Raw genomic sequence first — 56452 nt, forward strand, 5'->3', positions numbered from 1 at the left:
TGAACGCCCAACGCCCCTTGTCGCAATTCCACTCCTCGTTGACGGCGGGATCGTCGCCGGCCAACCGCCGCAGCACCTTTCCGCGCCGGTGGTCCGTGCGCTGCGCGCAGCCACTCGCGCAGTGTTCGCAGACGCTCGGGCTCGAGACGAGGTCGTACGGTCGTGCGCGGAATCGGTAAGCCGTGCCGGTCAGCGCGCCGACCGGACACACCTGAACCGTATTGCCGGAGAAGTACGACTCGAACGGCTCGTTTCCATAGATCCCGACCTGCTGCAACGCACCACGTTCGAGAAGTTCGATGAACGGGTCACCCGCGATCTGCTGGGAGAACCTCGTGCAGCGGGCACAGAGCACGCATCGTTCGCGGTCGAGCAGGACCTGCGTCGACAACGGAATCGGCTTCGGGAAGGTGCGCTTGACGTCCTCGAACCGAGATTCCGCCTGGCCATTGGACATTGCCTGGTTCTGGAGGGGACATTCGCCACCCTTGTCGCAGACCGGGCAGTCCAGTGGATGGTTGATCAGCAGCAACTCCATCACGCCACGCTGCGCTTTTTCGGCCGCAGGCGAGGTGTGCTGCGTGCGGACCACCATGCCATCGGTGACTGTGATGGTGCACGAGGCCATCGGCTTGCGCTGGCCTTCGACATCGACCAGGCACTGGCGACAAGCTCCGACTGGGTCGAGCAACGGGTGATCACAGAACCGCGGAATCTGGATTCCGACCAACTCGGCAGCGCGGATGACCAAGGTGCCCTTGGGTACTCGCACCTCGACGCCGTCGATTGTGACGGTCAGCAATTCTGGCAGCACCCCGGTCATGCCGTCACCGCCGAAAACAGTGTCGCCGCGTGTGGATCGAACGGACACCCGCCGCTGGTGAAGTGGGCGAGGTACTCGTCGCGGAAGTACTTGATGGAGGACAGGATCGGGCTTGCCGCGCCGTCGCCAAGTGCGCAGAAGGACTTGCCCAGAATGCTGTCGGAGATGTCGAGCAACTTCTCCACGTCGCCCTCGGTTCCCTTGCCTGCCTCGAGCCGTTGCAGAATCTGCGTCAGCCAGTAGGTGCCCTCACGGCAGGGAGTGCATTTGCCGCAGGACTCATGTTCGTAGAACTCGGTCCACCGAAGGACCGCTCGCACAACGCATGTGGTCTCGTCGAAGATCTGCAGCGCCTTCGTCCCCAACATCGAGCCTGCAGCGCCGACGCCTTCGTAGTCGAGGGCGACGTCGAGATGTTCGTCGGTGAAGATCGGCGTCGACGACCCACCCGGTGTCCAGAACTTCAGCCGGTGCCCAGCGCGGATACCGCCCGCGTATTCGAGCAACTCCCGCAACGTAATTCCCAGCGGCGCCTCGTATTGGCCCGGCTTCGTCACGTGGCCGGACAACGAGTACAGCGTGAATCCGGGAGACTTTTCACTACCCATCGACCGGAACCAGTCGATGCCGTTCAACAGAATTGGCGGCACACTGGCAATCGACTCGACATTGTTGACGACGGTCGGGCACGCGTACAGACCGGCGACCGCGGGAAACGGCGGCCGCAGCCGTGGCTGGCCGCGGCGGCCCTCCAACGAATCCAGCAGCGCGGTTTCCTCGCCGCAGATGTAGGCACCTGCGCCGGCATGGACCACCAGCTCGAGGTCGAAGCCGGAATCCAGAATGTTCGTGCCGAGATAGCCGGCGGCATAGGCCTCGGCCACAGCCGCCTGCAATCGCCGCAGCACCGGAATTACCTCACCGCGGACATAGATGAACGCCTTGCTCGAACGAATGGCGTACGCCGCGATGATCACGCCCTCCACCAGCGCGTGCGGAGTGGCCATCATCAGCGGAATGTCTTTGCACGTACCAGGTTCCGACTCGTCCGCATTGACAACCAGGTAGTGCGGCTTACCGTCACCCTGCGGGATGAAACCCCATTTCATTCCGGTCGGGAACCCCGCACCGCCACGACCGCGCAGTCCGGCGTCCTTCACCGTCTGGATGACCTGGTCCGGCGTCGAGGCCAGGGCTTTACGCAGCCCCTCGTACCCGTCATGACGAAGGTAGGTCTCGAGCGTCCACGATTGCGGCTCGTCCCAGAATCGACTGAGAACCGGAGTCAGCGGCACGTCATGCTCCGTCCGTCGTCGGTGCGGTCATGCCCTGTTCGCGTGCGATCCGCAACCCGACCAGCGTCGCATCGCCCGGGCCGCCTTCGAGCACTCCGGGACGTTCGTCGGGGAAGCCTGCAAGGATCCGGGCGGTCTCGCGGAACGTACACAGCGGGGCTCCGCGACTGGGTTGCACCGACTCGCCCGACCGCAACGAATCGACAAGCGTGCGCGCCGATTCCGGAGTCTGGTTGTCGAAGAACTCCCAATTGACCATCACGACCGGCGCGAAGTCACATGCCGCGTTGCACTCGATGTGCTCGACCGTGACCTTGCCGTCGGCCGTCGTTCCACCGTGTCCGATGTCGAGATGTTCCTCGAGTGCAGCCAGAATCGCGTCGCCGCCCATCACTGCGCACAGCGTGTTCGTACAGACACCCACGAAGTACTCCCCCGTTGGGTCGCGGCGATACATCGAATAGAACGTCGCGACCGCCGTCACCTCAGCTCCGGTGAGCCCCAACTGTTTCGAGCAGAACTCGATGCCGGCGGGAGTGATATAGCCGTCCTCGGACTGGACCAGATGGAGCAACGGAAGCAACGCCGACCGCGCAACCGGATAGCGTCCGATGATCTCGGCGGCGTCGGCAGTCAGTCGCGCCTCGACATCGGGCGGATACGTCACCGGAGCGCCTGGATGAACCAGCTGCCCCTTCTCCTCGGACCGCGCACCGAACTGAATGAACACCGGCGTTGAATTGCTCATCGATCCACCCCACCCATGACCGGGTCGATGCTGGCGACGGCGGCAATCACGTCGGCGACCATCCCGCCCTCGCACATCGCTGCCACTGCTTGAAGATTCGTGAACGATGGGTCCCGGTAGTGCACCCGATACGGCCGGGTGGCACCGTCGCTGACCATGTGGACACCGAGCTCGCCTCGTGGCGACTCGACAGCGACATAAACCTGCCCGGGCGGGACGCGGAACCCCTCGGTGACCAACTTGAAGTGATGAATGAGCCCCTCCATGGAGGTGCCCATGATCTTCTTGATGTGCTGCGGCGAGTTGCCGAGCCCGTCCTCGCCCAGAGCGAGATCCGCGGGCCAGGCAATCTTGCGGTCTTCGATCATCACCGGACCGGGCTTCAAACGGTCGAGACATTGCTCGACGATCTTCAGCGACTCCTTCATCTCCTCGACCCGAATCAAGTAGCGGCCGTAGGTATCACAGCTGGTATCCGTCTTGACCTCGAACTCGTAGTTCTCGTAACCGCAGTACGGCTGCGATTTCCGCAGGTCGTGCGGCAGCCCGGTAGACCGCAGGACGGGCCCGGTGACGCCGAGGGCCATGCAACCGGTCAGATCCAAGTAGCCGATGCCGACCGTGCGCGCCTTCCAGATCGGGCTGTCGCTCAGCATCAACTCCAATTCGTGCAACCGGCCCGGCAGAATCTTCAGCAACTCACGAACCTTGTCCACGCCGTCCGCAGGCAGATCCTGCGCGAGGCCACCGGGCCGGATGTAGGCGTGATTCATCCGCAGCCCGGTGATGGTTTCGAACACGTCGAGGATCTGCTCACGCTCGCGGAATCCGAAGAACATCGCGGTCAAAGCCCCGAGTTCGATCCCGCCGGTGGCCAACGCGACCAAATGCGACGAAATGCGGTTCAGCTCCATCATCATCACGCGAATGACACTGGCCCGCTCCGGAACCTGGTCTGTGACGTCCAGAAGCTTCTCCACGCCAAGGCAGAACGCGGTTTCGTTGAAGAAGGGCGAGAGATAGTCCATCCGAGTCACGAAAGTGACGCCCTGCGACCAATATCGGTACTCGAGGTTCTTCTCGATTCCGGTGTGCAGGTAGCCGACGCCGCAGCGCGCTTCGGTGACCGTCTCCCCCTCGATCTCCAGAATGAGCCGCAAGACGCCGTGCGTCGACGGGTGCTGCGGCCCCATGTTGACGACGATCCGCTCCTCGCCGGCTTGTCTCGCGGCGCTGACGACCTCGTCCCAATCCTCGCCTGCAGCTGTATAGACGGTTGCTTCGCTCATCAGCGGTACGACCTCCGCTCGTCCGGCGGCGGAATGACAGCGCCTTTGTATTCGATCGGGATGCCGCCGAGCGGATAGTCCTTGCGCTGCGGGTGGCCTTCCCAGTCGTCGGGCATCTCGATCCGCGTCAACGACGGGTGGCCGTCGAAGATGATGCCGAAGAAGTCGTAAGTTTCGCGCTCGTGCCAGTCGTTGGTCGGGTAGATCGAGTACAGCGACGGGATATGCGGGTCCGTGTCGGGTGCCGAGACCTCGACGCGGACGCGTCGGTTGTGCGTGATCGACAGAAATGGATACGCGCCGTGCAACTCCCGGCCGGTGTCTTGCGGATAGTGCACCCCATTGACGCCGAGACACAGCTCGAACCGCAGGTCCGGCTCGTCGCGCAGCCGCTGCGCAACCCGTTGCAGATACTCGCGCCGCACATGCAGTGTCAGCTCGTCGCGGAAGACGACGACCCTTTCCACCGCATCGTCGAGCTCCACGCCGGTATCCGACAATGCTGCAGCGAGTGCATCGACGACCTCGTCGAAATAACTCCCGTAGGGACGGGGGCTGCTGGCAGGCAATGGGACCGGACGAGCCAGCCGACCGTAACCCGACGTGTCACCAGTTCCTTGCACCCCGAACATGCCGGTGCTTGTTTGGCTCATCGGAGCAGACCCTTCAGCTGGAACGTGGGAGTCGCTGCAAGGGCGGCTTTTTCAGCCTCTCGCACCACCTCGTCACGGTGCACGCCGAGCGGCATCTCCTGAATCTTTTCGTGCAGCTTGAGGATTGCGTTGAGCAGCATTTCCGGGCGCGGCGGGCAGCCGGGCAAGTAGATGTCGACAGGGACGACGTGGTCGACACCCTGCACGATCGCGTAGTTGTTGAACATGCCGCCGGACGACGCGCACACGCCCATGGCGAGAACCCATTTGGGTTCCGGCATCTGGTCGTAGACCTGCCGCAGAACAGGAGCCATCTTCTGGCTTACCCGGCCCGCGACGATCATGAGGTCGGCTTGGCGCGGAGACGCGCGGAAGGCCTCCATCCCGAACCGCGCGATGTCGTAGCGCCCGGTGCCGGTGGCCATCATCTCGATGGCACAGCAGGCCAGGCCGAAGGTCGCCGGCCACAGCGAGCCTTTACGCATGTACCCCGCGATGCCCTCCACCGTGGTCAGCAGAAAGCCGCTCGGCAGCTTCTCTTCGAGACCCATATCAGCTCCTCAATCCCAATTGAGGCCGCCACGCCGCCACACGTATGCGTAGGCGACGATGACCGTCAGAACGAAAAGGAACATCTCGACCAGCGCGAACAACCCGAACGCGTCGAACGACACGGCCCACGGATACAAAAAGACGATCTCGATGTCGAACACGATGAAAAGCATTGCCGTCAGGTAATACTTCACCGGAAAGCGACCGCCGCCCATCGGTTGCGGAGTCGGCTCGATGCCACATTCGTACGCGTCGAGCTTCGCGCGGTTGTACCGCCGCGGGCCGACGATCAGACCCATGATCACGGAGAAGACAGCGAAACCTACGGCGAGCGCTCCGAGAACCAGGATCGGCACATAGACGTTCAAGCCGCCTGTTCTCCTTCCTGCGCGGACCGGCACAACATCGTCGTCGTGTGAGCCAAGTCTCAGCCTACCCAGATTTTCCCTTGCCTTGGCTTACTTTCCAGTCAGTTCCGTCCAAGGGAATTCGGCACGCCAGCCTGCAAAGTTGCAGCTAATGCGCGGCGGCGGGCGCTAGGCCGAAATCCGCGTCCGCAGCAACGCCACGACTGCGTTGGAAAGTTCGATCGGATCGAGCGGATGCGGTACGGCCGCTTCGGCTCTGGACCATTTCGCCAGCCACTTGTCGTCGCGCCGACCGGTCAGTACGAGGATCGGCGGGCAGTCGGCGATCTCGTCCTTCAGCTGCTTCGCGATGCCCATTCCGCCGGCCGGCGTTGCCTCGCCGTCCAGAATCGCCAGGTCGATGCCACCGGCGTCGAGGTGGCTGATCACGATCGGCTCGGTTGCAACGTCGATGTATTCGATTTCCGGTAGGTCGGGATGCGGCCGCTTTCCCAACGCCAGCCGGACCTTCTCCCGGGTGCTCGAATCATCGCTGTAGACGAGAACACGCAGTGGCGGTGTGGTCACATCCGCGATGCTACGCCCGCGAAAAGCCGCTCATCTGGGAGTTCGCGGTGCAACGATACGTCTCATGTCGCACCCACTGTCGCCGCTGGACAGGTCGTCGCTGGTCGGCGAGGTCGGGCCGGTCAACATGACGATCGGCAGCCTGATCTTCGTCGAAGCCGGTCCCGGCCTTTCCTACGACGAGATCTGCAACCGGATCAGGGAGCGTATTCACCTGGTTCCGCGGTGCAGGCAGAAGCTCGACGAGGGCCGGACCGGACTGTCGAACGCCGTCTGGGTCGATGACGACGACTTCGACGTGGAGGTGCACGTCCGCCTGGCCATGCTGCCTGCACCGGGCGGTCAGGACGAATTGATGCGCCACGTCGGCAACGAGATGTCGCGCCGGCTCGACCGCTCGCGACCGTTGTGGGAACTGCACGTCGTAAACGGTCTCGCCGACGGCCGCATCGCGATCATCATGAAGATGCATCACGCGCTCGTCGATGGCGCATCGGCCCTCGGGATCGGCATGACGGTCCTCGATATCGAGCCGGAAGCCGAACCGTGCGAGCCAGCGCCCGAGACCGAGGAAGAACGTCCGGGCTTGCTGCTTAGGCAGGCGAGGCGATTTGCCGTCAAGCCCTTGTCGAAAACACAGCGGCTCGTCGTCGAGGGCACGACTCGCGTGCTCGAAACTTCGCCGTCCACCGCGGCCGCGGACCTCCGCGAAGCCGCCGACGTGCTCCGCGAACTCCTCCGCAGCAGGCCACCCGCAGTCGAAACCCCTTTCAACAGAACCATTTCGGCGAACCGCTCGTACGACTGCACGACCGCGCCCCTCGAGATCATCAAATCGATCGCCGAGGCCACCGATCGCACGGTCAACGACGTCCTGCTCGCCATTGTCACCGGCGCGCTCGCGATCTATCTGCGCGAGGCAGGCGTCGATCCCGACGCGCTGGAGCGGGATCCGACCACTCTGGTCCCGGTCAGCATCCGTCGAGAAGGCGAAGTCGGGGGCAATCGGATCTCGGTCGTCATCGTCGAACTACCTGTCGCCGAACCTGATCCGTTGCGCAGGGTCGAGATCGTCGGCGAGCGGATGGACGAGCTCAAAAGCGCGGGCGGCGTGATGGCGGGTGCCATTTTCGTGGTCGTGGGCGGGCTCGCTCCTCCGCTACTGTCCCCCGCGCTGTCGACCGTACTGAGTGCGGGAATCGATTTCCCGTCGCACAACCTCGTGGTTTCGAACGTGCCAGGGCCCACCGCGCCGCTGTATCTCAACGGCCGTCGCGTGCTGGAGATGTACCCCATCGTGCCGCTCAATCCGGCCGATCAGGGACTCAACGTGGGGGCGTTCTCCTACGACGGCACAATGCATTTCGGATTCCATACCGATCGCGCGCTGGACCCGCCGGTCGGTCGTCTCCGGGAGGCGTTCGATCGCGCGGTCGACGATATGGCCGCCGCTGCCGGTATCGACACTGCACCGGCATCTATCGCGGAGCCCGCACCGCGACTAGCCTGGATTAACCGCACATTTCGCCGGACCTGAAGGATCGGGGTGTAGCCAGATGCGGATCTCTGATGTGATGAAACACAAGGGTGCCGACGTCGCGACGATCGGTCGCGACGAGACAGTGGCCGGCCTCATTGCGCAGTTGGCGTGGCGCAATGTCGGCGCATTGGTGGTCGTCGAAGGCGACGCTGTCGTCGGAATCGTGTCCGAACGCGACGTGGTGCGCCAGCTCCACGTGCGCGGTCCCGACCTACTGCAGGTTCGGGTGTCGGACATCATGACCAAAGATGTGGTGTCCTGCTCCCCCGACGACACCGTCGACAGCCTCGCCGCGAGAATGACCGACTTGCGGATCCGACACATGCCGGTCCTCGTCGAGGCGAAGCTTGCCGGGATCGTCAGTATCGGCGACGTGGTGAAGAGCCGGATGAGCGAGTTGGAAAGCGACCGTGAGCAATTGGAGTCCTACATCGCGCAGGGCTGACTACCTTCGCGTCGACGCGGCAGCCGCCGCGATGAACGCGCCTGCAGGCTCCGGCCGTCCGTAGAAATAGCCCTGCGCGAATCGAAATCCGATCGACTTGACGGCAGCATCCTGGCTCGCGGTCTCGACACCCTCGGCAATCACCGGCAATTCGAGCGCCACACCCAGCGCCGCCACTGCAGCGAGCAATCTGGGCGGTCCGGAGGTGGGCGTAATCGAGAAAACGAAGTTGGCGTCGAGTTTCAACAGGTCCGTCGGCAATTCCGCCAATCTGTTCAGCGAGGAATAGCCACTGCCGAAATCGTCGATGGCTATTCGGATTCCGCGCTCCCGGAGCGTGCGGATATTTGCTATCGCAGTCTCCGTGTCGGCGGCGAGGAAGGTCTCGGTCACCTCGAGTATCAATTGATCGGACGGCCAACCAGTCGCGCGTAGCGTGTCGTCGACCATGTCGGCGTAGTTCTTCTCGTTGATCTCCAGACCTGACACGTTGACGTTGAGATCCAGCCTCGTGATCACCGATCGTTGCATCTCGAGCGCGTCGAGGCACGCGCGCCGCAGGACGCTCTGGTCCAGGGCTGCGATGAGGTCGTTGTCTTCTGCGATGCGCACGATCTCGTCCGGCCGCAAGTCAGGTCGAGTCGCTGGGGCCCAGCGCAACAATGCTTCGACGCCGACGATATTGCCGCTCGCCAGCTCCACGATCGGCTGATAGTGCACGTTGATCGTATCGTCGTCGATCGCGTCGCGCAGTTCCGCGGCGAACGGCGGCCACGCGCCCGATTCGATTTTCGTCCGGTTTCGGCCCGCACGCTTGGCTCGGTACAGCGCAATGTCGGCCCTACTGACCAGCGACGACGCCGATTCGCCCGGCTGCCATCGGGTGACGCCTGCCGAGCAGCCGATGCGGATCGACATCCGGAGCAACTCCGACATCCGGATGGCCTCGTCGTCGTCGGAATTCGGCATGAGGATCGCGAACTCGTCGCCGCCGTAGCGGGCGAACAGATGCTCCGGCCGGACCAGCCGACGGCCGGTCTTGGCTATGTGCCGCAGCGCTTCGTCACCGCCTGCGTGCCCTTGCCGTTCGTTGATCTCCTGGAACCGGTCGATGTCGATCAGGACCAGCAGCAACGTCTTGTCGTCTCGCTCCGCGCGCTCGATCTCGATGTCCAGACGCCGATCGAAACCACGCCGATTGACCAGTCCTGTGAGGCTGTCCGCCTCGGCCGCCGAGGCCAGCCTGCTCAGCACGAAGACTGTCGTGCCGACCAAAATCACGACCGAAGCCGCGGAAAGCCCCGCCCACCAAGAAAGTTCGGGGCGAATTGCAGGAAGGACCAGGCAACCGGCTACGCACGCACCGATCTGCAAGCTAGCGACGGTCAGCGAGAAGAAGAACCCCGCGAGTGCGGAGAACAGCACGTAATTCGTCGCTACTGCGACAGTCCCGATCGAAGTGGTCTGCGCGTAGGTGCCGACCGTCATGACTGCAATGCCGAACCACGTCAGAGCCTCGTAGTGGCGGCGCGTGAATCGACACCCGAACGTGAGCAACACGACGGCGAGAATTGCCGCGAGACCCGCAGTCGCATACGACAACGGGGTCGTCGCCTTCGCCGGTGCAAGGCCCGTGATGACGAATCCGATGAGCGACCCGAAGGTCGCCAGCGTGCCGGTGGTCCTCGCCATGACCGCAGGGGTGGCGAGCGCCGCAGGCCTGAGCAACCATTCGATTCGTGAACTGGGCATTCAGCGTCCGAATGCGTCAGCAGGTTGCGCTTCCCCGAACAGCGACCCCTGAGCGAATTGGTAACCGTGCGCAATCAGCGCTTCGACCTGCGCCGAATTCTCCACTCCACGAGCGATGACAGGCAAGTCCAATGCGTCGGCAAGCGCGGCGACGACGCCGATGAGCGACGGACCGGCGGACTCCTGCGTCGCAGCGGCCACGAATTTGCGGTTGACCTTGGCCATATCGATCGGCAGCGTCTCCAACTGGCTCAGTGAAGAGTAACCGCCACCGAAATCGTCGATGGCGATGCAGATTCCACGATCGCGCAAGGCCCGCAGGTTTCGAACGACAGCGGGGGTTTCGTAGTCGAACACAGCTTCTTGAACCTCGAGAACCAGTAGACCGGCAGGCCAACGTGTCCGTTTCAGTATCTCCTCGACAGTCGCCACGTAGTTCCGTTCCGCCAGTTCTCGCCCTGAAACGTTGACGTGCAGAAATGCGCGCTGACTACGCTGAGCGAATTCCGCGACCTCCCGGCACGCACGCTCCAGCACGATGCGGTCGAGGGCTGCGATGAGGTCGTGTCCCTCGGCAACGCGGATGGCTTCAGCGGGGGTGATGCCTGGATCGGCACCGGACCTCCACCGCATCAGCGCCTCGTACCCGACGATGTCGCCATCTCCGCCGAGGCGAACGATCGGCGCATAGTGGACGGCGATGTCGGCCTGTTCGATCGCCTTTCGCAACTCCGACGCGACAGCCGAAGCGTGCACCGGTTGCACCGCGGTCTGGCTTCCGCCGGAGTGCTTCGCCTTATAGAGAGCGATATCGGCACGACCGACCAACAGCGATCCCGATTCACCCTGCCGCCACGACGTCACACCCGCCGAGCAGCCGGTCGAGATCGATGCGCGAAGGCGCTCGCTCAACGCGACCGCTTCGTCTTCTGTCGCTTCGGGCAACAACAACGCAAACTCGTCGCCGCCGTAGCGGGCGAGCATCATCGTTTTGTCGATGTGACTTCGCCATACGTCGGCGACCTTCCGAAGAACCGCGTCGCCGACATGATGGCCTTGCGAATCGTTGATCCACTTGAATCGATCGAGATCGAACAGGACCAGAACAGGCCGCCCGCCGGACCGCTTTGCATCCGCGAGTGCGAAGCCGAGTTGGTGGTCGAAGCCGCGCCGATTCAGCAGCCCAGTCAGACTGTCGACGTTGGCATCCGAGGCGAACCTGCTCAGAATTCCGACGGATCCAGCGATCAGCAGTGTCCCTGCGGCTGCCACGATCCCCGCGGCCCAGGTGAGATTATGCCGCGCGCCAAGGCCGACGACGACGCACGCCACAGCAACCGCATTGATGACGACTGCGTGCGTCCACGCGAAGAACAATGCAGCGGACACTCCGATGCACACCGCAAAGCTCGCCAGGCCTACCGCTGCGGCGTCGTCGGTCACCAAAGTCAGGCCGAAGGCGAGCGAAACACAACCCAGCAACGCGAGAATCTCGTAGTGGACGAGCGACAGCCGATAGCCCCACACTGCGGTCGCGATTCCGATCGCTGTAGCCAAAGCAGCGGCCGAGTACACCACCGGCGTCGCCGAATCAGTGGCGATTTGCGACGCGATGATTGCGCCGTGGATACCGCCGACGGCGTACATCGCACCAATTACCCGGCCGATCACCGCCGGAGTCGCCAGCGCGGAGGGTGCCTGGAGCCACACCTGCTGCAGCCTCGTGACCCGCAGCCCCACCATCCGGTCACAGTACCGCTCGAAACCAGCTGACCTGGCCCGATTCGCCTATGCCACCTTGCCGAACAGCCACACTTCTTGACGGACTGACATATCAGTCGCTTTAATATCCGCATGAGGTCAGAACAGCCCGAGTACGAGGTGGCAATCATCGGCGCAGGCGCGGGCGGCATCTGCGCTGGAGTGAAGCTCGCCGAAATCGGCGTGACCGACGTGGTGCTCATCGACCGTGCGAACGGGATGGGCGGAACCTGGCTGTTCAACACCTACCCCGGCGTCGGTGCCGATCTGCCGACCCTCGCCTACCAGTTCTCGTTCGCCCGCAAACACGACTGGGATCGATTCTTCGCCAGTGGTAAGGAGATTCAGGAATACCACCTGGAAGTCGCACGCGCGGCGGGCCTCGACCGAAAAGTTCGACTCGGCACCGACATCGTCAAAGAAGAATGGGACGAGGCAAACCACCTGTGGCGCTTGCACATCGCCGGCGGCGGGCAGATCACCGCTCGGTTCGTCATCAGCGCCGTCGGCGCCTATCTGCGGCCGAAAGACAAGCCGGCCATCCCTGGGCTCGACGATTTCGCGGGCGAGGTCATGATCCCGGCTGCGTGGAACCACGACTACGACTTTCGCGGCAAACGAGTCGGCATCATCGGCGTCGGATCGAGCACGGTGCAGATCGCTCCGTCGATCGCACCGCTGGTCGAGCACCTCCACATCTACCAGCGCACTACCCAGTGGTACTTCCCGAAACCCGACTTCGTGATGCCGGGCTGGCTGAAGCAAGTTCTGCGAATCCCCGGTGTGGCCGGCGTCCTCCACGACGGAATCGTCCTCGGCGTCATCGAACTCGCGTTGCGCGTCCTGGTCCACACGCCGAGTCGGCTGTTCAACGCGGCGTCGTGGCCGTTCGACTCCGTCGCGCGCAGTCTCTACAAGGGCTGGCTCCGAATCAAGGTGCGCGACCCAGAGATTCGTCGCAAGCTCGTTCCGGCCTACGGACCCGGCTGTACGAGGGGCACTCTCGGCGGCGATTACCTTCCCGTCTTCAATCGCGAAAATGTCGAGCTGGTAACCGATCCCATCGCCCGCATCACCGCAGCGGGCATCGAATGCTCCGACGGGACAACCCGCGAGATCGACGCGTTGATCTTGGCTACCGGCTACGAGGTGTTCTCCGATCCGGAAAGCTACCGCGAAGGCGCGGTCGTGGGTCGGGACGGCTTCGATCTCGGGACGTTCTTCAACGAGCAGGGCTTGCAGGCGTATCACAGCACCGCGGTGGCAGGGCTGCCCAACCGCTGGATCATGGTCGGCCCGTACTCCTGGACCGGCACCGCATTCCACTACATCCTCGAGAACGCGATGCGAAACATCAACCGCGCCATCGGCGAAGCTCGTTCACGTGGGGTCACGAAGACCGAGGTCCGCAAGTCCGCACAGGACCGCTATCACGCCGAGCTGATGAGAAAAGGCCGCAACATCGCGTACTACTTCTCCGTCCATTGCGCAGGGTCGAATACGTACTTCGTGAATTCGCAAGGTGATTCGCCGTACGTGCGCCCAGCAACGTTGCTGCAGAACCGTCGCGACAGTGTCAACTACCCCCTCGACGACTACACCTACGAGACGTTGCCTGTCGGCGACCACAGTGAGAGGCCACTCGATGCGCTTCAAAGCCAACCCAATTGAGCCCAACAGCTATGAAGCCTTCTTCGCCGAGGCACCGTTTCTCAGCTACATCGAATACGAATACGACGCCACCCCCGAAGAAATCTGGCCGGTCATCTCAGGACCACGGATGTGGTCGTGGCTGCCGACCGTGTGGGGTTGCCGCTATCCGGAAGGCGAGGAAGTCGGTCCCGGCACCGTGCGCGACTTCCAAATGTTCCTCCACCACTGGCTGATCTTCGCCCAGCACGAGCGGATACTGCACTGGGAGAAGGGCTCCCACCTCGTCTACACAGCGGTCGACGCGACCCTCCCCGTGTTCGGCTCCTGGTGCGAGCGATACGCCATCGAGCCGATCGATGGTGGCACCCGAACGCGACTGCGGTGGACGCTGGCGGTCAAGCCGCGCTATATCGGGTGGCTGCCCGCCAAATGGTTTGCCGTAGCACTGAATCCGATACTCCGGTTCGGACTTCGAGCGCTTGTGCGCGAATTGCCGTCACGGCGCGGACCGTCGTATGCGCGCGGCTAGCCGGTTCCGAACCCTGCCCGAACGAAGTCGGTCAGCCCGGCACAGACTTGGTCGGGCTCCATCCCGTCTTCGCCGTCGCGAACCGCCGACACTATGGCAGCCGTCATGATCGACAGCAGCACTTCCCCAGCGACTTGGGCGTCCAGGCTCGGATCGAGAAACCCGCGCGAGATGCCGTTGGCAACATGCTCGGTCGCCGTGGCGCTGTACGTACCCAAGCTCTGCATGATCCGCTCGATCACGTGACCGTCGATCGACGATGCTTCGAACAGCATGAAGTTCATCATGCCGGGCTCGGCGTCGTTCAGTTCGAACACGCGAGCAACCACTTGGCGGAAGTTTGCACAGAACTCGTCGAGTGTGGCAGTCGATTCGGCGGCGACGGAACCCAGCGCGCGGCGTCCGATCAAATCGAGGCAATGATCGATCACGGCGTCGAGGATGTGTCGCTTGTTGTCGAAGTAGTTGTAGAACGTGCCGTGGCTGACACCGACCCGCGCGACAATGTCGGCGACTCCGATATTGCGGTAGCCCTGGCTCAGGAACAGTCCGTATGCGGCCTGCACTAATTCGGCGCGGCGAACGGCGTTGTGGTCCAACGCAGTCGATGTCATACCGACACCGTCATAGGTGCGCACAGACCACGCATCATGATGTGGACGACTGCCCCGATGTAGCGCTCCCGATTCTCCGGGCTGCCCTCGCCGCGAAGTTCCTGCAACAGGCCGGGCAGGATCAGCATCAAGATCATGTGGGCGAACACCTGGGGATCGACATCGGACCGGACGAATCCGCTCTTGATCCCCCGCCGCAGCGACTTGACGAGGAAGTTCGCCGCAAGTTGCTCGAGACCCAGCACCCGATCCTTGAGCTCCTGATCGATTGCGCTCGCCTCGACGAGGATGAGGCGCAGGAATTCCGGCTCTCGTTCGATCAGTGCAAAAGCCCGATTGGCGGCCAATTGAATCGTCTCCACCAACTCGGCAAGGGAGGTGGGCGTCGACGCCAGCGTCTCGGGATCGACCGCCTCGAACAGCCTTTCCACGCTGAAATCGAAGACGTGGTCGAGGATCTCGCGTTTGCTCGCGAAGTAGCGATACACAGTCCCCTGGCCGACGCCCGCGTGTGCAGCAAGGTCGGAGATGCCCGTCGCCTCGTAGCCTCGCTCGGCAAAGACGACATAGGCAGACTCCACGATCTGCCTGCGGCGTCGCTCCGCCAGGCCCGCCTCCTTCGGCCGCCCTCGGCGAGGCGCCGAATCGGCGTCCACGTTCGGATCTGCGGTCATGAGGGGCTTTCCTGACTATGATCGGTCCCGGGGTTAATCTTTCAGGACATCGACTGATGTATCAGTCTATCAAGCCCGTCCTGCGCGGCGCGATACGCGAGCGCCGCTGTGTCGACCGGAAGGCGCCCATGTGATGGCAGATCGCGTACCGACCTCCCGTCTCGCGCGCAGCGGCAAGATCGGCAAATTCGCGGCGCGGCAAGCGGTTCGAAACGCACGACTGCGCTTCGCCAAGTTGGCCAATCCGAAGAGCGCCGATGACGAAGCCGTCGCGCAGTCGTTCATCGACGCCGCGGACGAGTTGGTCGACATGCTCGGCGGCATGAAGGGTGCCGCCATGAAAGTCGGGCAGATGCTGTCGATCCTCGATGTCAAAATGGTCCCGCGCGAGCACCGGGCACATTTCCAGCGGCAGTTGGCGACCCTTCGAGACAGCGCACCGACGGTGTCGTTCGACAACATGCGCAAAGTGCTGGAGGACGACCTCGGCCGCCCGATCGACGAGGTGTTCGCCGAGTTCGATCCCGAACCAATAGCCGCCGCATCGATCGGCCAGGTGTATCGGGCACGACTGCACGACGGTCGCCCCGTTGCAGTCAAAGTGCAGTACGCAAAGATCGCGTCGGCCGTTCGTGCAGATCTGAAAAACCTTGCGCTGCTTCTCAAGTTCTCGAAGCCGATTTTGCCGACGTTCGACTCACGCGCATTTCTGGACGAGCTTCGCTATCACCTCGAAGAAGAGCTCGACTACGTTCACGAGGCACAGACGCAGCACGAGCTCGCGATGTTCTACGCCGGACACCCGAACATCTTCGTGCCCGACACCGTGCTGGAATTGTGCCGTCGACGCGTGTTGGTCACCGAGTTCGTCGAAGGCCTGCGGTTCGACGAGATCCGCGAGCTCGACGCCGAAACGCGCAACTCGGTCGGCGAGATCGTCTACCGCTTCTACATCGGCGCAATCTATCTCGACAACCAGTTCAACGGCGATCCACATCCAGGAAATGTGCTGCTGGCCAACGACGGTCGAGTCGCGTTCGTCGACTTCGGACTTTTCAAGCGAATGGAACCCGCCGCTGTCGACTTCGAACGTGCGGCCGTACACGCAGCTATGGACGGACGGGCCGACGATTTTCGGACGCTGCTCAGCGGCTCTGCGGTCCTACGTACCGAGTCGGACATCACGGCCGACGACTTGCTGGCCTACGCGTACGACGCGTCGCCATGGACCTTCGACGACGACGAACTGCAGATCACGGCCGAACTGGCCGGCGGGGCGCTGCTGCTGATCGCCGATCCGCGGTCGACCGACTTCGAGCGCATGCACAAGGAGAACCTGCCCGCCGAGCACTTCTTCTCGCGTCGCGCGGACTTCTACACCTTCGGCGTCATCGGCCAATTGGAGGCGACGGCGAACTGGCACAGAATTGCGCGGGAATGGGTGTGCGGTGAGCCGCCGTCCACGCCCGCAGGCATCGCGGACGCGCAGTGGCGCGAGCGAAAGTTACGTGGACTCAGCTGAGCGAGAACGGATTCCGACGCGGACGACCTCCGCGAATTCGTAGAGCTCGGTGACGAGAACTTCCACTTCTTCGAAGGTCGGTGAATCGGACGCATCGAGCAGCCAGTCGGCAATCAGCTCGAACATGCCGCCGATCGCACCGATGGCCATCCGGCTGTAATCCTGATTCTGATCCAGGTCGTCATACCGGCGCCACAGCGTCTCGACAAAGGCCGCCGACCAGCGCCGGTTCTCCCTGCGCTGCCGTTCGACCGCTGGGGAAATTCCCGCAGCCTCGCCGAAGGTAGCCCGCGCAACCCGCGGATCGTCGACCAAGGCGTGCGCGAAGGTGGCGACAATCCTTGGGATCGGGTCGGTGTCGTCTTTGGGCGCCGTTCGAATGGCGGCCAGGACCTTGTCTTCGATCTGCTGGGTCAAATCTTGCAGAAGAGCGATGTAGCACGCCTCTTTGCTCGCGAACACCTCGTAGAACGCCTTGGTGCCTACGTAGGCGGTCTGGCAGATCTGCTCGATCGACGTACGCGGATACCCCTCTGCCGCAAACACTTCGAGCGCCGCGTCGAGCAGCTGACGACGACGCTGCAGACGGCGTTCGTCGGCGTTGAGCCCCCGAATCCGCCGACCGGCCGGCTCACCCTCGATTGATGGCATTGCTACACGATAATCCCATCAGGTTGCGAACCAGACATCGTTTTACCAACAGGCTGTCGTGTTTCCAGCCGCTCGTAGGTGTAGTCGTCGAGGGAGAAAGTCTTGCTCGCCTTGGTCGACTGATAGGCAGTTGTCGGACGCAGGAACGAGAAATCGCCGTGATGGTCGATGTAGTACGAGTTCGCGTTCGCGCATGCCCTTCCGTGCATCAGCGTGTCGGTAGACCGCGGCCTGATGAAGTCGTAGAAGCGGTCGTTGGCCTCCTGTGTGACGGCTACGGCAGTCGCGCCGCGGCGCCGCGCCTCCGTGATGACGCGCACCGCGTGCCGAGATGCGTTCTCCACCATCACATGCCAGGAGCTACCGCTCCACGCGTACGGTCCGAAGATCATGAACGTATTCGGCAACTGCGGCATGCTGACGCCTTCGTATGCCTTGGCCCGCTCGTTCTGGTAGAAGTCGGCCAAGTCGAAGCCGTCCCGACCCTTCACTGGTCGTAGCCGGAAAACCCGAGGGCTATGCGACATCTCGAAGCCGGTAGCAAGAATCAACACATCGATATCGCGCTCGATGCCGTTGACGTCCTTGACACCGGTCGGAGTGATCTCGGCGATCCCGTCCGTAATCAACTCGACGTTGTCTCGCGTGAACGTCTTGTAGTAGCTGTTCGACACACTCGGCCGTTTGCAGCCGAACCCGTACTCGGGAGTGAGTTTCCGGCGGAGTTCACGGTCACGTACCTGGCTGAACAGAAATATCTGTGTCGCCCACGCAGGAATCTTCGAAATCGGTGCAACCTGCTTGCCGTACACGGTGATTGCGACCAGGCCTACCTCGACGATCGCGGCGACCACGCCGCGGACAGCGGACTGCAAGCCTGGCACGTACTTCAACAACAGTCGGGCGACCCGCGGAATTGCGAAGTCCGGCTTGGCGAATACCCAGATCGCTCGGCGCTGATACACATCCAATCGCCCGGCCACTTTGGCGACCTGGGGAATCATCTGCACCGACGTCGCGCCCGTTCCGATTGCCGCCACCCGCTTTCCGGCCAGCTCGTAGGTGTGGTCCCAGTTCTGAGTTTGGATGATCTTGCCTTCGAACCTGTCCAGGCCCTCGATATCCGGCGTCTTCGGCTCGACGAACGCACCGAGTGCTGTGATGACGAAGCGTGCCGTGACGACGGACCCTGAATCGGTAGTCAGCCGCCACAGGTGGTCGGCTTCGTCCCACTCCCGAGACATCACCTCGGTCCGCAGCCGTAGGTGGCCGCGCAGTCCGTATTTGTCTGCGCAGTGATCGATGTAGGCCTTCACTTCGGCACCCTTGGGGAAGGTCCGCGACCAGTCCGGATTCTTCTCGAACGAGAATTGGTACACGATGCCCGGAACATCCACCGCCACATCGGGATAGTGGTTGTTGTACCAGGTCCCACCGATATCGTCGGACCGCTCGATGATGACGAAGTCGGTGATCCCGGCGCGTTTGAGGGCGATCGCCGCACCGAGACCACCGAAGCCGCCACCGATGATGACGACCTCGTACTGCGGGGCTTTCGGTCCTGAGTTCGAAATCTCTTCGGTATCGATCACATTCGAGCTGGTCATATGGTTCCTCAATGTGTGGCGGACGGAAGCCGAACTGTCTGAGCCGTGATTCGCGATTCGTATTCCTCGCGGCTCACGCGATCGATCGGTCCCATCACGCGGTCCGCGTTGGTGAGCCGCCTGCCCAGCTGCCAGATCACGTCGGGGACGAAAGCCGCGAGATTGAGCAGGGTGACAAGTCCGGGCGGTGCCCCGATCAACGCGGGCCTGCGATCGATGGTGGACACGATGGTCCGCGCCACCCACTCGGGCGAGATGATTCCCAAGCGTTCGACGAAGCGGAACGGGATGCCGTCGACGAGCTGCGTCTGCACCGCGGCCGGCAGCACAGCCGTGACCGAGACACCCGATCCAGCGAGTTCCTCGCGGGCACTTCGCGACAGCCCCGTCGCCGCGTGCTTGGACGCAACATAGCTGGCCAAACCCGGCGAGTGGATCTTGCCCGCAGCAGACGTCACGTTCACGATATGACCGCGACCGCGCGCCACCATTCGTGGCGCTACGACCTTGATCGAGTGGTAATGCGCCCAGAAGTTGACGGCCATCGTTGCGGCCGCAACAGCGTCGTCCTCCTCCAACAGCGGTCCGACTGGCATGATGCCTGCGTTGTTGACCACCACATCGATGGGACCGAGGAGAACCTCCACCGCGTCGATGAACTTCTCGTACGACACTCTGTTGCCGACGTCGCAGGCAAAGCCGGTTACGTTGGGGCCCAACGCTGCAGCGGCAGCCAACGCCGCTTCGAGGGTCAGGTCACCGATAGCAACCCGCGCGCCGTTGTCGAGAAAGCGCTTGGCAGTGGCGAGGCCGATACCCCGCGCGCCGCCGGTGACGACAACGACCGCTCCGTCGAGGTCGATGATGGGATATCTGCTCATAGCGCCACGATCCCGACTGCTGCGTCGACGTCGCGCAGCTCCCCGACCGAACGGCGGCTCCCGAACTCGTAGTCCTCGAACCGGACATGCTTGCTGGAGCGTTGGGCCTTGAACAGCGACGTCGGCCGAATGTAGGGCATATCCCCCTGCGAGTTCACGTAATACGTCCGCAGGCCTTTGTTGACGACGTTGAAGTAGTACGCGATGTTCGCGCCCTGTTTCCGGATCATCCGGTGGTACGTCTCATGCGCCGACGCCGACACTTCGACGACGTCACTCTCGCGACGAAGTGCCTCGGCAATCACGTTGACCGCATGATTCGCGCCGATTTCGACCAGCGCGTGCCAGCCAGTGCCGATCCACGAATACGGCCCGACGAGCATCCACCGGTTGGGCAGCCCAGGGACACTGACGCTTTCGTACGCTTGCAGACGATGCTCGGCGTAGAACCGGCCGAGGTCGAACTCGTCGCGCCCGACGACCGCACCCTCCCGGTAGCTCTCGGGATCGGAAAACAGCTCATATCCTGTGGCGAGAACTATTGCGTCACAGGGATGCTCGATGCCGTCTGCCGTCACGATGCCGTTGGCGCTGATCCGCTCGATTGGCGACGTGATCAGAGCGACGTTGGCACGGTTGAATGCCTGGACGAAGTCGTTCGACAACGTCGGCCGCTTTCCGAGCACGCCGTACGTCGGCGTCAAGGCACGGCGAGTTTCTTTGTCTGACACCTGAGTTCGCAGATATGCGCGATACAGCGCCCGCCCGAGCTTGTCGAACACTCGCGAACCGGGCCGGAAGAGCACGGCAGGCGTCTGCGTGATGGTGTCCAGACCGACCTCGACGGCGAGATAGCCTGCGCCGCTGAGCGTTGCGCCGACACCGGGCATTCCCAGCAGCTTCTGCATCCACGGCCGCATCCGGAAATCGGGTTTGGGTAGGCACCACACCGGCGTGCGCTGATACACCTCGAGTGTCCCGACTCTCGGTGCGATCGTCGGGGTGATCTGCACCGAGCTGGCGCCTGTTCCGATGATGGCAACCCGCTTGCCGTCGAGTTCGTAGGAGTGATCCCAGCCGACCGGGCGCAGGATTTTGCCCGTGAAGTCGCGGTAGCCCGGAATGCCTGGATCTTCCTTCGGGATGATGTAGGCACCGATGGCCGAGATGACGAATCGAGCGGTGATCGGCGTGCCGGTCGCGGTGTGCAGGAGCCAGCACTCTGCATGCTCGTCCCACACCTGGCGAAGGATGTTCACGCCGAAACATGCATGCGGGAGGAGACCGAAGCGCTGTGCGACTTCGCGGTGGTAATCGAGGATTTCCCTGCGCAGTGGAAACATTCGCGACCATCGCGGATTCTTCGCGAACGAGTACTGGTAGGTGAAGCCGGGAACGTCGACGCCCAACCCCGGGTAGTTGTTGTCACGCCAGCTACCGCCGAAATCGTCCTCCCGCTCGAGAATCACGAAGTCGTCGATTCCAGCCTGCTTCAGGCGAACTCCTGCGCAGATGCCGCCCGGACCCGCCCCGATGATCGCGACCTGGTAGTCGGGTTTTGTCATCAATTCGATCCTCCATTTTGCCTGCCTACGCCCAGACTGACACATCATTCATTAAAAGTCGAGATTGACAGACTGATACATCATTCACTTTAATCAGCGCATGAAAATCGCTGCAGCGGTACATCGAAAGACACCGTCGATGATGACGGTCGAGAGCATTCCGGGTACGAGTGTGCGCTCCCGAATCCTCTCCGCACTGATCCGTGCGTTCGTGCGTCCGGTCCTCGTCGCGTTCGGGCGATGGCCCGCACTCCCCTGGCCGTACCGACTGGTCGACATTGCCGGACTGCTATTGCCCGCGTTGCGCGGAACGACGCGTGAGTGGATCGAGCTGCCCGACTGCCGCGCCGAATTGATCACCGGACCAGGCGCACAGCCACACGGCAAAGTGATTCTCTACCTGCACGGCGGCGGATTCATCACCTGTGGGCTGCGCACACATCGACGACTCGTGTCGCGACTCTCGGCGAATGCCCACGTACCGGCACTCAGCGTCGACTACCGGATGCTGCCCAAATCCCCCATCAGCGCAGCGGTAGACGATGCGCTCGCCGCACACGCGTGGCTGGTCGAACAGGGCTACAGTCCCGCGAACATCGTGCTGGCGGGCGATTCCGCAGGCGGCTACCTAGCCCTCGCCACCGCACTAGCACTGGCAGAACGAGGCTTCGGCAAACCGGCTGGCGTGCTGTGCTTTTCGCCGGTCGTCGACCTCTTCCTCGCCCGGAGCGAGAGCCCTGATCGACGTTCCCGCGATCCACTCTTCCCGTTGGGTGCCATCGAGGCAGTGGCAGACATCGCGGCTGCCGCGCAAGCGCTGACAATGGTCGCCGGCGGGGGCGTCGCAACGAAAGACATTCTGGGCGCCGACCTTTCGACACTACCGACAGTCTTGATCCAAACGGGTTCCGACGAGCTGCTCGCCGCCGATTCGCATGCACTCGCCGACAAGCTGGCGATATCGGGAGTTCCCGGCCGACTCGAACTGTGGGCCGGGCAGTTTCACGTTTTTCATGCGGGCGCAGATTTCGTCCCGGAGGGTAAGGCCGCTCTCCGACGCAGTGGCCACTTCATCCGCTCCCTGCCCTTCGCAAGCCAAGACCGCGAAGCGGAGTCCGCATGAGCAGCCCTTTCCTCGACCCGTCGATCAGCGACGGCGAGAAGTCGGTCTACATCCTCAGAGTCGACGGCGTCGACGGTGGCACGGAAGTCACCAGCCTCATCGAGCACGAGGACGACACCTACGTCTCCTCGATCTCAGCGAGCAGGGGCACCGAGTTCGCATTCCTCGTCGAGCAGACCTTCCGTCGCAACGGCGCCACTATGGCCGCGCACTCTTATAAGGCGGAGACCCGCAGCGACGGCGATGTCGTGAGCCGCGAAGAGGGCTACTTCAGCCATACCAAACACATCCAGTTCGGCGGCAACGTCGCCGCGTTTCCTCGCGAGGTCATGCCTGTGATCGGCGGCCTGACGTTGCTGCGCGGCCTCGACTTTCGCAAGGGAACCAAACAGACCGTCGAGGTGTGGCTTGCCTTTTCGATCTGCTGGCCGCTGGAGGTGAAAGTCGAGAAGCACACTCGCGTAGATGTACCAGCAGGCAGCTTCGACGTGTGGCAGGTCCGAGTCCGACCGAGTTTCAGTCAGATCAGTGGACTCCTCGACAAGGTTGTCGCGGGGTTCTTGCCACCGTTCATCGCGCACTTCGAGACTGCGCAGGGCCACCGAATGGTGCGGTTCAGTTTTCCCAGCGGCCCGATGCCATGGAATCCGCGAGGCGTCCTCGAACTCTCGACATAGCCGGCGCTTTTCCCAAAGAGAGCAAATACACGAATGGAATCAATGAAAATGCTGATGAAAGTCTTGCTTGTCGCGACCGTTCTGGCCGCTTTCGGCGTCATCGCCGCACCGGTGCTCGCCTACGTTTTGGCATCCGGCGGGCCGAGGTCCTCCGCCCGGTTCCGCGTGAAACCGGTGACGCAAGCCCACCTAGGAATGTTCGTCGACACCTTGGCGTCGTTCTCGGTGACGAGCCAAGTCGCATTTCCCGACTCACCGGAACGGCTGTGGAAGGCTTTGCTCCACGAACGCGCGTACTCCTGGCTACCGTTCATGAAAGGTGTTGCGTACCTTGATGATCAACAATCGGTAGGCTCGCGTCGCGCAATCCTCGGCACTTTCCTGGCGCTACAAGAACAAATCATCGCGTTCGAGGAAGGTAAGCGGATCGCGTTCTCGGTGACCGGCGCTTCGCTCTACGGACTCGACGCAGGCATCCAGGAGTACGTCATCACGCCGACATCGAACGGCGGCAGCTTGCTCACCTGGACTGTTGCCGGATCACCCAAATTCGTCGGGTTCCTACCGCTGCGCCTCACAACGCCGTTCGTCCGACCGTTCATGAAGCGCAGCATCAAAGGCGTAGGCCGGCTCACTTAGGAGCCGGAGTACCGATCAGCGCGTTGCCACCGTCCTGCGGCCCGAAGTCCGACACGAGAAACGTTCCGTCCTTCTTGATCACCGAAACATTGAGAAGGATCGGCATCGTGGCGGGCTCGGGCTGCTGAATGTTCTGGACCTTCTGCGTGGCGAAGACCGTCACCTTGAACGAGCCGTCGTCACCGTTCTCCACGGCCTCGCGGACCGACTCCCCCGATGACACGACCTGCGCCTGAATGATGACTTGGCGCACCACATCGGACACCGACTTCCACTTGGTCGCAAGTTGGTCGGCCGCACCCTCCTGCACGGCAGCAAGAAACGGATCGACGTTGTTGTAGTTGTAGGTCAGTGACCGCGTCACATAGCCCCGCGCGACCTCGATCGCTTTGCTCTTGTCTGCCGCGTCGGCCTGCAGGACGGCAAGCTGGTCGGCTTTGTCGCTCGCTGCCGAAAGCTTCACGCCCAGGACGCATGTGGCGGCAGCGCCCCCGATGGCCACTGCGGCCAAACCTGGAACGACGAAGCGCCGCCAGCGCGCTGTGGTCACTTCTGGATCATCGTCGGTTGTCATATTCTTTCCTGCCTTCTCATCGACACTTGTTGGCTCACTTGGGAATCGAGACGGCAACTCGGGCCGGTCCGTCGGCGGGAAAGGCCCGCAACAGGATCTCCATCAGCGATCCCAGATCGAGCCGCAGCGGCCGAAGTTGCGCTGTCGCGGGCTTGACCACCGTCGCGATGAACGCGAGGTCGGGTGACAGGGTCGTGATGTATTCGTTCAGCTTGTCGACGACGTGGCCGATAGGTTCTTGCCAGACGCCGTCGCTGACGTCGGCGTACGGCTTCAGGGCCCGAAGGAAATGCAGCAGCTCCGGCGTGGCATTCACGATGTCGCTGGACAACTCGGTCAGCACGGGTCCGTAGCCTGCGACGTTCGCACCGAGAGTCTGGGCGTTGACGTAGATGCGAACGATCTCGTCGCGCTTGTCCTTCAGGGTCTGGGCGATCAACAGTCCCGCATTCGCGACATTGGCAATCTCGGGCCCCGCGTCTGCAATTCCCTGTGTCAGTGCGTCGACGATGCTCTGCAGCGCATCAGGTTTGATCTGCTCGGTCAGCGCGTTCACCTTCGACAGCACGTCGCTCACGGTCACCGTGCTCTTCACCTGACTCGACGGGATGACCGTGCCGTCTGTGACGAACGGCCCTGATGCGCTGACCGGCCTGAACTCGAGGTACTGCTCACCCGCCGCCGACAGATTCGCAATCCGTACTTCGCTGTCCAGCGGGATGTCGTAGGCGGCATCGAGTTTCAACGTGGCGGCGAGCCCGTGCTCGGTGACCGCGATAGCGGCGACTTTGCCGACTTTCAGTCCCCGCAGCAAGACTTGCGACGTATCCATCAGACCGCCCGAGGTGGTGAGCTCGACGGTCACCTCGTTGTAGTCCTTGCGGGGGTCGATATCGAGAACGCCGACGGTCAGGTAGCCGACCTCGACCACCGTCGTGACCGCAAGCAGCGCAAGGGAAACCGACGCGGGAATCTTCACCGAAGCATTCCGATCGATCGAAGCGTAGCGATGAGGTTGTCGACGTACTGAGTGCTGTCCTGGCGACCGTTACCGGGATCGATCCAGTGAATGCGGACGTTCGGTGAACCGGCGTTCAGGAATGGGATCAGTCTGTCGCGAAACAGTCCGATCGCGCTGTCGACATTCTCTCGTACGGTGATGTCGGCCCGAGATACCGCCCGCAACAATGGAGTTGCCACCGAGATGATGTCGTGGAGGTCCCCCTCGATCGGGACGAGGAGGTCACCGACATGGCGGGTCAGGTACCCGATATCGAGAATCAGGTCGACGATGTCGAGAGAGACCTCTGCCACCGCACCGAAACGCGCGGGCCCGTCAGCGAGGACGCGGTCGACGTCGGACCGGTTGGCGACCAACGTATTCGAGATCGTCGCAGCTGTGTCGAGTATGCGGTCGAGCGCGTCGGTGTTCGCGCTGAGATCGTGCAGCGCTGTTACTCCAGCTTTACGTATGCGCTCGAATTCGGCCGCATCAGGAAATGCCCGGTTCGCGGTATTCACAAGATCGGTCAGTGTGGCGAACGAACTTCCGGTCACCAGAGTCGAGAGACTACGCAGAACATTCTCGACGTTGTTGGCCGGAATGGTCTGCCGCTCTGGAATGACATCGCCGTCGGCGAGGAATGGGCCTGGACTGTTCTTCGGCGGTTGCAAAGAGATGTAGATATCACCGAGGATCGTGGATTGTCGCAGCTCAGCCGTGGTGTCGACAGGCAGCTGAACCTGGCTCTGCAGGTCGATCGTTGCCACCGCGAGCTGATTCTTCAATTCGACTCCGGTCAGCACGCCGACACCGACACCATCGACGACAACTTTGGCCTTCGCCGGCAGCTGAAGCACGCTGGCAAATTCAATCGAGACCGAATACTTCTCCCCCGCAACATAAGTGCCGGGAATCGGGATGTCCGTCGGATCGGCGCTGCAACCGGCTACGAGTGCGACAGCTGCGAGTCCAACAATCGATCGAAGCCACACCGCCCGGTTCATCGAGATCCTGCCGATCCGAGCAGGAGCGTGAAGAGGCTCGGTGCCCGGTAGGTCAGTTGCGCAGCACCGAGGCCGGGGTTGAGTAGGGCCGACAACCCACCCGTCACCTTGGGTAACTGATCGAGAATGTCTTTGATGTCGCCTGCGCGACTCAGAATCGCATGGGTGATCGGCACTGCCTGGTCGAGCAGACCGAACACTTGGTTCTGATACTTCCGGAAGTTCCGGACAATGACGGGGAGAAAGTCGACCGCGATGTCGACAGCTGTCGCGAATTCGCGGGCAAATCCCTCGACTGTTTTCATCGTCTCGGTGATGTTGTCGAGGGTCGTCTGGAAGTCGGCGAAGTTCGTCACGAACATACTGGTCAGAGAATCGACGTTGTCGATCATTCGCCGCATCACCGAGTCGCGTGAAGCCGGGTCCCCGATCATCGCCGACGCTTGCTTGATCGCCTGATTGATCTGCGGCCCGGTGCCTTCCAGCACTCGAGCGGCCGTGTCGACGGTCTCACCGAGAACCGCAGCGCTCGCGGAGTCGCCCATCGGCTCACCATGGCCGCCGAGCAGGTCCGACGCGAGCGTGTCGATCGCGTCGAACGCTTCGCTGATCCCTTTGGGCGTTCGGGTCCGCTCCAACGGAATACAGTGGGAAGTATCGTATTTCGGTCCGTCGGTATATGCCTGCGTCAGCTCGAGCCGACGATCGGTGACTATAGAACTGGCGACGGTCACCGCGCCCACATCGGCGGGGACGGCGATGTCGGCGTCGATGTGGAAGTCGACGCGCATTCGGTCGCCGAGCGGGGTGATGGCATCCACCGCACCGATGTCGATCCCGAGAAGTGACACGTTGTTTCCGACATAGAGTCCGATCGTGTCGGACAGCTCGGCACACATCGCGACAGCCGGGGCCACGTGCCGGTAGGCAGCTCTACCTGCCACTACAGCGGCGATCGCAACAATGACCACGACGATTGCCGCACCCACCGTCGTGATTACTCGCTTCGAGTTCGACATCGCTAGCACCCCTTGCCCGGTGTCGGAATACAGAACGCAGGCCCTGGAATGACGGCGTGCGACTGGTCGATCGTCACACCGTTGCCGAGTCCTATTGCGTCGCTGAGCTTGTGAATGAATCCCTGCAATTGGGTGATCACCGAGTCGATCCCGGCTTGGTCGGCAACGAGCTTGTTGAACAGCTGCTCGACCTGGTCGACCGACGGTTCGATTCCCTCGGCGTAGGCCAGCACCGGCCGATGAATGAAGGCGAACAGTCTGCGCAGCAGGTTGAAGACCTGGACTACTTCGACTCGGCGCTGCCCGAGCTCGACGGTCACGACACCGAGTTCTCGAAAGACCTGCGCCAATTGGGCTTTGTCGCTGTCGACGGCGGCCAGGTATTCGTCGGAGATGTCGAGACCCTTCTGGAGCTGGTCCGATCGTTTCGCAACGATGTCCGTCAACGACGTGGCGTTGTCGAGCAATTGCCGAATTGCGTCGGGCTGCCCACTGATCGCACGATTCACTTCGTCGACCGTCGCCCGCAGCGTCGCTGCGTCCACCTGTTGGAGAACGGGCGTCCCCTTTTCGAGGACGTCGCCGATCTCGAAAGGTAGCGCAGTCCGCTCCGCGGGAATGTGCCGCTCACCCAGCGCTTCGTCGCCCGCGGTCGTCAATGCTATGTAGCGCCCGCCGATCGGGGTCAGCAACTTGATCTCGACGGCGGCCATGTCGCCAACGTGCACATCGTCATCCACGGCGAACTCGAGGTACACGCGATTGCCGTGTAAGGAGACCGAGGTGACCTTGCCGACCTTGATGCCTGCCACCCTGACCTCGTCACCGGCGCGTGCTCCACCCGACGACCGGAGTTCGGCGGTGTAGCTGTGCTGCCCGAGCGGAAAGACGAAGAGTGCCGCCGCTGCGAGCAGGCCAACGACGCATGCGAACACACCGACGACACCGAGCAGTAACTGCGTTCGGTTCTGCGTGTGCTCGTCGCGCGACCGCCACCGCAGCTTCATCTGCACACCACCAGCCGCTGATTGCCGAGGACCACGTTTCCGATTCCTGGGACATCGACATTGCCTGCACTACAGGTGTATTGCGTGCCCGGTCCGCCAGCGGTAAGGCCCTGGTTCAGCGCAACGAGCAAGCCGGGCAACAAGGTCAACACATCCACGATCTGGCCCGTCTGCGGCAGTAGTCGGCGGAGCAAGCCATCGATCGGCAGATAGTTGTCGTCGTAAACGGCTTGCGCTTCTTCGAGGAGCGACATCCCAGGCACCAGCGCACGATTCGCTTGTTTCACCGCGTCGACGATTCCGCCGATTTGCGACGTGAACTTCGACAACACTCCCTCGAGTTGGTGGATCAAGTCGCCGACCTGTTGTGATTTCCCGCCGATTTGATCCGATATCGCACCGAGGTTGTCGATGAGCACGACGATCAGTCCCTCTCGGTCCTTGGCGAATGTGCTCAGCTTTTCGATGTCGGTGAGCGCGGGAGCAATGCCGGACGGGTCACCTTGGACGACTCGCAACATGTTCTGCGCGAACAAATTCAGTGCCGACGGATCCAAAGTGTCGAACAGGGGCCCGAATCCGTTGAACAGTTTCGTCACGTCGAACGAGGCAGTCGTTCGATCGACGGGAATCTCGGTCCCCACTGCCACTACCGAGCCGAGCGGCGCGGGGTTTGCCAGCCCGACATAGCGCTGACCGACGAGGTCTTGGTACAGCACGGCCGCTCGAGTGTTGGAGTACACGGGCTGCGAATCGACGACCGTAAAGGTCACCTTGGCGTACGGGTCCTCGAGATCGATGGCGGTGACCTTGCCAACCGGAACGCCCGCAATTCGAACGTCGTTTCCGACGAACAGACCGGACACATCCGAAAAGACGGCGCTGTAACTGTGCGCGGTCCCCTGCACGGGAGAACGCAGAGCGGTGACGATGACGTAGGTGCAACCCGCGATCACCAAGAGAAAGACACAGAAGCGGACCGCTGCGCCGCGCCACGCCGCCATTACCGCGCTCCTGCCGGCAGCGAATCGAGCAAGTACGGCATGTCGGTGAGAATTATGTCCAATTGCAACTGCACGTTCCCATCGACAACAGGAAATGCGCCCTTGACTCGGTCGAGTAGCGTGCCGAGCTTGTTGTAGGTAGGCGCAATGGTCGCAGCGGAAGCAAATATTGGCACAGCAACGTCCAATGCTGCATCGATAACGGTGGCGAGGTTTGCGTTGTTCACGCTGAGCAAGTCGCCGACTTTCTTGACCAGTTCCTTGTCGAGACCGGAAATCGCGCGCCTGACCTTGTCCTTGGTTGCAGGATCGGCAAGATAGTCGGCGCTGTCCAAAATCCCCTGAACAAGAGCAATCGTCGGCTCCGTGACGTCCGACGCGCCATCGAGAACCGACGCTCCGGCCTGAATGAGGTCGGCGAGTGGCCGCTGCTGGTTGTCCGCGATCAACGATGCCGTATCGAAGAACGACGTCAGGATCGGACCGATTGCTTGGGCGTTCGAGGCGAGCGTATCGAGCAGCGCTCGTGCCGAGTCCGAGTCGAACAGTGCGGTGAGTTGGGAGGCACGCCTGAGCACTCCGGTGACGGTCGCGTTGGTGCTGTTCTCCCCGATGATCAGGGTCTTCCCCTCGCGCAGCGGCGCCCCGCCGCCGGTATTGACAAGCTCGATTGCCGTGCTCCCGAACACATTCGACGACGTGAACCTGGCCGAGACATTGTCGGTGAGCGCGCTCGCCTGATTGCGGTCGATCGCGAGATCCAGCAGCTGGTGCCCGTAGCCGAGTGTCTCGATCTTGGTGACTGTGCCGATGCCCAGGCCCCGAAACTTCACCTCGGCACCGGCGGCGAGACCTTCGCCGAGTGTGGCGGCATCGATCTTCAATTCGAAGTCGTCTCGAAAGTAACCTTTCGAGTAGGAGAACAACAGGCCGGAGACCAACAGCAGTGCGACGGCGGCGACAGCTCCACGAATTCGAAGTGCGCGCGTACTCGCCGCTCGTCCGGATAGATCTTGGAATAGGGGCATCGCTTATCCGGAAATCTTGATGCCGGAGTCGAAACCCCAGAAGATTATCGTGAGAATCATGTCGATGATGACAACAAGAATCAAACTCGCTCTGATTGCGCGTCCCGATGATCGACCCAAACCCTCCGGACCACCGGTCGTGTAAAAACCTTGGTACCCATGGACCAAGATAATCACGACAACGAAAATCGACGCCTTGACGACGGAAGCAACTACGTCCGTTGATCTAATGAAGGCATCGAAATAGTGGTAATAGGTTCCGGCCGATTGGCCGTGCAACACGTTCACGACGAATACGCACGATAGATAGCTGACGATGAGGGTCAGCAGATAGAGGGGAATGATGGTGATCAGTCCGGCGACGACGCGCGTCGTGACAACGAACGGAATCGGGTGAATCCCGCTCGCCTCCAGCGCATCGATCTCTTCCGATATGCGCATGGCGCCGATCTCAGCGGTCATTCGACAGCCGGCCTGCGCAGCGAATCCGATGGCCGCCACCATCGGTGCGAACTCGCGCGTGTTCGCGTATGCGGAGACGAAGCCGGTGAGCGGCCCCATCCCAACCATGTCGAGGGCGTTGAAACCCTCCACACCAATCGATCCACCGACCGCCACCCCGAGGAAGGCCAGCACAGCGACCGTGCCGCCGCCGACGATGATGGACCCGCTCCCCCACGTGATATCGGTCAAAGTCAGCATCATCTGTCGGCGATAGTGCTTCAGCGTGTGCGGCACTGCGCGCAGCACCAAGTAGGCAAAAGTGAATTGATGACCGAGATTGTCGAACAGCGCTAAAGGCTTGGTGCCGATGTCGCGGACCCTTCGGATGGCCAAAGGATCATGTTCCGACGCAACCATCAGCCGACCTTGGTCGGGAGGAACATCGAAACCAGTTGGGTCAAAACGAGGTTTACACCGAACGCGGCCACGACCCCGATGACGACCGACGCATTCACCGCGTCCGCAACGCCTTTCGGTCCGCCTTTGGCTTCCAACCCGCGCTGACAGGCCACGACGATGACGATGACCCCGAAGATCATCGACTTGGCGAGGGCCACATACAGATCGGTCAGGGACGCGAACGACGAGAAGGACGAGATATAGCTGCCCGGCGTACCGCCCTGGAAGACGACGTTGATGAAGTAGCCCGCGGACAAACCCATGAAGATGATCAGCATGCAGAGCAGCGGTGCCAGGATGGCCATCGCCGCGAGCCTCGGCGCAACGAGCCTGCGGCTGGGATCGATTCCCATCGTGCGGAGCGCTTCGATTTCCTCACGGACGGTCCGCGCACCGAGATCTGCGGCGACCGCCGACCCGGCGGCGCCTCCCAGCAGCAATGCCGCCACGATCGGCGCTCCCTGCCGAATGACGCCGAGTCCGCCAGCTGCACCTGCGACCGAGGATGCCCCGACCTGCTGGGTGAGACTGCCGACCTGAACGGAGACGATGACGCCGAACGGGACTGACACGAGTACTGCCGGTATTGCCGTCACCGTGGCAATGAACCAGCACTGCACGACGGTCTCTCGCCACGGATGGCGTAGCCGAACGACGTCGACCACCAGGTAGCGAATCGAAGATGTGGCCAGTTGCAGTGAACGCCCGAATGTTCGCAATCCGGTGAGCGACAGGGTCAATGCGTACTCGACGAATCGCTCGACAAGTGATCCCGTTCGCTGTCGTGTCTCGACCGTCTCGCTCGACGTCGTTGCGTTCAAGTGCTCGACTTCTCCCACATTGGAGTTGGCAGGTCAGGTCGCTGAATTTAACAGACTGATATCTCATTCGGCAAATGTAAATCTTGCTCCCGCGCCTTGGTGCGCGCGCGGCCGGAGCCTTAACCCACCCGTGTCGGCGTGTCGTCGGCGCGTCGCGGGACGGTCCGGCGTGTCGTCATCGTTCGGAAATGGCGAGCGAGAACGATTGCGGCGTTGCAGTTTTCACACTGCCCCGAAAGCCCACACCGGAGGACAGACCGTTGACCGGACCTGACGACACAGCCATCGATCGCCCCGGCACTCCCCCGCCCGCGGTACTTCGGGGCGCATTGGTGGCCGCAGTCGCCATCACGATTGTGATAGCCATGGCAAGTTTCGTTTTGTCGTTCTCGGTGCTGTGGGACCTCGCGACGATGGCAGGGTTGCCACACCAACTGTCGTGGCTCTGGCCGGTCGTCGTCGACGGCACGATCTTGCAAGCCACGATCTCGGTCGTCGCCCTTGCGCCGTACGAGCAGCAACGTCGCGGACGCCGGTTCTTCTGGGCCGTGCTCGGGGTCTCCGCGCTGGTCAGCGTTGCCTCCAATGCCGTGCACGCCGTCGTCGCGGCGACCGCCGACCTGCCGCCGATGCTTGCCGCTGCGATCGCGACCGCCGCGCCCATCTCATTGCTGGCCGCAACGCATGGAATCGCTGTGCTTTCGAAGCTGAAAGTCGAGACGCCTGCGGTCGAAGTGACCTCAACCAAAGACGTGATCACAGTCGTCGACCAGGTCCGTACCGTCGAAGTCGAGCTCATAGGTGAGCCCGAAGAGCAAGCGCCACAACCGGTTACCGAACAAGTGCCGTCCGTCGTCGACGAACCCGGCAAGCACCACATCACCGACGACACCTGGGATCGAGTGGCCGCCCAACTAGAGCGGGATCAACTCACCACACGCCCGGTCGCGGAGGTCACGAAGATCCTGCAGTTGCGGTACGCGCACGACATGTCGAAGACGCAAATCGCCCGCGAGCTCGCACTGCACCACTCGACGGTCGGTCGCGTGCTCGACGCCGCGGCGTCGGTCCTTCGTCCGCAACCCGCGGGGCGCACTTGGATATGGCGCCCCGGCCCAGCCGCCCCCGCAAGGACCCCGCGGCGGGCGTGCTGACCGCAGTCCGCTAGTCGGCGTGTTTCGCATAAGCCCTCGCGTGCCCCGTTGAACCCGTATGCATTTGGGTATACCGATTGCAAGGCAAACGAGGAGATACAGATGAATGTCAACGGCATACCAGCAAAGTTCGCCATCGCGACGAGCGCAATCGCGGTCCTGTGTCTCACAGGGTGCTCCGAAGTCAAGGAAGCTGTGAACAAGGGCGGCGACACCCCCTGCAGCGAATTCGTCAAACAAGACCAAGACAAGCAGCGCGTCACGATCACGAAGTTCCTGAAGGAGAACAGCAACAGCGACAGCGAGCCTGCAGGCACGGCGGTCGACGCGTCGATCGTCGCGGTGGGCCTGCTCTGCTCCGTCCAGGCCAACGCGGACGCTCCAATCAAAAAGGCCGACCTGGGCGGCATCTTCACGCCGAAGTAGTCAGATGTCCAACTCCCGATAATTCTGTCTCGTTTTGATAGCGAGAAGATAACGAATGTGTCACACTGGGTGGGCACTTTCGGGAGTGAGGTCATCATGCAGACGCTAGATTCGGCCGTCATAGATTCTTCTCCGAGCCGCCAACATCCAGTCGCGATCTATCTCGTTCTCACCCCGTTGCCAGGGGCGACAACTCCGATCTGTGACGTTGCAACCAAGGCGCTCAACACTATTCACGGCATGTTGCGCGAGTACGGCCTCGACATCACCCGGACCCGCGGCGAGGAGTTCGGCCACGTCGGCGCACCGGTCGTCTACCCGATGGACCCGGCCACGGCAGGCAGCCTCGCTGCGGTGATGATCGACGACACCGAGCGCCGAGGCGTCGCATTCGAGTTCTCGGGCATAGCGGCGTCGATCTTGACCGATCACTTGCACGCCTATACGCAGCGAGTGGGTCGCGAACTCGGTGCTACTGCGGACCTGTTCGCGTCGGGGTCGGACCGATGACCGCGCCATCGGTCCACGATGCTGCCCTCGACATCGTCGCAGCGACGATGCGGGAACGAAGTATCAACATGGTGGGCGCGGCGAAGCCCTGGAACGAAATCGGCGACAGCGCGAAAGACCGGTGGCGCTCCGAAGCAGCGCCTTACCTCGACGCGTTGGCGACCGCCGGGGTGGCGTTGTTTCGACGACACCACTGACACGTCAGGCAGAGATCGGCTTCCACGGCCAGTTCGGCAGATTGCGGACGATGGCCCAGGCAACTCCGACGACCAAAATAGTGCCCGCCAGTCGCGTCGGAACGCGAGTGGGGCGGTCGGTGACGTAACCCTGGGCTGCGCGTGTGAGCAGCCACAGCATGATGGGCGACAGTAGTACAAGGAACGCGTTGTCCCGGAGGGCCAAGCGAAGATCGCCGTGCAGAAGCGCGTGCGTCGCCCGGAGCCCGCCGCAACCGGGACAGTCGAGATGAGTGAGAAACTTGGTCGGGCAGGTGGGCATCACAGCCGTCGGATTGTGCGGGTCGACGGCCCAAAGATAGAGACAGCCACCGAGTGCCATGGCCACGACGCCGACAAGCACCAACAGCTTCCGGCGTCGTGACAGTGCAGCCGGCACGACTAATCGCGTAGCGGGCGACCCTGTGCGTCGGGCACCTTGCCCACGAGGATCAAGATCGCATCGATGAGCGCCCAGATGCCGAGGCCGCCGCAGGTCAGGAGTTGGGCGATGCCAATTCCGGTGTAACCGAGGTAGAAGCGACCGACGCCGAAGCCGCCGAGAAACAGCTGCAGCAGGCCCGCAACCAGTTTCTGCTTGTCGGACAACGGCTCACCGGTGACCGGATTACGACCGTAGGGTGCCTGCGGGTCGGGGGCACCACCGTATTGCGCCGGCGGCTGTCCGTACTGGGGTGGCTGCTGACCGTACGGCTGCTGACCACCGGGGTTGTATTCGGGCGAAGGATTCTGTGGGTAGCTCACGGCGAGCATGATGCCAGAAGAATCAGGTTTTGGCAGGTCGAACGCTCACCCAAGATATTCGGACAAAGCGGTCACTCCCTACCGCGGCCGAAGCAAACTGAACCACTCCGGTTCGTTACCGCTGCGCCACTTGATATTGCAACCGATGCTCGGAAGTTGATCGGCAGCGATGGATGCGCCGCCGAGCAGGGCAGTCACCGCGCCACCGAGATCGGCACCGGTGATCGGGCGATCGTTCCGCGGTGTCGAATCGTCGAACCGTCCGCGATAGACCAGCACCTGGTCGGCGTCGAAGAGGTAGAAATCTGGCGTGCACGCCGCGCGATAGGCCTTTGCGACCGACTGGTCGGAGTCGGAGACATACGGAAAACGCCAACCCCATTCCGCCGCTTGGGCCGCCATCTTGTCTGGCGCGTCGTCCGGGTACTTGTCGGTGTCGTTGCTGTTGATTGCCACGACGCCGATCCCTGCCTCGATCCAGTCCGCGGTGGCGGTCGCGATACTGGTCGCGAGATGGCGCACGTAAGGGCAGTGATTGCAGACGAACGCGACGAGCGTGCCGCGCGGACCAGCAACGTCACCGAACGACCAGACTTTTCCGTGTGGATCGGAGAGCGAGAAATCCACCGCATGCGATCCGAGCTCGAGCATTGTCGAATTGACCGAAACCATGCCCGCACATTAGTTCAGTCGGTACGGCTTACTTCTTCGGCAGCGGCGCGGGCGCGTCGTCGGGAGCGAGTAGCGCACCGATCGCGCGACCGAGTGCGTCTGCCTCGTTTCGATAGTCACCGCGCTCGGTGAAGCCGTCCTCGGCGTAAGTAACCGATACGGCGATGGCGATCTTGCGCGACGGGAGGTATCCCATGAACGACGAATAGCCGAAGAAGAGCGGATTCTGCATCAGCCAGTTGCCGACGATGACGATGCCCAGTCCATAGGTGTAGGCCTCGTCCTGCGGGGCACAGGTCGGGCAGCCGGGTAGCGCAGTCGTCTTACCGCGCAGTTCGGGCGACACCATCGCCTTGTACGACTCCGGCGAGAGAAGCTTGCCGGAACCGATGGCCACCGCGGAATCGTGGAGGTCGAAGATGTTCGTGGTCTCGACGGCGCCATTCGTGATCGTCCACGACGGATTGAAAAAGGTGGACTCCTCGTAGAACCGCGTCCCCGGCGCAACCTTCAAGTACTCACGCCACTCCGACGTGAACGCATGAAGGACTGGCTCAGGAATGACTGCCGTTTGGTTCGCCACCGTGTTGTTCAAGCCGAGCGGATCGAGGACCTTTTCCTTGATCAAGGTTGCCATCGGCTTTCCGGTGATCTTCTCCAACGCCAACCCGAGAATGACGTAGTTGGTGTGTGCGTAGTTCCAGTTCGTCCCAGGGTCGTAGAACAGCGGCTTGTTGACCGCGAAGCCCAACAGTTCGTCGGTCGTCCAATTCTTGAACGGGTCTGCGTAGATGGCAGCGGCGAACTCTGGATTGCCGAGGACGTAATCGACGTAGCCCGATGTCATGTGGGCAAGTTGGCCGAGGGTTACGCGGTCAGCGTTCGGTAGGTCCGGCAACCATTTCGACACTTTGTCGTCCAGACTCACCTTCTTCTCGTCGACCAGTTGCAGCAGAACCGTCGACACATAGGAGATAGCCACCGCGCCGTTGCGGAAATGCATGTCTGTCGTCGCGGGAACACCCGTCATCGAATCGCCGAGTGCTTGGGTGACTATCTCTTTCCCGTCGATGGTCACCCGAAGAATCACCGATTTCAGATGCGCCGCCGCCATGGAGTCGCGCACGAGCTTCAACACCGCGTCAGCCTTCGCGGGATCCGATGATTCGATCGTCGTCACGCCCGCGGAGGGCGACTGCGTCTTCGACCCATCGTCGGATGCACACGAGGCCAAGAGGCTCACCGAACACGCCAGAACCACGAGTCGCTGCGCATTCCTCATGCCTGAAATGCTGCACCCCGCAAGAGGCGGATGCCTCCTGTTTGTGGGAATTCGGCCCTCTTGAAAAACGACGCAAGCTTCAAATTTCGTTAGGTCGTGGTCTTGTGGCAACGAACACGCAACAATCGATGCGGGTCGTCGTTCGTGGAGCTTGCAAGGAGTAGCTATGACAGAAAATTCGCAGGCCAAAGGCAAGATCGGTCCGAGGAGAAGGCTTCGACGTCATGGGGGCACCGTGCTCGCGGCAGCCCTCATCACGGCGATGGGTATCGGGGTCGGCACCGCGCACGCAGACCAAGCGGCGCCGGATATCGGGTACGAGACGACACTCGTCGACGGGAAGACCGTCGTGACGACGATAGATTCAGGCTCGTTCGACGTCGCGCCCGATGGTAGGACGGTCGACCTCGACGACGATCTCGGTCGTACGGTCGTCAATCTTCCGCTCTACTACACGGTCGGGCCGCTGGAATATCCGCTGCTCCACGAGGTGTCGAGTGACAACCGGACGCTCAAAATGACCCCAGACCCCGACATCACCAAGGCACGACCAGCCGTCAAACCCGTCGCATCGCTGCTCGAGAATCAGCGCGCGCAGGATGCGTTCATAACGCAGTTCGGTATCGCGACGGCGGTCGGTGGGTTCATCGGGACCGCGGTCGGTGCCGTCGTCGGTGTAGTGATTGCTTTGACCTCCTGCGGGTTGGCTTTCACGTGCATCGTTACTGGCCTCCCCATCATCGCTGCCAGCGCTGCCGTCGGTGCAATTGTCGGGACCCTCATAGCGGGCGGACCAACGCTTGCTATTGCTGGAATCGACCTAATTTCCACCCTCGTCGCACCGCCAGGGACGACGAAGTGGAACTACGTCGTGCCGCGTTAGCACACGGGTCGATATCAATCCCATAAGTTCGCTCCCGACTCTTTGTCCCCATGCGTAACATCAGCCCCGCACGGCACGATTACGCAGGTCACACAGGGTCTCAAAGGAGTGTCCATGACGCGAACCACCCTCCCCGCGCTTGCGGCGATTGCCGCAGTGGCGATCGGACTGGGCGTCGGGCCCGTGCACGCGGACACTCCCCGCGACATCGGCTACCGGACCACACTGGTCGGCGAGACTGTCGTGACGACCATCGACAGAGGCGCCTTCGTCCTCAAACCTGATGGTCGCACTGTCGATCTGAACGACTCGGCAGGCCGAACGGTCATGAACTTGCCGCTGACCTACACCGCAGCTGGGTTCGAATTTCCGCTTTTGCACGACGTGTCGGCGGACGGCCACACCTTGAAGCTGACCCCGGACCGCAACCTCACCAAGGCACGAGCGGGCGTCACACCTGTTGCGTCGCTCATCGAGAATTCGCGTGCGCAGTCGGCATTCTCGACTCAGTTCGGAATGGCGACCGCTATCGGTGGCTTCACCGGCACGGCGGTCGGCGGACTACTCGGTGGTCTGGTCGGCCTCGTCGTTGCCGGCGCTGTGTGCGCCACACCGCCGTTTCTGCAGTGCGTCATCACGACGCTGCCGATCATCGCGTCCGGCGCGGCCGTCGGCGCGATCATCGGAACCGTCGCTGTCGGCGGTCCGACGCTCGCGATCGCGGGAGTCGATCTGATCCAAACCCTGATCGCCCCGGACGGCACGACGAAATGGAACTACGCGGAGCCGAGGTAGGCCCACTCAGGTGCCACCCACCGCGCTATCAGGTGAGGGATCAATGACCAAAACCGTTGTTGCGTGCGTCGCGATTGCCAGCGCATTGCTTCTCCCGGCGTGTACCAAGAACGAGACGGTTATCGAAGAGACCCCGTCGTCGACGTCGAGCAGTACAACGCCATCGGCCTCGAGCACGACCGCCACTCCCCCGCCCGCACCGACAGTTGCACCGTTGCCGCCAACACCGCCGCGCCCGACCACGCATGCCACAGGGTTGTTACCGCCCGAGACAACGCACGAGACCGGTTTGCTCCCGACCACTCCGCACGAGACCGGCCTCCTGCCGACCACCCCGCACGAAACCGGCCTGCTCCCAACGGAGACACCGCACGAAACCGGGTTGCTCCCGCCGAACTAGCGCTTGATGATCGTTCTCATCAAATTGACGGTCTGGCCGAACGTCACCTCGGGTAGGTACGCGCGGCCGATCGCATTTCCGATACTCGGGAGCGCCGCGGGGTCGGCGAACACCATGTACATCGGAACGTAGGTCGGCTGGAACTTCGACTTGAAGGCCAGCAACGACCGGAATCCGTACACCGGCTCCAACGCTTTGCCGAGTACGTCGAGCAACTTGTCCAACGTTGCCGACGCGGCCGTCTCGTCCGAATCCGGTTCGCCGGTTTCGACTTTCGCCAGCGGAGCGCCGGACAGGCTCACGAATGTCGCGCCCTCGTCCTTGAGTGTCAGTGCGGCAGAGGCGATCAGAAACTCCATCGCCGGTCGGAACGCCCCGTCCGATCGTCTGCGCATGAAATCCAGGGTCCAACCGACAATGGCACCGTTCTCGTACACGGGCAGCCACGACGTCACGCCCTCGACCGTGCGGTCCGCGTCCAACGCCACGAGACACCGGACCTCGGGATCGTCGATCTCCTCCAAACCGCCCAGGGTGAAGCCCATTTCGGGCATCCCCTTGTCGGCCACCCACTCTTCGGAGATCACGGTGATCTGATCGGTCAAGGCCAAAGGTGCTGTCGGAAAGCTGATCCACTCCGCTGTGATTCCCGACTTCTTCGCGCGGTTCAGCGCGGTGCGGACGTCCTGAAACTTCTTGCCGGTGAACGCCAACTCGGACAGTTCGAGGACGGTCTCTTCCGCGACTTGTATTCCACCCCAACCCAAGTCGTCGGCGATCCGCTTCACATCGACGCCGACCGAGTAGTAACACGGCGTCCACCCGTTCGACGACGCGAATTCGGCGAACCCGATCACATTGTCGCGCAGCTCTTCTCGTGGGCCGACCGGATCACCGGTGGTGAGTGCCACGCCGCCGACGACCCGGTATGCGACGTATCCGGTATTGCTCGCATTGAACCAGTACTTGTTGCCACGCCAGGTCGTCATCCACGACAACGCGGTTCCGCCGCTGGCGCGCAGCAGGTCACGTGCCTTCTCTGTCGCGTCGGTTTCAGTTCCGTAGGCGGGAGCAAGGAATGTCCTCGCAACGAGGACACAGGCCGCGAGCCAGAAGACCACGCCTGTCCATTCGTACAAGAATGTCGCGACGAACTGATCGGGGAGAAATGCGGGATCGAGCCATTGCAAGTACACCGGCGGCACCAATCGCTCGGGAAATGCCTTCACGAGACCGCCCGCAGATGCCCCCGGATCGAATTGCCCACGGACTGCCAAGCCGCCCAGGAAGTAGACGACCCCGAGCCCGACGGTCAATCCGATCATCGCGACGAGCAGCTTCCGGTAGGTACCGGCAGGCGCACGGACATCGAAATATGCTCGAGTCCAGATGAGTACGACGAGCACGATCAACGGCGGTACGAACGGTGCGACCGTTCGGTAGGCCGTCGACGAATCCAGACCGTAGAAGATCGTCTCCGTATCGAGCGGATCGACGAACCGGACCAGGTAGTTGAGCAACGCAAGTCCGAGCAGCACCACCTGTGCGACGACCGCGGCTGTCCATGCAAACTTCCTGCCCCGTCGTAACCCGTCCGCGAGAACCAGGAGGAACAACGACGGCATCAGGCTCAGGATGGTCGGGCCGACACCGGCGAGGCGCAACGACAATTCACCTTGCCTGCATTCGTCGCCTTTAGGGAATTGCGCACAGACCTGCGCCACTTCGTCGGAGTCGTAGGCGGTGCCCCGGAACAACTCTCGCAACACCGCGAACGGTCCGACCGCGTCCGGCGTGAGGGCAGCGAACGCCGGCCCCAACGCGGTTGCCGCGACGACGATGGCAACGAGGACCCGACCCTCGCGTCGCGTCCCGGCGAGGCGGGCGCCCCGGGCAGACCTGCCGACGATCCAGCGCCCGACAACTAGGCCCGCGAGCGCTGCACCGAGCCGGACCGTGTCGTGCAGATGGCCGCTGAAGAGTACGAGCGTGATGAGGAGCGCCAACAGACCGACCCGAATTCGTCGCCGCCACAACGTCTGCATGTTCGAACTGGCCACCATTGCAACGCCGACAATCCAGGTGGTCGGCCCCACCGAGGTGCCGTCGTGCAGATGCAGACCCCAGCTCTCGTCGAGCAGCTTGGCAACGACCGCGACTACGAGCCCGAGCAGTGCGCCGAGCACTTGCGTCACGACGGCTGCGATCGCGAACTTCACCGAGCCCATTCGCTTTTCGATGGGTGCGGCAACGATCAGGATCAGGATGGTCGCAAACAGGTACCAGATCAGACCTGGTGCGAAGAGACCGGACGTGAAGGGCGTCCACAACCGCCAGTGCTCGAGTGGAACGATCCCGACCGCGTAGTGGTGGAGAACGTGAGCCGACGGCCGCATGACGCTACCGGTCACGACCGCCAGTACCCAGAGCAGGACCAGTGCTCCGATGCTGACCGGTGCCCGCGTTGCGCTGGAGCGCACGATGTCGACGCCCCGGCGGACCACCCGGGAAACAGAACTCCACGCGGTGACGGTTCGTTCGGGCGCCTCAGCCGTTGTCATTCGATCCCTCTCATCCGATCAGGCCCAGTCGTCGTGCAAGCCAGTCCATCTGCTTCTCCAGCGCCGCCGACCACACAGACCAGCTGTGGCCGCCGGGTAACTCCAGATACGTCACATCCATACCGGCGTCGCGGGCGGCCTGCGCCACCTTCATCTGGCCGGGCCGGTAGTCCTTGTCGTCCGAGCCGACAACGAACGCACCGGCGGATGTCGGGTACTTCTTGGTCCTCATGAGGTCCATGGGATTCACCTTGATGAAAGCCGCCTCGTCGCCGCCGAATCCGGCAGCTACTGTTCGCTGCCGGTCCCCCAGTGTGGGCTCTTCCTGGCCGGAAAAGTCCAAAAATGTGGGATAAATGTCCGGATTGTTCGTCGCAAGCTGCAACGCGCAGGTTCCGCCGTACGACAGTCCGCCCACAGCCCACGCCCGCGGTTGCGGGTCGATCTGCAGATGTGCCTTGATCCACGCGGGCACGTCGACCGCAAGGTAGGTCGCGACGTTGCCCAGTGGCGAGTCCGTGCAGAGCGGATTCGCCAGTTCACTGCCGGTCCCGTCCGCGACGACGACCAAGGGTGCCAGCCCCGCATGCGCATCGGCGAACCGGTTCATCGTCTCGACCAGCCGACCACCCCGCAACCAGTCCTCGGGCGCACCCGGCTGTCCTGCTAGCAGCACCAGTACGGGAAGCAGTGGCCTCGGATCGCTGAAATATGCGGGTGGGGCGTAAATTTCCGCGTCTCTCGCGTCGAATCCCGACCGCTCGCCGGGAATCGGCACCGTCGCAATCTTGCCTTCCGTCGGCATGTCTGCCGCCGGGTGCCACTCCGTGTCGAGCGGGATGCCCGACACCGTTTTCGAGACGTGCGTCGCGAGCTCCGAAAACGACGTCCTCCCCTTCTCCGGCAGCCCGAGCGCCGAGCGAATCGTCGGAAACTCGGCGAACTCCAGGTTGATCTGCGCGCCTGCGGCGAGGGCAAGGGCGACGACGGCGACGACCGACAGTATTCTTCCCGGCCAGCCACCGGCGGCTATCATCCGCGGAATCACCAGCGCGACACCACAAATCGCTATACCGATCCACACATAGATCGGCATTGCAATCGCGTCCGGGAACGGCCGCCACCACTTCTCCACGACGACATAGAGCACTGCGGTTGCAAGGACCGCGAAGGTCGTACACAGCGGGACCGCTCGGTGGGCGAACCAGCGACGGCGGCTGGACAGTAGCCACAGCCCTCCGACAACACCGACTGCGGTGACGATCCACGGCAGTGGACCCGATATCAGTGACAAGTCGGCAAGGCCGTCCAAACGAGTGATCCTCTCCGCGTCCTTGCGGGTCGGGCTTCTCAGGCGCGGAAGGTGGTGTTCAGGTACTTCACGAGTCCCTCCGCCGTGGCGTCCCGTTCGGCAAATCCCAAGTAGCCGTCTGGGCGAATGACGAACACAGATCTGTCCGCAGCACTGTACATTCGGGCGAAGTCGCCGTCCGTATCACGGATGACCGGCAGGTTGGCCTCACCCACGTCAGCATTGGCAGCGGCCACGAGGTAGACGTCAGCCTCGCCGTGCGTCGCCGTTACTGCCGCTGCGGCAAGGCCTTCCAGTACCTCGACGGGGCCGCCGGCGGCATAGATCAAGACGGAGTGGCGAATCCGTCCGAGAATGGGGAACAGCCGAAACGGCCCGTTGACCATGTCCCGTGTCAGGCCGACGGCATCCGGCGCCCGACTACCTGCGCGCGGCAACACCTCTGCAGCAGTGCTTTTCGCGACGATAGGACTGTCGCTGTAGTCGATCAACAGCTGCGCTTCCCGCCGAATGATGTAGTCCGGGTCCGATTCCCCGGCCCCGATACCTTCACGCGCCGCGCGAACCGTGCGACCGACGACTTCTTCGCCGACGGGTCGGCGCTCGGCGTCGTAGCTCGCGAGCAGTCCGTCGGCGGCGTTGCCAGTGACAGCGAGAGCGAGTTTCCAGGCGAGATTGTGCGCGTCCTGGATCCCGGTGTTCATGCCCTGCGCGCCCGTGGGCGGATGAATATGGGCCGCATCACCGGCGACGAAAGCTCTTCCGCGACTGTAGGAACCGGCTATCCGGTGACTGATCCGGAACACCGACGACCACCGCAGGTTCGTCGCTGTGATCGGCTCTGGCGACAGCCTGTCCACAACAGCCTGGATATGATGCAGCTCCGGCTTCTTCGCGCCGCCGAATCCGTGCTCGATCTTGTCTGCGGCCGGCTTGCTCGCCGCCAATAGGTCGTCGGGAACGAGCATCGACATCCGGTAGCGGCGGCGGCCTGGCAGCGGGATGCATACCAGCAGGTCGTCGGTGACGCCGTCGGTCTGGTGCATCGACCGAATTCCCCAACCGCGTGGTTGCGACCAATCGCCGTCGACCTCGACGTCACCGAGCATGTACGACTCCTCGAATGCCCCGCCTTCGAAGGTGAGGCCGAGGGTCTTTCGTACGATGCTGTGCGCGCCGTCGCACCCCACCAGATATTGCGCCCGAACTGTTTCCCCATCCGACAGCACAGCGTCGACACCGTCGTCGTCCTGTGTGAAACTCGCAAGCCCTACACCGCGCTCGATGTTCTTGCCGTGCGATGACAACGCATCGCGCAGAATTCGCTCGGTCTCGTACTGCGGGAGCGAAATGAACCCGAACGGCACGTCTTTGGGCGTCGCGATTTCCATCTCGCCGACTCGAACGCCATTGACGAAGACAACCTGCCCACGCATCTGGATCGCCGCGTCGAGGACTTGGTTGAGCACACCCATTCCCTCGAACACTTCCGCTGTGCGCGGCTGAATTCCGACAGCCTTGGCGTATTGCGGTGGTTCGAGCAGCGGATCGATGATCCGACAATCGATTCCCCTTCGGGTTAATTCGATTGCTGTGGTCAATCCGATCGGTCCAGCGCCTGCGATCAGCACTTCCGTCGTGGACATGCGATACCGCCTTACTTGACGAACCCGACCCGAGCAAACAGTATGCCCACGCCGACGAGTTGATCAAGGGATGGCGCGCGCACGCCTAATTGGTTTGATAAAGCCCGGGAAGACCTGTGTAGACCCACTGCGATCCGGGGCCGACGTAGAACAGCGCCGTCACGTTGTGCCGGTTGCCTGCTGGGTCGAGTTGATAAGCCACAGTCCAGGATCCGTGAAATCCGGGTGTGCACCACATGTTTGCGCTGCCGTACGGACTGATTACCCAATTGCGCGCACCGCTGAAGACTGTGCCGAAGTTTTGGCTGCAGTCGTAATCAGGCCCCCAGACGTTGTCCGCGCTCGCTGTGGGCGCACTGATCAAAGCCAAACCAATTGCACCCGCTGCAGTCAAAAGAGTACGAAACTTCATATTTGATCCCCTCGTCTCCCCGGTGGCAATTCGGCACATGACAGGCCCGAACGTCGCGAGCCTACCTTCCGATCTTTGGCAGGGGTAGCATCGACGGCTATGGGTCTGACCGCCAAAATACGGGGAGAGCGCACTCTCGCGCTTGCAGACGAGATCAAGGAACGGCGTATTGCCGAGGGTCTCACGCAGGAAGCGATGTGGACGGCGACGGGGATTGCCCGGAACACCTACATCAAGATCGAGGGTGGAAAGTGCGCAATCGATGTCGAGCAGCTAGGCCTAATCGCGGACGTACTGGATGTCGATGATCATGAGATCGTGCGTCGTGCCTACATACGCTTGAATGTCGAACGGTTGCCGGTCGATATCGGCAATGTTCGGTCGGCAGTCGATACATTGGGTCAAGCTATAAAAGACACGCGCACTGCAAAACTGGCGATAAAGGAAGTCGACAGGTTGAAGGCGAACGCTGAGCGCGTGCAGGCGGCGCAAGACTTCGGAATGTAAAACAACGCTGCAAGGAAGTAGCCACCCATGTTGCTGGTGCCGCTGTCGCTGGCGGTAGTGGTCGCACTTCGGTTAGCTGTTTTTCGGCTTGCCGCGAAGCCGCTCGTTCTCACCGAGGCGTTGGCGGCGCTGTCGGTGTCGACCTTCCTTCGCCTGCCAGCCGTCCGAGAGTGGGTCGACCCGCAGATATCGCAGACAACAGGTCTGGCGAACGCGTCCTGTTTCGTTTCGCTGATAGCCGGCCTCGTGTGCGCCGATCGCTTCGTGATGTTCACCGAATATTTGAACGGCGCCACGCGCTACAGCCTGATTCGGCGGGTGGCAACCGGCGCGACGGTAGTGGCGATGACCGTGCTGTATGTCGCCGGCGACGCCTCCAGCGTGCAGGTCGACGAGTTGACCCGGATCAACGCGTTCTCCGTAAAAGCACTAGTCGGCGTCTACGCAAGCATGATCTTGATCGACGCGATCATTGCATTGATCACGTCGATTCTGACTTTTCGCGGGCTACCGCCACACCATCACACCCGGTATTCGATGGCTGCACTCGGTGCCGGTGCGACGTACGGAACGCTCTACATCACGTTCGTTGTCGCATATCCCCTCCTGGATCCCAACGGGGATGGTCATCCCAACTGGCCGTTCGAGGTCGATATCCAATACGCGTCGGCGTTGTGGTGGTTTATCGGCCCGATGTGCATCGCCCTCGCTCTCGCAGGTGCAGTCGGCCCGATTGCTGCAGCCGGCTTCGGCCGGAAGCGCCACGTCGAGACCTCGTAAATACCGGCAAACCCCCAACGTGAATTCCAGTAAAAGGGGACCTGGAAAAACCGTCTCGTGGAATTGCTGGACGTTAACCAACTTCAGGTTTGATTTCCTAGCGCGGGCAAATTGAAGCTTGTACAGTCCCCTAATAGGGACTAACGTCCCCTCCTGTGAGACACAATTGTGACCCACGAAACCTCCCCACTCGCAATCCCCTGCGGCAAACCCAGCCGCCGAACACGGCAACGACGCCGAAGATCGGATAGTGCACGATGCGTAAAACCGTCGTCGCGAGCGCGGCCATTCTCGCCGCCTCAGCGCTCTTTCTCCCCGCAAACAACGCCAATGCGGCGACCACCATCGTCACTATCGGCGTGCAAGCCGGCGCATTGTCGATTTCAGCGCCGGCCGCTGCAAGCCTCACTCTGAATGGACTCTCATACAGTGGGCAGACCGGCAATGTGATCGTCACCGACCAGCGAGGCCAATTGCTCGCAACCTGGACCGCGACAGCATCGCTCAGCGACTTCGTCAACGGCACGTCCACCGTTCCGGCGTCGAATGTTTCGTACACCAACTTGGTGGCAAGCATCCCATCCGGCGGCCTACTCCCCCTGACCGTCGTCGTCTTCACACCGTTGCTCTCCATGAGCAACAGCGCAGCGCCGGTCGCCGTCGGAACGTCGGCACTGGGCTCGAACAACGCGCAGTGGAACCCCACCCTGACAGTTCCCGCGAATCTCTTCCTCGCCTCAGGCAGCTACACAGCAAACCTCGTCCACTCGGTCTCCTGACACCGGATCTACACCAGGCCCCTATCCCCCCGCCGTAGCGGCGCAGGAGAACTGAATAATGCGTTGGTTGATCATTTCGGCGATCACCGTAATGACGGTCATCGCCTGCCCCGTCGCGAGCTCACAGCCCGCGGACCCGTCGACACCCCCGGCCCCCACCGGGCTGGGGGTGCGCCTCCTCGAGATACCCGTGGATCTGCAGGACGACCCTCGCGCGCAGACCTACATCGTCGACAATCTGCCGCCCGGAACGACGATCACTCGCAAGATCGACATCCAGAACAACACTGGGGCATACCAATCCGTCGATCTGTATCCCGGCGCGGCAACTATCCGCGAGACGGGCGGTTGGGAAACCGAAGCCGTGTCGGAGGTCAACGAACTAACGACCTGGATGTCGATAGACAAAACGAAGCTCGACATGAACGCGGGCGAGGCCGACCCGGTGACAGTCACCATCGCCGTTCCAAAAGATGCGCCCGAAGGTGAGCAGTACGGCGTCGTCTGGGCGCAGATCAAGGGACCCGACCCTGGCGGCAGCGGAGCGATTCTCGTCAACCGGGTCGGCATCCGCGTCTACCTCTCGGTCGGACCCGGCAACGGACCGCCGGCAAACTTCAAAATCGACAAACTCACCCCGCGCCGCAACGACGCAGGCATACACGAGGTGGTCGCCGAAGTGACGAACACGGGAGGCAGAGCGGTCGATCTTGGCGGCGACGTCACCTTGACCGAAGGGCCCGGCGGCTTGGCGCTAGGACCCAAACGGGCCACAGCCGTGACCGTCGCTCCCGACAAGACGGCCCAGGTCGTCTTCTCCCTAGGCACGACGCTGCCAGCCGGGCCCTGGACGGTGACCGTCGCACTACACAGCGGGCTGCTCCACAAGACTGCGACGGCGACGCTGACCTTCCCCGATTCGGGCGTAGGCGAATCGGTCTCGATCACCGAACCGCAGGAATCCAGTCCGCTCTGGACCGCCGTGTTCGTTGGCGCCGGAATCGGAGCCCTGGTTGTTGCGGCCCTACTCGGTGTGACGCTGTTCCTTCGTAGGCGGCAAGCGAAATGATTACGCAGCAGGCGATTTCGAGCGCGCGAGGTGCGCTCGTCATCGTCTGCTGCATCGCCTTCGCACTCGCGGCATCGCCGACCGGCCGGACCGACCCCCTGCCCTGCTCGGTCCCCGGGCCCGGGTGCCCGGTACCTGCTGCGCCGAACACCACTGTCCCCCCGCCGATCACGGCACAGCCGCTGGTACCGACGCTCGTCACACCGCTCACCGCACCGCCGATCACGACCGTCGCGCCGTCGACACTCGTCGTGCCGTCGACCCTCGTCCCGACAACGTACCAATCCGGCTCCACCACAACCGTTTCGAGTTCCGAACTCACAACCACGACGACAACCGCGACAACGACGGAACCGATTACCACCGTCGAGCCGACAACCACCACCACCGAGCCGACGACGACAACACTCGTGCCGATCACGACCGTCACGCCGACCACTATTCCGACGACGACAACAACGACAACGACAGAAACGTCGACGACGACGACGACCACCACCACGACGACGGCGAGCGGCGCTCTGACGGTCACGACCGGACCCTTCACTGTCACATCGGATTCGACGCCGCGAGGCGTGGTTCGAGGCACCGTGCTCGTGACCGTCGTCGACGACAGAAGCGGCAGCAAGGGCTGGACCGTCACGGTTGCGATGTCGGAGTTTCGTGGAACCAAGACAGCGCTCGTCGCATCTGGGCGACCTACCTATACAGCGAGTTCCACAGACTGCAGCAGCAGCGCAGGGATGGCCCAGCTGTCGGAGTCGCCCGCGCCTGCCGCGACGGCCAGCAAGCGGTGTTCGACGAGCTGGACTGCCAACGTCGAAATACACACGCCGGCAGATGGTCTCGTTGCAGACACCTACAGCGCCACCATCACTCATTCGATAGCTCCGGCACCGGAGACATAGACCACAGACGTCGAGAAGCGGCGTCGCGGAAGGAGCAAGAAATGATACGACGACACATCGGCGTCGCACGTGCGCTGAGTTTTGCCTTGGCCGCGGCGGCAGCGCTCACGATGACCTGCGGTGGATCCGCCAATGCGGGAATCGACGCGACCAATCACGTCATCGATAGAGACGGCACCGATATCAGCGTGAGTCTGGTCGATACAGCGATCAACTTCGTCGCACCGCTGGACGACAGCTTCCTCACCCGTGAGTGGTACCACGACGGCCGCGCCAAGATTGCGATCACCGGCGACAAGGCCAAAGACTTCAAAGGGACGGTCATCATGGGATACCAAGTTGGTTATCCGGCGACGTTCACCGGTCAGCTGACGTTCTCATGGCTCTCGCCGAACGTGAGTATGAACATGGGCGTCGGCACACCGCCCACCGCGACGGTAACCCTCGGTATCCCCTCACTGGGCGCCAACTTGAGCGTGGGCAACGGTCCCGGGGTGGTCGATGTAGAAGCGATTCGCACCGCAATCACCGGGTGCGACAACGAGATGGCCGTCATGGCATTCCACGGTTCGCTTACCGGCGTAATCGGCAGAACGAACATTCGCCCATGGGTGACGGTGATAGCCGACAACGGGTTCCGGGTCACGACAGTCGGACCGATCTTCCGGGCGTGATCGGATGCATCCCAAGTTCGCTCTCGTAACGACGGTGCTGCTCGCCGCAAGTGCTGCACTTGCCGCGTCCACGGCAATCGGCGATGACCCACGGTCGTCGCCGAAGACCGCGTTCGAGATCCGATTCGCGGGAATCATCGCCTCCACCAATGAAATCCAAACTGCTGCCATCGTCGGTCTCGTCCCGTCGAGTCCGCGTCCGAACCATCAACTGCGGGCGGTGCCCACCCCGGGCGCCGTCGACGCCGAGGTGCCTGTCGCCGCCTTACCAGCCACGACAGCGATTCTCGGCATACCCGAAGTCGCGCTCGCGGCATACCGGAACGCAGAACTCAGTCTCGCTGCCACGCAACCCGGCTGCGGACTCACGTGGAATCTGTTGGCAGGCATCGGCAAGATCGAATCCGACCACGCCAGTGGCGGTCGCACGGATCGGTCGGGCACGACGTTGGCGCCGATCCACGGTCCCACGCTCGACGGTCACCTGGCAGGCAACGAAGTGATCCCTGCCCAATCCGGTGGCTTCGCCAGCGCCATCGGACCGATGCAATTCCTCCCCGATACCTGGAACGTCTGGGCCACCGACGGAAACCTCGACGGCGTCAGCGATCCCAACAACGTATTCGACGCAGCGCTCGCCTCTGCCAAGTATCTCTGCGCGGGTGAGGCGGACCTGCGCGACATATCGCAGCGACTGCGAGCAGTGTTGCGCTACAACAACTCCCTCGACTACGCCGAAGCGGTCATGCGCTGGTCCACGATCTATGCCGGCGGCGGACTGCTCGATCCTGGCGACCTCAGCTACACCGCAAGCGATCTCGGCATCGCCGATGCGGTAGTCGCGGAGGCGAAGTCCGAGAACGCGCGAATGGCACAGGAGACAGTCGAAGCGCCGACGACTTCGCCGACCACCACCACGACTACGACGACAACCACCGCGCCGCGCACCACCCTCCCCCGCCCGATCGTCCCGACCACGGTCCGCGCGACTCCGCCGCCGCCGGTCGTCACCACGGTCCCGCCGGTCGTCGAGACTTCCACTGAACCCGCCCCGGTCGAGCCGACGTATACCGAGCCGGCCTACACCCCGCCGACCACGGTCGTCGTGACGACGGAACCACCCACGGCGGTGGTCGTCGAGCCCAGCGCGCCGCAATGGACAGCGCCGTCGATTCCCGCTGCCCCCACGTATTCCGCGCCGACCTACTCCGCGCCCGCGTACACAGCGCCCGCGTACACAGCGCCCGTCCCCACTGTCGCCGTGCCGGCACCCAAGCCCGTCGTACCTGTCGCACCCGCCGTCCCCGCGGCCCCAGCGGTCCCGGTCATCCCCGGCTCGTGAGTCTTTTAGGAGTCTATGGACTCCTAAGAGACTCACAGCACATTCGCAGCCTGCACGAGTGGTGCGCACAAGTGCTGCATCTACGTTGGCGCTCGTCAACACTTCCGACACCAACGAGGACGCCTCATGACGCAAGAAAACCTGCCGCCCGAGCCAGGGGAAGCGCACAGACCGGAGCCCGAACACCCCGTACCCGCGACCACCCGCACCGACAAGCTTGCCAACAAATGGCGCTCGTCGCTGCCGTTGAAGATTGCGACGTTCGTCGTCGGTGGCCTGGTCATTTTCGGCCTCGGGTTCGGCGGCGGACTGCTCGCCGGCGACGATGGTCACCACCATCACCAGCACGGTCGTGGCGAGCATTCGATGCGCAACGATGACGGCGCACGCCGCGGTGACCACATGGGTCGCGGCGCCGAACGACGGGGCGGGCCGCGCGCGAACCCGAACGGGAACGACAACGACAATCCGGCGAACCCACCGAGTCCGCCGTCATCGAGCACGACACCGTCGACGACGCCTGCCCCGGCTCCGACCCGCTGAGTGCTGCTTTGCCCGTCCGGCCCTAGCCGGACGGGCGAAGAAGGCTCACGTGCGACACGTCGCGACCGTTGCGGTCAAGATCGATCAAAGTGAATCGGCGGGCCACGGCGGTACCGCCGCACTGTTTGACGCAGACCTGCCTGTCGGTGATCCGATCTCGGGCGAGCCACGTGACGCCCATTCCGCCGCGGCCGATCACGCGGATCATCTCGTAGCGCTCCGCGTCGCGCGCTGTCACGCCACCGGGCGCGAACAGCAGACCGCAGCCTGCACAGCCGATCAACAACGCGAGCAGCCCTTCACCAGCGAGCGCAGCGAATGGTCGAATTGCTTACTACCCGAGCGGAATTCGCGCTTGCACTGGGGACAGGTCGCGATCATGATCAGTCCCCCGGCCGAGCACTCGACATGGTGTCATAATCGCACGTGTGACCTGGGCTTACACAGTGGAGGCAGCGTGCTGATCACTGCCGTCATGGATGCGGGCGCGGGTCTCGATCACGATCCCGATGCGGGATTCGGCACTCTGATGACCAACACCGGCAACTTGCCGCTGTTCGCCCTCGACGTGCGCGCACGCATCACCGGAATGGTCGCCACGGTATTCGTCGCGGAGGAGTTCCGTAATCGATTGCGGGTGCCACTCGAGGCGACCTACATCTTCCCACTCCCGGAGCGAGCCGCGGTGACTGCAATGTCACTTCAGTTGGGCGACAGGGTAATCGACAGCAGACTCGTCGAACGCGGGCATGCGCACAATGAATACGAGGCCGCGCTGGCAGACGGAATGCGCGCCGCGATCGTCGAACAAGAGCGCGCTGACGTCTTCACCATGCGCGTCGGCAATATCGCCCCTGGCGAAAGAGTCGTCGTGCGGCTGACGTTGTCGACGCCATTGCAGTATGCGGCCGGTCAGCTCACGTTCCGTTTCCCGCTGGTTGTCGCCCCTCGCTACATTCCAGGGGTTCAGCTCGACGGCCCTCCTGTCGGTGCGGGCGGGCACACCGATACCGAGGCAGTCCCGGATGCCTCCCGCATCACGCCACCGGTCCTGTTGACCGGCTTTCCGAATCCGGTGCGGCTCACGATCGAGGCGATCATCGACACGCATGTCGTGCCCATTCATCAGATCGGGTGCAATCTGCCCGCGGAGCTCGTCGACGGCGCAGACATCGGTATCGAAGGCACGGTTCGGGTCCGGGTGAATCCCGGGAGCCGACTGGACCGTGACTTCGTCCTTCGCGTGGACACGGGCCAACGACCACACCATTTCGCGTCGATCGTGACCGTGACCGATCCGGTCGGACGGCGAGGAACCTTCAACTTGACGGTCCTGCCGTCGACGACCGCCGCCACCGCGCCGCGACCGCTCGACCTCGTCGTCCTGTTGGACCGCTCGGCAAGTATGGACGGTTGGCAGATCGTCGCGGCACGTCGCGCGGCCGCGCGCATCATCGATTCGCTCACGCCGGTGGACCGATTCGCCGTCCTGACCTTCAACGACACCGTCTCCCGACCCGTCCGGCACGATGACGGACTGGTCGACGCGACGGACCGCAACCGATTCGACGCGGTCGAGCATTTGGTCGCGACATACGGGTCCGGCAACCCCGTCATCCTCCCGCCGCTCGAGCAGGCCGCACGGCTGCTCCGCGGATCAGGAAGGGAACCAACCATTCTCGTCATCACCGCGGGCTTGGTCGGAAACGAAGACCAGATCATCGAGAAACTGGCACCGCTCGTCGGTGGAATCCGTATCGACACGGTCGGCGTCGGCGTCGCAGTCAACGCGGGATTTCTCCAGCGGCTCGCGGATCTGGGCCGCGGCCGTTTCGAGGTCGCGGAATCGGAAGACCGGCTCGACGAGGCGATCGAGCAGGTCCAGCGACAACTCGCCGCACCGCTGGTGACCGACCTCGAACTCGTCGACGGCGGTCTGGGTATCGCAAGGGGAACGGTGACGCCTGCCCGGCTGCCGGACGTCTACCCCGGCGTTGCGTTGCTGATCGCAGGCCGATGGGTCGGCAATCCGGTCGGTGAGATAGCGATTCGTGGCATTTCACGTGACGGTCAGCGCTGGATCAGTCGGCTGGTCCCTCGTTCGGTCGACGACCGTACCGTCGCAACGGCGTGGGCCCGGGCGCATCTCGCCGATCTCGAAGACCGTTACCTCACTTGCCCTTTGGAGCAGGCCGAACCACTGGAGCGGACAATTACCCGGCTGTCGCTGAGCTTCGGCGTGCTGTCACGGTTCACTGCGTTCGTTGCGGTGGACAAGAATCCGATCGGCGACCGCCGGGCACCGCATCGAGTCGTGCAAGCCGTCGAACTGCCCCCAGGGTCGACGCATCGACCGGCAGAGGCACCGTCGGACTATCAGATCGAATACGGTCGGCGGATGGCTGCCGTGTCGAGCGCCGCACGGTCGGCGGGCAGTGGCCCGCGCCCTGTGACGCCGATGGTGGTCACCGAGCCGCCCGCTCGCGCAGCGCCGATGGATGATCCGACGTTGACGGGTGCACGCCCGACCAACGTCGTGGAACCTCACGCCGAACCGGTGGGAAGAATTCCGCTGCCCGACTACGGAACACCGATGATGGCGCCCCCACCGCAGGCTGCACCGCCCCCGCCGCCGGGTTCATACCAACAGCCCGCCGACCGGCCCTCCAAGCGCGGTCCACGCATTGCTGCAGCGGGAGCCGCTGCGGCCGTCGCAGGCGCGTTGGCGATCGGCGGGGCAGTCGTGCTCGGGAACAATGGCCCGGTGGATTCCACCGCGAAGCCCGCCGATACTGCGGGCGCTACGGCAACTACCTCGGAGTCGCGGGTCGGAGAGCCGTCGAGCGCGCCGAAAACGACGACCGATGCGAAGACGGGAGTGTCGATCGCCGTCACGTTGACCGAAACTCCCGCAGGCACCAAGGTGGTTGCCGAAATCTCGGGAATCGCTGCAGGACAGTCGGTGCGGATGGTTGTGGTCACCCGGGACGGCGCTCGCACCATCGCGGACAGCTGGCGAGTCACCACCACCGACAAGGAACGCCGGACCACGACGCTGGCGGACGTCGCGAAGTCCGACATCACCGACATCATCATCGAGGACAACTCCGGCAACCAGCTGGTGTCGGTGCACCCGTGAGACCCGACCGGGAGAGGACCCGTGGAACCACTCGAACCGGGTGATCCCCCAACGATCGGACCGTTCCTCCTGCTCGGGCGGCTGGGGTCGGGCGGTATGGGACTTGTGTACCTCGGCCGGCTCAGCAGCGGGCGGCCCGTCGCGATCAAGGTCGTCCACGAGCATTTTGCGCAGCACCCGGACTTTCGCGAACGGTTCGCCCGTGAGGTACGAGCCGCGCGCACGGTCGGTGGCTTCTGGACCGCAGCTGTCGTCGACGCCGATCCCACCGCCCGAAAACCCTGGTTGGCAAGCGAATTCATCGAGGGCCCAACGCTCGACAAGGCTGTGAGCCCCACCGACCCACTACCGCTGGACGCCGTTCGGACCGTCGGGCTCGGCCTGGTCGAAGCGCTGATTGCGATTCATCACGCCAACTTGATTCACCGTGACCTCAAGCCGTCGAATGTGGTGCTGGCCGCGCAGGGTCCCCGCGTCATCGACTTCGGTATCGCCCGAGCGATGGACGGAAGCACCCTCACAGCGCCGGATGGGCGGGTCGGTACCGCCGCATACATGTCGCCCGAGCAATGCCGAAACGAGCCGACGATCGGTCCAGCAGCCGACATCTTCTCGCTCGGCGGTGTGCTCGTGTACGCCGCGACCGGACGCGGACCGTTCGGCGACGGACCGGGCTACGCGATCCTCGCCCGCGCCCTCACCGAAGAGCCCGACTTGACCGGCGTCCCCGAACGGCTGGTTCCCATCGTCGCGGACTGCCTGCGTAAGGATCCGGCCGCTCGTCCCGGCACCCAGGAGTTGTTGGCGCGCTTGCGGACTATGACCGCGACGTCGTCGCCGCGAACCGAGCAGCAGCGTGAGCGTTGGTGGGTGCGACGGTCATAGTGCGTTGCGCAGAGCGTCGGCGAACTCGGTCGCCGAAGTGACGACGATCTGCGGTTTATCGATCAACGCTTCGTCGATCACGGCCGCCAACGTGCCGGGGATCGCGGGGTTGCGCTCCCGGATCGGAATCGCCGAGGTGCCCAAGACGACGCCGATGGGGTCGGCTGCAGGCGGGAAGTTCCTCGGCATCTTCTGCGTCAGCATCCAGTAAAGCGTTGCAGCCGTTGACCATACGTCGACATCGGGTTTCGCGCGCTTGTAGTCGATCAGTTGCGGGTACGCCATGAACGACAGGGTCCCTGCGATGGCACCGGTCATCGTGTGACCTGAGAGTCCCGCGCGGTCGAACGCTTTTGCCAAGCCGAAATCGCCGATCTTGGCAATGCGATCAGGTCCGGTGCTGGACAACAGAATATTGCCCGGCTTGATGTCGCGATGCACCAGCCCGGTGGCCTCCGGACCGAGCAACACCGAGTGCGTGTAGGCCAATCCGTCCAGCGCC

At 62.8% G+C, this 56452-nt stretch carries 60 protein-coding genes (2 of these 60 cut by a window edge); 25 read left to right on the top strand and 35 right to left on the bottom strand.

Annotated elements, in window-relative coordinates:
- The 8 genes from FGL95_RS20555 to FGL95_RS20590 form a co-directional block, all read right to left on the bottom strand.
- Positions 1-823 carry the 5' portion of an NADH-quinone oxidoreductase subunit G gene (locus FGL95_RS20555; protein WP_169590250.1) on the bottom strand. 1550 nt of this gene lie to the left of the window's left edge, so 823 of the gene's 2373 nt are visible here — the first part of the coding sequence; the start codon lies at positions 821-823; its stop codon lies off the left edge, out of view.
- Positions 820-2118: an NADH-quinone oxidoreductase subunit NuoF gene (nuoF, locus tag FGL95_RS20560; RefSeq protein ID WP_169590252.1), complete on the bottom strand. Its 1299-nt coding sequence runs from the start codon at positions 2116-2118 to the stop codon at positions 820-822. Before nuoF ends, FGL95_RS20555 begins: the two co-directional genes overlap by 4 nt.
- A 1-nt stretch (position 2119) precedes the next feature.
- Positions 2120-2866, bottom strand: coding sequence for an NADH-quinone oxidoreductase subunit NuoE (gene nuoE / locus FGL95_RS20565; protein WP_169590253.1), 747 nt, complete (start codon positions 2864-2866; stop codon positions 2120-2122).
- Positions 2863-4155 (bottom strand): NADH dehydrogenase (quinone) subunit D, encoded by a 1293-nt coding sequence (nuoD, locus tag FGL95_RS20570; protein WP_169590255.1) that lies wholly within the window; start codon positions 4153-4155, stop codon positions 2863-2865. The genes nuoE and nuoD overlap by 4 nt, the downstream gene beginning before the upstream one ends.
- Positions 4155-4808, bottom strand: a complete 654-nt coding sequence (locus tag FGL95_RS20575; protein ID WP_169590257.1) for an NADH-quinone oxidoreductase subunit C — start codon at positions 4806-4808, stop codon at positions 4155-4157. Before FGL95_RS20575 ends, nuoD begins: the two co-directional genes overlap by 1 nt.
- Positions 4805-5359, bottom strand: coding sequence for a NuoB/complex I 20 kDa subunit family protein (locus tag FGL95_RS20580; RefSeq protein WP_169590259.1), 555 nt, complete (start codon positions 5357-5359; stop codon positions 4805-4807). The genes FGL95_RS20575 and FGL95_RS20580 overlap by 4 nt, the downstream gene beginning before the upstream one ends.
- Before the next feature lie 9 nt (positions 5360-5368).
- Positions 5369-5728, bottom strand: a complete 360-nt coding sequence (locus tag FGL95_RS20585) for an NADH-quinone oxidoreductase subunit A (RefSeq protein ID WP_169590261.1) — start codon at positions 5726-5728, stop codon at positions 5369-5371.
- 168 nt (positions 5729-5896) lie between these two features.
- Positions 5897-6295, bottom strand: a complete 399-nt coding sequence (locus FGL95_RS20590) for an Rv3143 family two-component system response regulator (RefSeq protein ID WP_169590263.1) — start codon at positions 6293-6295, stop codon at positions 5897-5899.
- A gap of 64 nt (positions 6296-6359) precedes the next feature.
- On the opposite strand from FGL95_RS20590, the gene FGL95_RS20595 reads away from it, so the two are divergent.
- Together FGL95_RS20595 and FGL95_RS20600 are read left to right on the top strand one after the other, a co-directional pair.
- Entirely contained in the window at positions 6360-7832 is a 1473-nt protein-coding gene (locus tag FGL95_RS20595; RefSeq protein ID WP_169590265.1) for a wax ester/triacylglycerol synthase family O-acyltransferase, read from the top strand.
- 19 nt (positions 7833-7851) lie between these two features.
- A complete protein-coding gene (locus FGL95_RS20600; protein ID WP_169590267.1) occupies positions 7852-8280 on the top strand; it encodes a CBS domain-containing protein in 429 nt (142 codons plus the stop codon).
- Here the strand turns inward: FGL95_RS20600 and FGL95_RS20605 are convergent, their stop codons facing one another.
- Together FGL95_RS20605 and FGL95_RS20610 are read right to left on the bottom strand one after the other, a co-directional pair.
- A complete protein-coding gene (locus FGL95_RS20605; protein ID WP_169590270.1) occupies positions 8281-10032 on the bottom strand; it encodes a putative bifunctional diguanylate cyclase/phosphodiesterase in 1752 nt (583 codons plus the stop codon). It lies immediately after the preceding gene.
- Positions 10033-11775 (bottom strand): putative bifunctional diguanylate cyclase/phosphodiesterase, encoded by a 1743-nt coding sequence (locus FGL95_RS20610; RefSeq protein WP_169590272.1) that lies wholly within the window; start codon positions 11773-11775, stop codon positions 10033-10035.
- A 111-nt stretch (positions 11776-11886) separates the two neighbouring features.
- Here FGL95_RS20610 and FGL95_RS20615 point away from each other — a divergent pair, with 111 nt between their 5' ends.
- Both FGL95_RS20615 and FGL95_RS20620 read left to right on the top strand, forming a co-directional pair.
- Entirely contained in the window at positions 11887-13464 is a 1578-nt protein-coding gene (locus FGL95_RS20615) for a flavin-containing monooxygenase (protein ID WP_169590274.1), read from the top strand.
- The gene (locus FGL95_RS20620; protein ID WP_169590276.1) at positions 13439-13975 is read left to right on the top strand and encodes an SRPBCC family protein; all 537 of its coding nucleotides are present in this window, start codon (positions 13439-13441) and stop codon (positions 13973-13975) included. Before FGL95_RS20615 ends, FGL95_RS20620 begins: the two co-directional genes overlap by 26 nt.
- Here the strand turns inward: FGL95_RS20620 and FGL95_RS20625 are convergent.
- Complete coding sequence (locus FGL95_RS20625; protein WP_169590278.1) at positions 13972-14589, bottom strand: TetR/AcrR family transcriptional regulator; 618 nt, start codon at positions 14587-14589, stop codon at positions 13972-13974. The genes FGL95_RS20620 and FGL95_RS20625 overlap by 4 nt on opposite strands.
- The gene (locus FGL95_RS20630; RefSeq protein WP_169590280.1) at positions 14586-15263 is read right to left on the bottom strand and encodes a TetR/AcrR family transcriptional regulator; all 678 of its coding nucleotides are present in this window, start codon (positions 15261-15263) and stop codon (positions 14586-14588) included. Before FGL95_RS20630 ends, FGL95_RS20625 begins: the two co-directional genes overlap by 4 nt.
- A 133-nt stretch (positions 15264-15396) precedes the next feature.
- Here FGL95_RS20630 and FGL95_RS20635 point away from each other — a divergent pair, with 133 nt between their 5' ends.
- Positions 15397-16785 (top strand): ABC1 kinase family protein, encoded by a 1389-nt coding sequence (locus FGL95_RS20635; RefSeq protein ID WP_169590282.1) that lies wholly within the window; start codon positions 15397-15399, stop codon positions 16783-16785.
- Here FGL95_RS20635 and FGL95_RS20640 read toward each other — a convergent pair.
- From FGL95_RS20640 to FGL95_RS20655, 4 genes are read right to left on the bottom strand one after another with little or no spacing between them, the layout of a single operon-like run.
- On the bottom strand, positions 16768-17436 hold the full coding sequence (locus FGL95_RS20640) for a TetR/AcrR family transcriptional regulator (protein WP_169590284.1): 669 nt from the start codon (positions 17434-17436) through the stop codon (positions 16768-16770). The genes FGL95_RS20635 and FGL95_RS20640 overlap by 18 nt on opposite strands.
- Before the next feature lie 2 nt (positions 17437-17438).
- On the bottom strand, positions 17439-19043 hold the full coding sequence (locus FGL95_RS20645; protein ID WP_169590286.1) for a flavin-containing monooxygenase: 1605 nt from the start codon (positions 19041-19043) through the stop codon (positions 17439-17441).
- Between the two features lie 8 nt (positions 19044-19051).
- On the bottom strand, positions 19052-19924 hold the full coding sequence (locus FGL95_RS20650; RefSeq protein ID WP_169590288.1) for an SDR family NAD(P)-dependent oxidoreductase: 873 nt from the start codon (positions 19922-19924) through the stop codon (positions 19052-19054).
- On the bottom strand, positions 19921-21489 hold the full coding sequence (locus FGL95_RS20655) for a flavin-containing monooxygenase (protein ID WP_169590290.1): 1569 nt from the start codon (positions 21487-21489) through the stop codon (positions 19921-19923). The genes FGL95_RS20650 and FGL95_RS20655 overlap by 4 nt, the downstream gene beginning before the upstream one ends.
- 100 nt (positions 21490-21589) lie before the next feature.
- Between FGL95_RS20655 and FGL95_RS20660 the strand changes: the two genes are divergently transcribed.
- Genes FGL95_RS20660 through FGL95_RS20670 form a run of 3 tightly spaced genes read left to right on the top strand, consistent with a single transcriptional unit; the run spans position 21590 to position 23928 of the window.
- Positions 21590-22612 carry an alpha/beta hydrolase gene (locus FGL95_RS20660; protein ID WP_169590292.1) on the top strand — a complete coding sequence of 341 codons (1023 nt, stop codon included), beginning with the start codon at positions 21590-21592 and terminating at the stop codon, positions 22610-22612.
- The gene (locus tag FGL95_RS20665; protein WP_169590294.1) at positions 22609-23289 is read left to right on the top strand and encodes a hypothetical protein; all 681 of its coding nucleotides are present in this window, start codon (positions 22609-22611) and stop codon (positions 23287-23289) included. Before FGL95_RS20660 ends, FGL95_RS20665 begins: the two co-directional genes overlap by 4 nt.
- Before the next feature lie 54 nt (positions 23290-23343).
- Positions 23344-23928 (top strand): SRPBCC family protein, encoded by a 585-nt coding sequence (locus FGL95_RS20670; RefSeq protein ID WP_169590296.1) that lies wholly within the window; start codon positions 23344-23346, stop codon positions 23926-23928.
- Here FGL95_RS20670 and FGL95_RS20675 read toward each other — a convergent pair.
- The 9 genes from FGL95_RS20675 to FGL95_RS20715 are packed head-to-tail and all read right to left on the bottom strand — an operon-like array spanning position 23921 to position 32309.
- Positions 23921-24502 (bottom strand): hypothetical protein, encoded by a 582-nt coding sequence (locus FGL95_RS20675; protein WP_169590298.1) that lies wholly within the window; start codon positions 24500-24502, stop codon positions 23921-23923. The genes FGL95_RS20670 and FGL95_RS20675 overlap by 8 nt on opposite strands.
- A 34-nt stretch (positions 24503-24536) precedes the next feature.
- The gene (locus tag FGL95_RS20680) at positions 24537-25481 is read right to left on the bottom strand and encodes an MlaD family protein (RefSeq protein WP_169590300.1); all 945 of its coding nucleotides are present in this window, start codon (positions 25479-25481) and stop codon (positions 24537-24539) included.
- Positions 25478-26509, bottom strand: a complete 1032-nt coding sequence (locus FGL95_RS20685) for an MlaD family protein (protein WP_169590302.1) — start codon at positions 26507-26509, stop codon at positions 25478-25480. Before FGL95_RS20685 ends, FGL95_RS20680 begins: the two co-directional genes overlap by 4 nt.
- Positions 26506-27528, bottom strand: coding sequence for an MCE family protein (locus FGL95_RS20690; RefSeq protein WP_169590304.1), 1023 nt, complete (start codon positions 27526-27528; stop codon positions 26506-26508). The genes FGL95_RS20685 and FGL95_RS20690 overlap by 4 nt, the downstream gene beginning before the upstream one ends.
- 2 nt (positions 27529-27530) lie before the next feature.
- Complete coding sequence (locus FGL95_RS20695) at positions 27531-28535, bottom strand: MlaD family protein (RefSeq protein WP_169590306.1); 1005 nt, start codon at positions 28533-28535, stop codon at positions 27531-27533.
- On the bottom strand, positions 28532-29539 hold the full coding sequence (locus FGL95_RS20700) for an MlaD family protein (RefSeq protein WP_169590308.1): 1008 nt from the start codon (positions 29537-29539) through the stop codon (positions 28532-28534). The genes FGL95_RS20695 and FGL95_RS20700 overlap by 4 nt, the downstream gene beginning before the upstream one ends.
- Complete coding sequence (locus tag FGL95_RS20705; RefSeq protein ID WP_169590310.1) at positions 29539-30567, bottom strand: MlaD family protein; 1029 nt, start codon at positions 30565-30567, stop codon at positions 29539-29541. Before FGL95_RS20705 ends, FGL95_RS20700 begins: the two co-directional genes overlap by 1 nt.
- A 3-nt stretch (positions 30568-30570) precedes the next feature.
- Entirely contained in the window at positions 30571-31428 is an 858-nt protein-coding gene (locus FGL95_RS20710; protein ID WP_169590312.1) for an MlaE family ABC transporter permease, read from the bottom strand.
- Positions 31428-32309, bottom strand: coding sequence for an MlaE family ABC transporter permease (locus FGL95_RS20715; RefSeq protein WP_169590314.1), 882 nt, complete (start codon positions 32307-32309; stop codon positions 31428-31430). The genes FGL95_RS20710 and FGL95_RS20715 overlap by 1 nt, the downstream gene beginning before the upstream one ends.
- A gap of 170 nt (positions 32310-32479) precedes the next feature.
- Here FGL95_RS20715 and FGL95_RS20720 point away from each other — a divergent pair, with 170 nt between their 5' ends.
- The 4 genes from FGL95_RS20720 (at position 32480) to FGL95_RS20735 (ending at position 34578) form a co-directional block, all read left to right on the top strand.
- On the top strand, positions 32480-33445 hold the full coding sequence (locus FGL95_RS20720; protein WP_169590316.1) for a DUF2637 domain-containing protein: 966 nt from the start codon (positions 32480-32482) through the stop codon (positions 33443-33445).
- A gap of 102 nt (positions 33446-33547) precedes the next feature.
- Positions 33548-33871, top strand: a complete 324-nt coding sequence (locus FGL95_RS20725) for a hypothetical protein (protein WP_169590318.1) — start codon at positions 33548-33550, stop codon at positions 33869-33871.
- 96 nt (positions 33872-33967) lie between these two features.
- Positions 33968-34381, top strand: coding sequence for a hypothetical protein (locus FGL95_RS20730; RefSeq protein WP_169590320.1), 414 nt, complete (start codon positions 33968-33970; stop codon positions 34379-34381).
- Entirely contained in the window at positions 34378-34578 is a 201-nt protein-coding gene (locus tag FGL95_RS20735) for a hypothetical protein (RefSeq protein WP_169590322.1), read from the top strand. Before FGL95_RS20730 ends, FGL95_RS20735 begins: the two co-directional genes overlap by 4 nt.
- Before the next feature lie 4 nt (positions 34579-34582).
- On the opposite strand, the gene FGL95_RS20740 is transcribed toward FGL95_RS20735, so the two are convergent.
- The 4 genes from FGL95_RS20740 to FGL95_RS20755 form a co-directional block, all read right to left on the bottom strand.
- Positions 34583-34996 (bottom strand): DUF2752 domain-containing protein, encoded by a 414-nt coding sequence (locus FGL95_RS20740; RefSeq protein ID WP_169590324.1) that lies wholly within the window; start codon positions 34994-34996, stop codon positions 34583-34585.
- Between the two features lie 2 nt (positions 34997-34998).
- Positions 34999-35370: a TM2 domain-containing protein gene (locus FGL95_RS20745; RefSeq protein WP_169590326.1), complete on the bottom strand. Its 372-nt coding sequence runs from the start codon at positions 35368-35370 to the stop codon at positions 34999-35001.
- Positions 35371-35439: 69 nt separating this feature from the next.
- Entirely contained in the window at positions 35440-36033 is a 594-nt protein-coding gene (locus tag FGL95_RS20750) for a thioredoxin family protein (protein WP_169590328.1), read from the bottom strand.
- 28 nt (positions 36034-36061) lie between these two features.
- Positions 36062-37315 (bottom strand): serine hydrolase domain-containing protein, encoded by a 1254-nt coding sequence (locus FGL95_RS20755; RefSeq protein ID WP_169590330.1) that lies wholly within the window; start codon positions 37313-37315, stop codon positions 36062-36064.
- Between the two features lie 166 nt (positions 37316-37481).
- Between FGL95_RS20755 and FGL95_RS20760 the strand changes: the two genes are divergently transcribed.
- From FGL95_RS20760 to FGL95_RS20770, 3 genes are all read left to right on the top strand, one after another.
- Complete coding sequence (locus tag FGL95_RS20760) at positions 37482-38198, top strand: DUF8020 domain-containing protein (protein ID WP_240963175.1); 717 nt, start codon at positions 37482-37484, stop codon at positions 38196-38198.
- 114 nt (positions 38199-38312) lie between these two features.
- Positions 38313-38993, top strand: coding sequence for a DUF8020 domain-containing protein (locus tag FGL95_RS20765; protein ID WP_169590332.1), 681 nt, complete (start codon positions 38313-38315; stop codon positions 38991-38993).
- Positions 38994-39036: 43 nt separating this feature from the next.
- A complete protein-coding gene (locus FGL95_RS20770) occupies positions 39037-39393 on the top strand; it encodes a hypothetical protein (protein ID WP_169590334.1) in 357 nt (118 codons plus the stop codon).
- Here the strand turns inward: FGL95_RS20770 and FGL95_RS20775 are convergent.
- The 4 genes from FGL95_RS20775 to FGL95_RS20790 all read right to left on the bottom strand — a co-directional run bounded on the left by FGL95_RS20775 (position 39390) and on the right by FGL95_RS20790 (position 45324).
- Positions 39390-41954 (bottom strand): bifunctional lysylphosphatidylglycerol flippase/synthetase MprF, encoded by a 2565-nt coding sequence (locus tag FGL95_RS20775; RefSeq protein ID WP_169590336.1) that lies wholly within the window; start codon positions 41952-41954, stop codon positions 39390-39392. The two genes, FGL95_RS20770 and FGL95_RS20775, sit on opposite strands and share 4 nt — an antisense overlap.
- Before the next feature lie 10 nt (positions 41955-41964).
- Positions 41965-43266, bottom strand: a complete 1302-nt coding sequence (locus tag FGL95_RS20780) for an alpha/beta hydrolase (RefSeq protein WP_169590338.1) — start codon at positions 43264-43266, stop codon at positions 41965-41967.
- A 38-nt stretch (positions 43267-43304) separates the two neighbouring features.
- Positions 43305-44912, bottom strand: coding sequence for an FAD-dependent monooxygenase (locus FGL95_RS20785; protein ID WP_169590340.1), 1608 nt, complete (start codon positions 44910-44912; stop codon positions 43305-43307).
- A gap of 85 nt (positions 44913-44997) precedes the next feature.
- A complete protein-coding gene (locus FGL95_RS20790) occupies positions 44998-45324 on the bottom strand; it encodes a hypothetical protein (protein WP_169590342.1) in 327 nt (108 codons plus the stop codon).
- A 99-nt stretch (positions 45325-45423) separates the two neighbouring features.
- Here FGL95_RS20790 and FGL95_RS20795 point away from each other — a divergent pair, with 99 nt between their 5' ends.
- The 8 genes from FGL95_RS20795 to FGL95_RS20835 all read left to right on the top strand — a co-directional run bounded on the left by FGL95_RS20795 (position 45424) and on the right by FGL95_RS20835 (position 51926).
- The gene (locus FGL95_RS20795; protein WP_169590344.1) at positions 45424-45831 is read left to right on the top strand and encodes a helix-turn-helix domain-containing protein; all 408 of its coding nucleotides are present in this window, start codon (positions 45424-45426) and stop codon (positions 45829-45831) included.
- A gap of 27 nt (positions 45832-45858) precedes the next feature.
- Positions 45859-46611, top strand: coding sequence for a hypothetical protein (locus FGL95_RS20800; protein ID WP_169590346.1), 753 nt, complete (start codon positions 45859-45861; stop codon positions 46609-46611).
- A gap of 257 nt (positions 46612-46868) precedes the next feature.
- On the top strand, positions 46869-47390 hold the full coding sequence (locus tag FGL95_RS20805) for a hypothetical protein (protein WP_169590348.1): 522 nt from the start codon (positions 46869-46871) through the stop codon (positions 47388-47390).
- 58 nt (positions 47391-47448) lie between these two features.
- Positions 47449-48459 (top strand): COG1361 family protein, encoded by a 1011-nt coding sequence (locus FGL95_RS20810; RefSeq protein ID WP_169590350.1) that lies wholly within the window; start codon positions 47449-47451, stop codon positions 48457-48459.
- Positions 48456-49367, top strand: a complete 912-nt coding sequence (locus FGL95_RS32030) for a hypothetical protein (RefSeq protein WP_206072131.1) — start codon at positions 48456-48458, stop codon at positions 49365-49367. Before FGL95_RS20810 ends, FGL95_RS32030 begins: the two co-directional genes overlap by 4 nt.
- A 41-nt stretch (positions 49368-49408) precedes the next feature.
- The gene (locus tag FGL95_RS20825; protein WP_169590354.1) at positions 49409-50041 is read left to right on the top strand and encodes an MspA family porin; all 633 of its coding nucleotides are present in this window, start codon (positions 49409-49411) and stop codon (positions 50039-50041) included.
- Between the two features lie 4 nt (positions 50042-50045).
- Positions 50046-51383 carry a lytic transglycosylase domain-containing protein gene (locus FGL95_RS32035; RefSeq protein ID WP_206072132.1) on the top strand — a complete coding sequence of 446 codons (1338 nt, stop codon included), beginning with the start codon at positions 50046-50048 and terminating at the stop codon, positions 51381-51383.
- Between the two features lie 126 nt (positions 51384-51509).
- Positions 51510-51926 (top strand): hypothetical protein, encoded by a 417-nt coding sequence (locus FGL95_RS20835; RefSeq protein ID WP_169590355.1) that lies wholly within the window; start codon positions 51510-51512, stop codon positions 51924-51926.
- 22 nt (positions 51927-51948) lie between these two features.
- Here FGL95_RS20835 and FGL95_RS20840 read toward each other — a convergent pair whose 3' ends face one another.
- Positions 51949-52212, bottom strand: coding sequence for a hypothetical protein (locus tag FGL95_RS20840; protein ID WP_169590357.1), 264 nt, complete (start codon positions 52210-52212; stop codon positions 51949-51951).
- Positions 52213-52383: 171 nt separating this feature from the next.
- On the opposite strand from FGL95_RS20840, the gene FGL95_RS20845 reads away from it, so the two are divergent.
- Both FGL95_RS20845 and FGL95_RS20850 read left to right on the top strand, forming a co-directional pair.
- Entirely contained in the window at positions 52384-55065 is a 2682-nt protein-coding gene (locus FGL95_RS20845; protein WP_169590359.1) for a VIT domain-containing protein, read from the top strand.
- Between the two features lie 21 nt (positions 55066-55086).
- Positions 55087-55950, top strand: a complete 864-nt coding sequence (locus FGL95_RS20850) for a protein kinase domain-containing protein (RefSeq protein WP_169590360.1) — start codon at positions 55087-55089, stop codon at positions 55948-55950.
- On the opposite strand, the gene FGL95_RS20855 is transcribed toward FGL95_RS20850, so the two are convergent.
- Positions 55945-56452, bottom strand: partial view of a protein kinase domain-containing protein gene (locus FGL95_RS20855; protein WP_169590362.1) — the end only. The gene runs 803 nt beyond the window's last position; only the last 508 of its 1311 coding nucleotides appear in the window; its start codon lies off the right edge, out of view — the gene reads right to left on this strand; the stop codon is at positions 55945-55947. The genes FGL95_RS20850 and FGL95_RS20855 overlap by 6 nt on opposite strands.

The organism is Antrihabitans stalactiti (genome assembly GCF_012932915.1).
In the GTDB taxonomy this organism is placed as follows: Bacteria; Actinomycetota; Actinomycetes; order Mycobacteriales; family Mycobacteriaceae; genus Antrihabitans; species Antrihabitans stalactiti.

What these genes read in the sequence shown, in the direction of transcription:
- nuoE (WP_169590253.1), bottom strand. Translation starts at nt 2,866, where the DNA reads ATGAGCAATTCAACGCCGGTGTTCATTCAGTTCGGTGCGCGGTCCGAG.
- nuoD (WP_169590255.1), bottom strand. Translation starts at nt 4,155, where the DNA reads ATGAGCGAAGCAACCGTCTATACAGCTGCAGGCGAGGATTGGGACGAG.
- FGL95_RS20575 (WP_169590257.1), bottom strand. Translation starts at nt 4,808, where the DNA reads ATGAGCCAAACAAGCACCGGCATGTTCGGGGTGCAAGGAACTGGTGAC.
- FGL95_RS20580 (WP_169590259.1), bottom strand. Translation starts at nt 5,359, where the DNA reads ATGGGTCTCGAAGAGAAGCTGCCGAGCGGCTTTCTGCTGACCACGGTG.
- FGL95_RS20595 (WP_169590265.1), top strand. Translation starts at nt 6,360, where the DNA reads ATGTCGCACCCACTGTCGCCGCTGGACAGGTCGTCGCTGGTCGGCGAG.
- FGL95_RS20600 (WP_169590267.1), top strand. Translation starts at nt 7,852, where the DNA reads ATGCGGATCTCTGATGTGATGAAACACAAGGGTGCCGACGTCGCGACG.
- FGL95_RS20605 (WP_169590270.1), bottom strand. Translation starts at nt 10,032, where the DNA reads ATGCCCAGTTCACGAATCGAATGGTTGCTCAGGCCTGCGGCGCTCGCC.
- FGL95_RS20610 (WP_169590272.1), bottom strand. Translation starts at nt 11,775, where the DNA reads ATGGTGGGGCTGCGGGTCACGAGGCTGCAGCAGGTGTGGCTCCAGGCA.
- FGL95_RS20615 (WP_169590274.1), top strand. Translation starts at nt 11,887, where the DNA reads ATGAGGTCAGAACAGCCCGAGTACGAGGTGGCAATCATCGGCGCAGGC.
- FGL95_RS20620 (WP_169590276.1), top strand. Translation starts at nt 13,439, where the DNA reads ATGCGCTTCAAAGCCAACCCAATTGAGCCCAACAGCTATGAAGCCTTC.
- FGL95_RS20625 (WP_169590278.1), bottom strand. Translation starts at nt 14,589, where the DNA reads ATGACATCGACTGCGTTGGACCACAACGCCGTTCGCCGCGCCGAATTA.
- FGL95_RS20630 (WP_169590280.1), bottom strand. Translation starts at nt 15,263, where the DNA reads ATGACCGCAGATCCGAACGTGGACGCCGATTCGGCGCCTCGCCGAGGG.
- FGL95_RS20635 (WP_169590282.1), top strand. Translation starts at nt 15,397, where the DNA reads ATGGCAGATCGCGTACCGACCTCCCGTCTCGCGCGCAGCGGCAAGATC.
- FGL95_RS20640 (WP_169590284.1), bottom strand. Translation starts at nt 17,436, where the DNA reads ATGCCATCAATCGAGGGTGAGCCGGCCGGTCGGCGGATTCGGGGGCTC.
- FGL95_RS20645 (WP_169590286.1), bottom strand. Translation starts at nt 19,043, where the DNA reads ATGACCAGCTCGAATGTGATCGATACCGAAGAGATTTCGAACTCAGGA.
- FGL95_RS20650 (WP_169590288.1), bottom strand. Translation starts at nt 19,924, where the DNA reads ATGAGCAGATATCCCATCATCGACCTCGACGGAGCGGTCGTTGTCGTC.
- FGL95_RS20655 (WP_169590290.1), bottom strand. Translation starts at nt 21,489, where the DNA reads ATGACAAAACCCGACTACCAGGTCGCGATCATCGGGGCGGGTCCGGGC.
- FGL95_RS20660 (WP_169590292.1), top strand. Translation starts at nt 21,590, where the DNA reads ATGAAAATCGCTGCAGCGGTACATCGAAAGACACCGTCGATGATGACG.
- FGL95_RS20665 (WP_169590294.1), top strand. Translation starts at nt 22,609, where the DNA reads ATGAGCAGCCCTTTCCTCGACCCGTCGATCAGCGACGGCGAGAAGTCG.
- FGL95_RS20670 (WP_169590296.1), top strand. Translation starts at nt 23,344, where the DNA reads ATGAAAGTCTTGCTTGTCGCGACCGTTCTGGCCGCTTTCGGCGTCATC.
- FGL95_RS20675 (WP_169590298.1), bottom strand. Translation starts at nt 24,502, where the DNA reads ATGACAACCGACGATGATCCAGAAGTGACCACAGCGCGCTGGCGGCGC.
- FGL95_RS20685 (WP_169590302.1), bottom strand. Translation starts at nt 26,509, where the DNA reads ATGAACCGGGCGGTGTGGCTTCGATCGATTGTTGGACTCGCAGCTGTC.
- FGL95_RS20690 (WP_169590304.1), bottom strand. Translation starts at nt 27,528, where the DNA reads ATGTCGAACTCGAAGCGAGTAATCACGACGGTGGGTGCGGCAATCGTC.
- FGL95_RS20695 (WP_169590306.1), bottom strand. Translation starts at nt 28,535, where the DNA reads ATGAAGCTGCGGTGGCGGTCGCGCGACGAGCACACGCAGAACCGAACG.
- FGL95_RS20700 (WP_169590308.1), bottom strand. Translation starts at nt 29,539, where the DNA reads ATGGCGGCGTGGCGCGGCGCAGCGGTCCGCTTCTGTGTCTTTCTCTTG.
- FGL95_RS20705 (WP_169590310.1), bottom strand. Translation starts at nt 30,567, where the DNA reads ATGCCCCTATTCCAAGATCTATCCGGACGAGCGGCGAGTACGCGCGCA.
- FGL95_RS20710 (WP_169590312.1), bottom strand. Translation starts at nt 31,428, where the DNA reads ATGGTTGCGTCGGAACATGATCCTTTGGCCATCCGAAGGGTCCGCGAC.
- FGL95_RS20720 (WP_169590316.1), top strand. Translation starts at nt 32,480, where the DNA reads ATGGCGAGCGAGAACGATTGCGGCGTTGCAGTTTTCACACTGCCCCGA.
- FGL95_RS20725 (WP_169590318.1), top strand. Translation starts at nt 33,548, where the DNA reads ATGAATGTCAACGGCATACCAGCAAAGTTCGCCATCGCGACGAGCGCA.
- FGL95_RS20730 (WP_169590320.1), top strand. Translation starts at nt 33,968, where the DNA reads ATGCAGACGCTAGATTCGGCCGTCATAGATTCTTCTCCGAGCCGCCAA.
- FGL95_RS20735 (WP_169590322.1), top strand. Translation starts at nt 34,378, where the DNA reads ATGACCGCGCCATCGGTCCACGATGCTGCCCTCGACATCGTCGCAGCG.
- FGL95_RS20745 (WP_169590326.1), bottom strand. Translation starts at nt 35,370, where the DNA reads ATGCTCGCCGTGAGCTACCCACAGAATCCTTCGCCCGAATACAACCCC.
- FGL95_RS20750 (WP_169590328.1), bottom strand. Translation starts at nt 36,033, where the DNA reads ATGGTTTCGGTCAATTCGACAATGCTCGAGCTCGGATCGCATGCGGTG.
- FGL95_RS20755 (WP_169590330.1), bottom strand. Translation starts at nt 37,315, where the DNA reads ATGAGGAATGCGCAGCGACTCGTGGTTCTGGCGTGTTCGGTGAGCCTC.
- FGL95_RS20760 (WP_240963175.1), top strand. Translation starts at nt 37,482, where the DNA reads ATGACAGAAAATTCGCAGGCCAAAGGCAAGATCGGTCCGAGGAGAAGG.
- FGL95_RS20765 (WP_169590332.1), top strand. Translation starts at nt 38,313, where the DNA reads ATGACGCGAACCACCCTCCCCGCGCTTGCGGCGATTGCCGCAGTGGCG.
- FGL95_RS20770 (WP_169590334.1), top strand. Translation starts at nt 39,037, where the DNA reads ATGACCAAAACCGTTGTTGCGTGCGTCGCGATTGCCAGCGCATTGCTT.
- FGL95_RS20775 (WP_169590336.1), bottom strand. Translation starts at nt 41,954, where the DNA reads ATGACAACGGCTGAGGCGCCCGAACGAACCGTCACCGCGTGGAGTTCT.
- FGL95_RS20785 (WP_169590340.1), bottom strand. Translation starts at nt 44,912, where the DNA reads ATGTCCACGACGGAAGTGCTGATCGCAGGCGCTGGACCGATCGGATTG.
- FGL95_RS20790 (WP_169590342.1), bottom strand. Translation starts at nt 45,324, where the DNA reads ATGAAGTTTCGTACTCTTTTGACTGCAGCGGGTGCAATTGGTTTGGCT.
- FGL95_RS20795 (WP_169590344.1), top strand. Translation starts at nt 45,424, where the DNA reads ATGGGTCTGACCGCCAAAATACGGGGAGAGCGCACTCTCGCGCTTGCA.
- FGL95_RS20800 (WP_169590346.1), top strand. Translation starts at nt 45,859, where the DNA reads ATGTTGCTGGTGCCGCTGTCGCTGGCGGTAGTGGTCGCACTTCGGTTA.
- FGL95_RS20805 (WP_169590348.1), top strand. Translation starts at nt 46,869, where the DNA reads ATGCGTAAAACCGTCGTCGCGAGCGCGGCCATTCTCGCCGCCTCAGCG.
- FGL95_RS20810 (WP_169590350.1), top strand. Translation starts at nt 47,449, where the DNA reads ATGCGTTGGTTGATCATTTCGGCGATCACCGTAATGACGGTCATCGCC.
- FGL95_RS32030 (WP_206072131.1), top strand. Translation starts at nt 48,456, where the DNA reads ATGATTACGCAGCAGGCGATTTCGAGCGCGCGAGGTGCGCTCGTCATC.
- FGL95_RS20825 (WP_169590354.1), top strand. Translation starts at nt 49,409, where the DNA reads ATGATACGACGACACATCGGCGTCGCACGTGCGCTGAGTTTTGCCTTG.
- FGL95_RS32035 (WP_206072132.1), top strand. Translation starts at nt 50,046, where the DNA reads ATGCATCCCAAGTTCGCTCTCGTAACGACGGTGCTGCTCGCCGCAAGT.
- FGL95_RS20835 (WP_169590355.1), top strand. Translation starts at nt 51,510, where the DNA reads ATGACGCAAGAAAACCTGCCGCCCGAGCCAGGGGAAGCGCACAGACCG.